This window comes from Sulfitobacter sp. UBA4523, assembly GCF_002388305.1.
Taxonomy (GTDB): Bacteria; Pseudomonadota; Alphaproteobacteria; order Rhodobacterales; family Rhodobacteraceae; genus Sulfitobacter; species Sulfitobacter pontiacus.
The window spans coordinates 394-56,093 of sequence record NZ_DGMH01000039.1; the positions used below are offsets into that span (position 1 = coordinate 394).

The 55,700-nt window shown below is 58.7% G+C and carries 58 protein-coding genes; 35 read left to right on the forward strand and 23 right to left on the reverse strand.

Annotated elements, in window-relative coordinates; all coding sequences use genetic code 11:
• The first annotated feature begins 247 nt into the window (after nt 1-247).
• The 8 genes from B3849_RS09515 to B3849_RS09550 all read left to right on the forward strand — a co-directional run bounded on the left by B3849_RS09515 (nt 248) and on the right by B3849_RS09550 (nt 8,499).
• The gene (locus B3849_RS09515) at nt 248-1,735 is read left to right on the forward strand and encodes an aldehyde dehydrogenase family protein (RefSeq protein WP_286780051.1); all 1,488 of its coding nucleotides are present in this window, start codon (nt 248-250) and stop codon (nt 1,733-1,735) included.
• 30 nt (nt 1,736-1,765) lie between these two features.
• Nucleotides 1,766-2,647, forward strand: a complete 882-nt coding sequence (locus tag B3849_RS09520) for an NAD(P)-dependent oxidoreductase (protein WP_278425758.1) — start codon at nt 1,766-1,768, stop codon at nt 2,645-2,647.
• Nucleotides 2,648-2,735: 88 nt separating this feature from the next.
• Nucleotides 2,736-3,716: a TRAP transporter substrate-binding protein gene (locus tag B3849_RS09525; RefSeq protein WP_180829488.1), complete on the forward strand. Its 981-nt coding sequence runs from the start codon at nt 2,736-2,738 to the stop codon at nt 3,714-3,716.
• Between the two features lie 52 nt (nt 3,717-3,768).
• The gene (locus tag B3849_RS09530) at nt 3,769-4,290 is read left to right on the forward strand and encodes a TRAP transporter small permease (RefSeq protein WP_278425757.1); all 522 of its coding nucleotides are present in this window, start codon (nt 3,769-3,771) and stop codon (nt 4,288-4,290) included.
• Nucleotides 4,283-5,566 carry a TRAP transporter large permease gene (locus tag B3849_RS09535; protein WP_009824360.1) on the forward strand — a complete coding sequence of 428 codons (1,284 nt, stop codon included), beginning with the start codon at nt 4,283-4,285 and terminating at the stop codon, nt 5,564-5,566. Before B3849_RS09530 ends, B3849_RS09535 begins: the two co-directional genes overlap by 8 nt.
• Nucleotides 5,567-5,692: 126 nt before the next feature.
• The gene (locus tag B3849_RS09540; RefSeq protein WP_278425755.1) at nt 5,693-6,364 is read left to right on the forward strand and encodes a sigma-70 family RNA polymerase sigma factor; all 672 of its coding nucleotides are present in this window, start codon (nt 5,693-5,695) and stop codon (nt 6,362-6,364) included.
• 1 nt (nt 6,365) lies between these two features.
• Nucleotides 6,366-7,814 carry a flagellar hook-length control protein FliK gene (locus B3849_RS09545; RefSeq protein WP_278425754.1) on the forward strand — a complete coding sequence of 483 codons (1,449 nt, stop codon included), beginning with the start codon at nt 6,366-6,368 and terminating at the stop codon, nt 7,812-7,814.
• Nucleotides 7,815-7,848: 34 nt separating this feature from the next.
• Nucleotides 7,849-8,499, forward strand: a complete 651-nt coding sequence (locus tag B3849_RS09550) for a flagellar hook assembly protein FlgD (protein ID WP_286780052.1) — start codon at nt 7,849-7,851, stop codon at nt 8,497-8,499.
• A gap of 9 nt (nt 8,500-8,508) precedes the next feature.
• Here B3849_RS09550 and B3849_RS09555 read toward each other — a convergent pair whose 3' ends face one another.
• Genes B3849_RS09555 through B3849_RS09575 form a run of 5 tightly spaced genes read right to left on the reverse strand, consistent with a single transcriptional unit; the run spans nt 8,509 to nt 11,947 of the window.
• On the reverse strand, nt 8,509-8,964 hold the full coding sequence (locus B3849_RS09555) for a flagellar biosynthesis protein FlgH (protein WP_278425752.1): 456 nt from the start codon (nt 8,962-8,964) through the stop codon (nt 8,509-8,511).
• 14 nt (nt 8,965-8,978) lie between these two features.
• On the reverse strand, nt 8,979-9,716 hold the full coding sequence (locus B3849_RS09560) for a flagellar basal body L-ring protein FlgH (protein WP_005849010.1): 738 nt from the start codon (nt 9,714-9,716) through the stop codon (nt 8,979-8,981).
• Nucleotides 9,713-10,396 carry a flagellar basal body P-ring formation chaperone FlgA gene (gene flgA / locus B3849_RS09565; RefSeq protein ID WP_005849011.1) on the reverse strand — a complete coding sequence of 228 codons (684 nt, stop codon included), beginning with the start codon at nt 10,394-10,396 and terminating at the stop codon, nt 9,713-9,715. Before flgA ends, B3849_RS09560 begins: the two co-directional genes overlap by 4 nt.
• A gap of 12 nt (nt 10,397-10,408) precedes the next feature.
• The gene (gene flgG, locus B3849_RS09570) at nt 10,409-11,194 is read right to left on the reverse strand and encodes a flagellar basal-body rod protein FlgG (protein WP_005849013.1); all 786 of its coding nucleotides are present in this window, start codon (nt 11,192-11,194) and stop codon (nt 10,409-10,411) included.
• Between the two features lie 21 nt (nt 11,195-11,215).
• Nucleotides 11,216-11,947, reverse strand: a complete 732-nt coding sequence (locus tag B3849_RS09575; RefSeq protein ID WP_278375726.1) for a flagellar hook-basal body complex protein — start codon at nt 11,945-11,947, stop codon at nt 11,216-11,218.
• A gap of 118 nt (nt 11,948-12,065) precedes the next feature.
• Between B3849_RS09575 and B3849_RS09580 the strand changes: the two genes are divergently transcribed.
• The 4 genes from B3849_RS09580 to B3849_RS09595 all read left to right on the forward strand — a co-directional run bounded on the left by B3849_RS09580 (nt 12,066) and on the right by B3849_RS09595 (nt 17,849).
• Nucleotides 12,066-13,883: a tetratricopeptide repeat protein gene (locus B3849_RS09580; RefSeq protein WP_278425751.1), complete on the forward strand. Its 1,818-nt coding sequence runs from the start codon at nt 12,066-12,068 to the stop codon at nt 13,881-13,883.
• Nucleotides 13,884-14,012: 129 nt separating this feature from the next.
• On the forward strand, nt 14,013-15,314 hold the full coding sequence (locus tag B3849_RS09585; RefSeq protein WP_005849017.1) for a flagellar hook protein FlgE: 1,302 nt from the start codon (nt 14,013-14,015) through the stop codon (nt 15,312-15,314).
• Between the two features lie 26 nt (nt 15,315-15,340).
• Nucleotides 15,341-16,759 (forward strand): flagellar hook-associated protein FlgK, encoded by a 1,419-nt coding sequence (flgK, locus tag B3849_RS09590; RefSeq protein WP_278425750.1) that lies wholly within the window; start codon nt 15,341-15,343, stop codon nt 16,757-16,759.
• Between the two features lie 10 nt (nt 16,760-16,769).
• Nucleotides 16,770-17,849 (forward strand): flagellin, encoded by a 1,080-nt coding sequence (locus tag B3849_RS09595; protein ID WP_243252080.1) that lies wholly within the window; start codon nt 16,770-16,772, stop codon nt 17,847-17,849.
• Here the strand turns inward: B3849_RS09595 and B3849_RS09600 are convergent, their stop codons facing one another.
• Entirely contained in the window at nt 17,850-18,554 is a 705-nt protein-coding gene (locus tag B3849_RS09600; RefSeq protein WP_286780053.1) for a response regulator transcription factor, read from the reverse strand. It abuts the gene before it with no gap.
• Nucleotides 18,555-18,728: 174 nt separating this feature from the next.
• Between B3849_RS09600 and B3849_RS09605 the strand changes: the two genes are divergently transcribed.
• The 4 genes from B3849_RS09605 (at nt 18,729) to B3849_RS09620 (ending at nt 21,648) form a co-directional block, all read left to right on the forward strand.
• Nucleotides 18,729-19,886, forward strand: a complete 1,158-nt coding sequence (locus B3849_RS09605; protein WP_278425748.1) for a flagellar basal body P-ring protein FlgI — start codon at nt 18,729-18,731, stop codon at nt 19,884-19,886.
• Nucleotides 19,886-20,188 carry a hypothetical protein gene (locus B3849_RS09610; RefSeq protein ID WP_064216621.1) on the forward strand — a complete coding sequence of 101 codons (303 nt, stop codon included), beginning with the start codon at nt 19,886-19,888 and terminating at the stop codon, nt 20,186-20,188. Before B3849_RS09605 ends, B3849_RS09610 begins: the two co-directional genes overlap by 1 nt.
• Nucleotides 20,185-20,676 carry a flagellar biosynthesis protein FlgI gene (locus tag B3849_RS09615; RefSeq protein ID WP_278425747.1) on the forward strand — a complete coding sequence of 164 codons (492 nt, stop codon included), beginning with the start codon at nt 20,185-20,187 and terminating at the stop codon, nt 20,674-20,676. The genes B3849_RS09610 and B3849_RS09615 overlap by 4 nt, the downstream gene beginning before the upstream one ends.
• 132 nt (nt 20,677-20,808) lie before the next feature.
• Complete coding sequence (locus tag B3849_RS09620) at nt 20,809-21,648, forward strand: flagellin (protein ID WP_286780054.1); 840 nt, start codon at nt 20,809-20,811, stop codon at nt 21,646-21,648.
• Nucleotides 21,649-21,746: 98 nt separating this feature from the next.
• Here the strand turns inward: B3849_RS09620 and B3849_RS09625 are convergent, their stop codons facing one another.
• Nucleotides 21,747-23,138 (reverse strand): FliI/YscN family ATPase, encoded by a 1,392-nt coding sequence (locus tag B3849_RS09625; protein ID WP_184583845.1) that lies wholly within the window; start codon nt 23,136-23,138, stop codon nt 21,747-21,749.
• A 62-nt stretch (nt 23,139-23,200) separates the two neighbouring features.
• On the opposite strand from B3849_RS09625, the gene B3849_RS09630 reads away from it, so the two are divergent.
• The 8 genes from B3849_RS09630 to B3849_RS09665 all read left to right on the forward strand — a co-directional run bounded on the left by B3849_RS09630 (nt 23,201) and on the right by B3849_RS09665 (nt 29,390).
• Entirely contained in the window at nt 23,201-23,554 is a 354-nt protein-coding gene (locus tag B3849_RS09630; RefSeq protein WP_184583843.1) for a flagellar basal body protein, read from the forward strand.
• Between the two features lie 14 nt (nt 23,555-23,568).
• Complete coding sequence (gene flgC / locus B3849_RS09635) at nt 23,569-23,979, forward strand: flagellar basal body rod protein FlgC (protein WP_074636865.1); 411 nt, start codon at nt 23,569-23,571, stop codon at nt 23,977-23,979.
• A gap of 9 nt (nt 23,980-23,988) precedes the next feature.
• Nucleotides 23,989-24,306 carry a flagellar hook-basal body complex protein FliE gene (locus B3849_RS09640; protein ID WP_005849033.1) on the forward strand — a complete coding sequence of 106 codons (318 nt, stop codon included), beginning with the start codon at nt 23,989-23,991 and terminating at the stop codon, nt 24,304-24,306.
• Nucleotides 24,307-24,345: 39 nt separating this feature from the next.
• On the forward strand, nt 24,346-24,615 hold the full coding sequence (locus B3849_RS09645) for a flagellar biosynthetic protein FliQ (RefSeq protein ID WP_278425746.1): 270 nt from the start codon (nt 24,346-24,348) through the stop codon (nt 24,613-24,615).
• A gap of 148 nt (nt 24,616-24,763) precedes the next feature.
• Nucleotides 24,764-25,405: a lytic transglycosylase domain-containing protein gene (locus B3849_RS09650; RefSeq protein WP_278425745.1), complete on the forward strand. Its 642-nt coding sequence runs from the start codon at nt 24,764-24,766 to the stop codon at nt 25,403-25,405.
• Nucleotides 25,406-25,407: 2 nt separating this feature from the next.
• Nucleotides 25,408-27,498 carry a flagellar biosynthesis protein FlhA gene (flhA, locus tag B3849_RS09655; RefSeq protein ID WP_278425744.1) on the forward strand — a complete coding sequence of 697 codons (2,091 nt, stop codon included), beginning with the start codon at nt 25,408-25,410 and terminating at the stop codon, nt 27,496-27,498.
• A 6-nt stretch (nt 27,499-27,504) separates the two neighbouring features.
• Nucleotides 27,505-28,260 carry a flagellar biosynthetic protein FliR gene (locus B3849_RS09660; protein ID WP_278425743.1) on the forward strand — a complete coding sequence of 252 codons (756 nt, stop codon included), beginning with the start codon at nt 27,505-27,507 and terminating at the stop codon, nt 28,258-28,260.
• A gap of 2 nt (nt 28,261-28,262) precedes the next feature.
• Nucleotides 28,263-29,390 carry an EscU/YscU/HrcU family type III secretion system export apparatus switch protein gene (locus B3849_RS09665; protein ID WP_005849043.1) on the forward strand — a complete coding sequence of 376 codons (1,128 nt, stop codon included), beginning with the start codon at nt 28,263-28,265 and terminating at the stop codon, nt 29,388-29,390.
• On the opposite strand, the gene B3849_RS09670 is transcribed toward B3849_RS09665, so the two are convergent.
• Genes B3849_RS09670 through B3849_RS09685 form a run of 4 tightly spaced genes read right to left on the reverse strand, consistent with a single transcriptional unit; the run spans nt 29,387 to nt 32,012 of the window.
• Nucleotides 29,387-30,049 (reverse strand): MotE family protein, encoded by a 663-nt coding sequence (locus tag B3849_RS09670; protein WP_005849044.1) that lies wholly within the window; start codon nt 30,047-30,049, stop codon nt 29,387-29,389. The genes B3849_RS09665 and B3849_RS09670 overlap by 4 nt on opposite strands.
• A 3-nt stretch (nt 30,050-30,052) precedes the next feature.
• Entirely contained in the window at nt 30,053-30,424 is a 372-nt protein-coding gene (locus B3849_RS09675; RefSeq protein WP_235208569.1) for a flagellar motor switch protein, read from the reverse strand.
• Nucleotides 30,408-31,364 (reverse strand): flagellar motor switch protein FliM, encoded by a 957-nt coding sequence (locus B3849_RS09680; protein WP_005849047.1) that lies wholly within the window; start codon nt 31,362-31,364, stop codon nt 30,408-30,410. The genes B3849_RS09675 and B3849_RS09680 overlap by 17 nt, the downstream gene beginning before the upstream one ends.
• 9 nt (nt 31,365-31,373) lie before the next feature.
• Complete coding sequence (locus B3849_RS09685; RefSeq protein WP_278425742.1) at nt 31,374-32,012, reverse strand: flagellar basal body-associated FliL family protein; 639 nt, start codon at nt 32,010-32,012, stop codon at nt 31,374-31,376.
• 135 nt (nt 32,013-32,147) lie between these two features.
• Here B3849_RS09685 and fliF point away from each other — a divergent pair, with 135 nt between their 5' ends.
• From fliF to B3849_RS09710, 5 genes are all read left to right on the forward strand, one after another.
• Nucleotides 32,148-33,842 (forward strand): flagellar basal-body MS-ring/collar protein FliF, encoded by a 1,695-nt coding sequence (fliF, locus tag B3849_RS09690; protein WP_278425741.1) that lies wholly within the window; start codon nt 32,148-32,150, stop codon nt 33,840-33,842.
• Nucleotides 33,839-34,480 (forward strand): flagellar motor switch protein FliH, encoded by a 642-nt coding sequence (locus B3849_RS09695; RefSeq protein ID WP_132997950.1) that lies wholly within the window; start codon nt 33,839-33,841, stop codon nt 34,478-34,480. The genes fliF and B3849_RS09695 overlap by 4 nt, the downstream gene beginning before the upstream one ends.
• Complete coding sequence (fliN, locus tag B3849_RS09700; RefSeq protein WP_064216629.1) at nt 34,480-34,824, forward strand: flagellar motor switch protein FliN; 345 nt, start codon at nt 34,480-34,482, stop codon at nt 34,822-34,824. The genes B3849_RS09695 and fliN overlap by 1 nt, the downstream gene beginning before the upstream one ends.
• Nucleotides 34,824-35,648 carry a flagellar type III secretion system pore protein FliP gene (fliP, locus tag B3849_RS09705; RefSeq protein ID WP_180829517.1) on the forward strand — a complete coding sequence of 275 codons (825 nt, stop codon included), beginning with the start codon at nt 34,824-34,826 and terminating at the stop codon, nt 35,646-35,648. Before fliN ends, fliP begins: the two co-directional genes overlap by 1 nt.
• 90 nt (nt 35,649-35,738) lie before the next feature.
• Nucleotides 35,739-36,770: a flagellar motor switch protein FliG gene (locus tag B3849_RS09710; RefSeq protein WP_009824334.1), complete on the forward strand. Its 1,032-nt coding sequence runs from the start codon at nt 35,739-35,741 to the stop codon at nt 36,768-36,770.
• On the opposite strand, the gene B3849_RS09715 is transcribed toward B3849_RS09710, so the two are convergent.
• The 5 genes from B3849_RS09715 to B3849_RS09735 all read right to left on the reverse strand — a co-directional run bounded on the left by B3849_RS09715 (nt 36,771) and on the right by B3849_RS09735 (nt 40,084).
• A complete protein-coding gene (locus tag B3849_RS09715; protein ID WP_132997952.1) occupies nt 36,771-37,595 on the reverse strand; it encodes a DUF1217 domain-containing protein in 825 nt (274 codons plus the stop codon). It abuts the gene before it with no gap.
• A 9-nt stretch (nt 37,596-37,604) separates the two neighbouring features.
• Nucleotides 37,605-38,024, reverse strand: a complete 420-nt coding sequence (locus tag B3849_RS09720; RefSeq protein WP_278425739.1) for a flagellar biosynthesis repressor FlbT — start codon at nt 38,022-38,024, stop codon at nt 37,605-37,607.
• A 5-nt stretch (nt 38,025-38,029) separates the two neighbouring features.
• Nucleotides 38,030-38,431: a flagellar biosynthesis regulator FlaF gene (flaF, locus tag B3849_RS09725; RefSeq protein WP_005849061.1), complete on the reverse strand. Its 402-nt coding sequence runs from the start codon at nt 38,429-38,431 to the stop codon at nt 38,030-38,032.
• 163 nt (nt 38,432-38,594) lie between these two features.
• The gene (locus B3849_RS09730; RefSeq protein WP_278425738.1) at nt 38,595-39,218 is read right to left on the reverse strand and encodes a hypothetical protein; all 624 of its coding nucleotides are present in this window, start codon (nt 39,216-39,218) and stop codon (nt 38,595-38,597) included.
• Between the two features lie 185 nt (nt 39,219-39,403).
• Nucleotides 39,404-40,084, reverse strand: a complete 681-nt coding sequence (locus B3849_RS09735) for a winged helix-turn-helix domain-containing protein (protein WP_278425737.1) — start codon at nt 40,082-40,084, stop codon at nt 39,404-39,406.
• 297 nt (nt 40,085-40,381) lie between these two features.
• Between B3849_RS09735 and B3849_RS09740 the strand changes: the two genes are divergently transcribed.
• From B3849_RS09740 to B3849_RS09750, 3 genes are all read left to right on the forward strand, one after another.
• On the forward strand, nt 40,382-40,624 hold the full coding sequence (locus tag B3849_RS09740; RefSeq protein ID WP_005849065.1) for a hypothetical protein: 243 nt from the start codon (nt 40,382-40,384) through the stop codon (nt 40,622-40,624).
• 81 nt (nt 40,625-40,705) lie between these two features.
• Nucleotides 40,706-41,281 carry a MucR family transcriptional regulator gene (locus B3849_RS09745; RefSeq protein ID WP_286780055.1) on the forward strand — a complete coding sequence of 192 codons (576 nt, stop codon included), beginning with the start codon at nt 40,706-40,708 and terminating at the stop codon, nt 41,279-41,281.
• A gap of 138 nt (nt 41,282-41,419) precedes the next feature.
• A complete protein-coding gene (locus B3849_RS09750; protein WP_278425734.1) occupies nt 41,420-42,604 on the forward strand; it encodes a flagellar motor protein MotB in 1,185 nt (394 codons plus the stop codon).
• Here the strand turns inward: B3849_RS09750 and B3849_RS09755 are convergent, their stop codons facing one another.
• Nucleotides 42,605-43,132 carry a flagellar motor protein gene (locus B3849_RS09755; protein WP_221227978.1) on the reverse strand — a complete coding sequence of 176 codons (528 nt, stop codon included), beginning with the start codon at nt 43,130-43,132 and terminating at the stop codon, nt 42,605-42,607. It lies immediately after the preceding gene.
• 183 nt (nt 43,133-43,315) lie between these two features.
• Here B3849_RS09755 and motA point away from each other — a divergent pair, with 183 nt between their 5' ends.
• Nucleotides 43,316-44,185 carry a flagellar motor stator protein MotA gene (motA, locus tag B3849_RS09760; RefSeq protein WP_005849072.1) on the forward strand — a complete coding sequence of 290 codons (870 nt, stop codon included), beginning with the start codon at nt 43,316-43,318 and terminating at the stop codon, nt 44,183-44,185.
• Nucleotides 44,186-44,188: 3 nt separating this feature from the next.
• Complete coding sequence (locus B3849_RS09765; protein ID WP_037966624.1) at nt 44,189-44,617, forward strand: flagellar motor protein; 429 nt, start codon at nt 44,189-44,191, stop codon at nt 44,615-44,617.
• A gap of 12 nt (nt 44,618-44,629) precedes the next feature.
• Here B3849_RS09765 and B3849_RS09770 read toward each other — a convergent pair whose 3' ends face one another.
• The gene (locus B3849_RS09770; RefSeq protein WP_278425733.1) at nt 44,630-47,896 is read right to left on the reverse strand and encodes an ATP-binding protein; all 3,267 of its coding nucleotides are present in this window, start codon (nt 47,894-47,896) and stop codon (nt 44,630-44,632) included.
• A gap of 458 nt (nt 47,897-48,354) precedes the next feature.
• Between B3849_RS09770 and B3849_RS09775 the strand changes: the two genes are divergently transcribed.
• Nucleotides 48,355-49,320 (forward strand): hypothetical protein, encoded by a 966-nt coding sequence (locus tag B3849_RS09775; protein WP_278425732.1) that lies wholly within the window; start codon nt 48,355-48,357, stop codon nt 49,318-49,320.
• Nucleotides 49,321-49,621: 301 nt separating this feature from the next.
• Here B3849_RS09775 and B3849_RS09780 read toward each other — a convergent pair whose 3' ends face one another.
• Genes B3849_RS09780 through B3849_RS09800 form a run of 5 tightly spaced genes read right to left on the reverse strand, consistent with a single transcriptional unit; the run spans nt 49,622 to nt 55,558 of the window.
• Complete coding sequence (locus B3849_RS09780) at nt 49,622-50,671, reverse strand: DUF1513 domain-containing protein (protein ID WP_278425731.1); 1,050 nt, start codon at nt 50,669-50,671, stop codon at nt 49,622-49,624.
• Nucleotides 50,672-50,675: 4 nt separating this feature from the next.
• Nucleotides 50,676-51,692, reverse strand: coding sequence for an imelysin family protein (locus tag B3849_RS09785; RefSeq protein WP_278425730.1), 1,017 nt, complete (start codon nt 51,690-51,692; stop codon nt 50,676-50,678).
• 1 nt (nt 51,693) lies between these two features.
• Nucleotides 51,694-53,190, reverse strand: coding sequence for a di-heme oxidoredictase family protein (locus B3849_RS09790; RefSeq protein ID WP_278425729.1), 1,497 nt, complete (start codon nt 53,188-53,190; stop codon nt 51,694-51,696).
• A 58-nt stretch (nt 53,191-53,248) separates the two neighbouring features.
• Nucleotides 53,249-54,253 (reverse strand): hypothetical protein, encoded by a 1,005-nt coding sequence (locus B3849_RS09795; RefSeq protein ID WP_278425728.1) that lies wholly within the window; start codon nt 54,251-54,253, stop codon nt 53,249-53,251.
• Nucleotides 54,254-54,298: 45 nt separating this feature from the next.
• The gene (locus tag B3849_RS09800; RefSeq protein WP_278425727.1) at nt 54,299-55,558 is read right to left on the reverse strand and encodes an imelysin family protein; all 1,260 of its coding nucleotides are present in this window, start codon (nt 55,556-55,558) and stop codon (nt 54,299-54,301) included.
• Between the last annotated feature and the right edge of the window lie 142 nt (nt 55,559-55,700).

The window sequence follows — 55,700 nt, forward strand, 5'->3', positions numbered from 1 at the left end:
GGGGCGAGTCTCTCGCTCAAGTTCTGACGTGGGGCGGGCAGCCTGATGGTGTGCCCGTTCCTGCAAACACCAAAGAGACGGCCCGAATATCCTGACAAAACACAGGTTTGCGGGCTATTCGGGCATACCCTTGCCGTAAAACTTTCAAAAAGTTGGATTAATTCGCCTGCCTTACCTTGCGGCGCCTCGATCCGAGGTGCAGAAAGACGCCATCTACGCGGTGGTCTGCAAAGCAAGGGAGACACGTATGAAAGACTGGAACGCTTTGGCGAGCGCGCTGTATGACGGCAGCTTTCGGCCGATGTTCATCAACGGTCAATGGTGCCCGGCCCAATCGGGCGCAGAGATGGATGCGCGCAATCCGGCGAACGGGTCTTTGCTGGCGACTGTACCGCAGGGGGGCGCGGCGGATATTGATGCCGCCGTAAAAGCCGCCCGCGCGGCGTTCGAGGGGCCTTGGGCCAAGTTCACCCCGTTCGAGCGTCAGGCGCTGCTGCTGCGCATCGCTGACAAGTTCGAGGCAGAATGGGAACGCCTGTGTCTGTCGGACACGTTGGATATGGGGATGCCGATCCAGCGCACGCTGGCCAATAGCCGTCGCGTGTTGGGGATGTTGCGGTTCTATGCGGGGCAGGCGGTGATGATCCACGGCCAGACAATCCCGAACTCCTTCCCCGGCGAGATTTATTCATCCACCGTGCGTGAACCCGTGGGCGTGGTCGGGGCGATCATCCCGTGGAATGCGCCAATCGCCGGTTCCGTCTGGAAGATCGCGCCCGCGCTGGCGACCGGCTGCACCGTGGTGTTGAAACCGTCCGAGGAGGCGTCGCTGACCGTGCTGATGATCGCGCGGTTGATGCAAGAGGCGGGGCTGCCCGACGGGGTGCTGAATGTGGTGACCGGATTGGGGGCCGATGCCGGTGCCGCGCTGGCGGCGCATCCGGATGTGGACAAGATCGTGTTCACCGGTTCAACCGCCACCGGTCAGGCGATTGCCCGCGCGGCAACGGGCACGTTGAAACAAGTCTCGCTTGAGCTGGGGGGTAAATCGCCGGTCATCGTTTGTAAGGATGCGGATATCGACAAGGCGGTGCCGGTCGCGGCCATGTCGGTCTTTGCCAATTCGGGTCAGATTTGCATCGCCGGATCGCGGTTGTTTGTGGCGCGTGAGATCCATGATGAATTCACCCGTCGTGTGGCGGAGTTTGCCGCGGGTCTGAAGATCGGGCAGGGGATTGACGAGGGCACGGATATCGGACCCATCATCTCGGCCCGTCAGGCCGAACGGATCGCCGGTTTCCTGTCGGACGGTCCGGCCGAGGGCGCAACGGTTCTGACCGGCGGGCAACGTGCCGAAGGGGCGGCGCTGGAGGGTGGGCATTTCATTCAGCCCACCGTTTTTGGCGGCGTCACCGACGACATGCGCATCGCCCGCGAAGAGATCTTCGGCCCCGTGATTTCCGCGCTGCCGTTCGATGATCTGGACGAGGTCGTGACCCGCGCCAACGACACCCCCTATGGGCTGGCTGCTGGTGTATTCTCGACCAATCTGGGGACGGCGCACAAGCTGGCGCATCGGCTGAAAGCAGGGTCGGTCTGGGTGAATATGTATCACGCCATTGATCCAGCGGTGCCATTTGGCGGGGTCAAGATGTCGGGGTATGGCCGCGAAGGCGGGACCGAGCATCTGGAAGAATATCTGGACACCAAAGCGATCTGGATCAACGCGGATTAAACCGCGCTGCGGGACAAAGGGAGGAACGCGATGAAAGTTGGCATTATCGGTGTCGGTCTGATGGGCCACGGCATTGCGCGGAACGTCTTGCGCAAGGGCAAGTTCGAACTGGGCTTTCTGGATCACCCCGGCAACCAGCCGGTAGACGAGATTACGGGCCTTGGTGCGGTGGCGTATGACACGCCTGCCGCGCTGGCGGCGGTGAGTGATGTGATCATACTCTGCGTCACCGGATCGCCTCAGGTGGAGGCGATTGTCACCGGCGATCACGGGCTGGTGTCGGCGTTGAAACCCGGTGCGGTGGTTGTCGATTGTTCGACCGCGCTGCCCGACAGCACCCTGCGTATGGGCGACGCGGTGCAGGCCGCGGGCGGGGCCTACCTGGATGCGCCGATGACGCGCACGGCGAAACATGCCCATGACGGGGCGTTGAACCTGTTGGTGGGGGGCGACGCGGCGGTGCTGGAAAAGGTCCGGCCCGTGCTGGTAAGCTTTACCGATACGGTCGACCACGTCGGGGCGCTTGGCCACGGGCACCGGTTAAAGCTGCTACATAACTATGTGTCGGTCGGGTTCATGACCCTGCTGGCCGAGGCCGCAGCGCAGGCCGCCGATGCGCAGATCGATCCGCAGGTCTTTGTGGATGTTCTGGCTGGCGGGGGCGGGGCCAGTGTCGCGCTGGACCGCCTTGCCCCCTACATCACGCAAGGCGACCGCGAAGGGCTGCCGTTTTTCGTCAGCAATGCACAAAAAGACATCGACTATTACCGTGCCATGTCGACCGCATCGGGGGCGCAACAGACCGTCGCCGATAACGTCTCTGCCGCGCTCGCCCGAACGGTCGAGGCGGGGCATGGTCAGGCCTATGTGCCCGAGCTGGTAAAGTTGTTCCGGAAATCCGCGCAGGGCTAAGGCAGCGTTGCGCGGTGCCACGAGGGCTGCATCTTGTCAGCTTTGGTGGGTTTAGATAGCACATCCACAAGGTTACTGGGAGGTTACCATGAAATTCAATCTGACACATTTTGCGGCCGCAAGCGCCTTTGTCGCGCTGGCGGGTGCTGCCGCCGCGCAGACCGAGATCAAGATCGGCTATGCTCTGGCCCCCGACAGCCACTATGGCGTCGCGGCGCAGAAATTCGAAGAGGTCGTGCTGGCGGAGACCGGCGACCAGTTCAGCTTCAAGCATTTCCCGTCTTCGGGTCTGGGCGGTGAACGCGAAGTGATCGAGGGGCTGCAACTGGGCACCATCGAGGCAACAATCGTGTCCTCGGGCACGCTGGCGAACTTCGTCCCCTCCACCGGTGTTTTTGACATTCCGTTCCTGTTCAGCGGGTTGGACCACGCCCGCGCAGTGCTGGACGGGCCCATCGGTCAGGAAATTCTGGGCGAGTTCGACACTGTCGGCCTGCACGGTCTGGCATGGGGCGAACAGGGCTTTCGCCACATCACCAACAACCGCAATGCGATCCACACGCCTGCCGATGTCGAAGGGCTGAAGATCCGCACGATGGAAAACCCCGTGCACCTCGCGGCCTTCGACGCCATGGGAGCCGCCCCCACGCCGATGGCTTGGCCCGAAGTGATTTCGTCGTTGCAGCAAGGTGTGATCGACGGTCAGGAAAACCCGCTGTCGGTGATCGTTTCGGTCAAGCTGAACGAAGTTCAGAAATATCTGACCCTGTCGGGCCACGTCTATTCGCCCGCGATGCTGCTGGTGTCCAAACCTTTCTGGGACGGGCTGGACGATGATCAGAAGGCCGCGATGGAAAAAGCCGCGACGCAAGCGGCTGCCGCGATGCGGGGCTATGTCGACAATGTGGAAACCTCGGGTGTGGAAACGCTGAAAGAGCGTGGCATGGAAGTAAACGCCCTGTCCGCCGAAGAGAAAGCCGCGTTTCAGGCGTCGATCAAATCGGCCTATGAGGGCTACTATGACACCTACGGCCAAGAGCTGGTCGACTCGATCGTAAACTTCGAGTGAGCAATACCGCCGGCATCCAACGGGTGCCGGCGACATCGGGCGAGGGGAAGCCGTGAAGAGACTGGAAACCATTTTCGTGGCGTTGAACGGTTGGGCGCTGATCCTCATACTTTCGGCAATGACGCTGATCGTCGGTGCCAATATCACCCTGCGCTATGTGACTGCCCATTCGCTGCCTTGGGCGGATGAGGCGGCGCGCTATCTGATGATCTGGATGACCTTTGGCGGCGCGGGACTTGTGCTGCGCACCGGCGGGCATGTCGCGATCACCAACCTACAGGATGCACTGCCCAGCTTGGGGCAAAAGCTGCTGCGGGCGGGGATTGCCTTGGGGCTTTTGGTCTTTTTCGGTTTCATGGTCTACGTCGGCATCCAATATGCTCAGCGCATGCAGTATCAGGTGACGCCCGCACTGCGGATGCCCTTCCTTTATGTCTACGCGGCGATGCCGGTCGGGTTTGCGCTGCTGATCGCCCACCTGCTGCTGATTGCGCGCCCCTTCATTATGGCGGGGGATTATAAACGGATGGATGGGGCCACCGCCGATCCGCTGCCCGGAGGCGCAAATGGCTGAGATCCTTTTTCCCGCGCTTTTCGTCCTGCTCGCCCTTGGTCTGCCCGTGGCCTTTGCGATGGCGATATCCGTCTTTGTCGCGCTGAGCTTCGGGTCGTCCTACCCCAACCTCGTTGTGGTGAAAGAGATGTTCTCGGGCCTTGATAGTTTCCCGCTGCTGGCGGTGCCGTTCTTTATACTCGCGGCAGAGATCATGACCGGCGGGGCGGTGACCCTTGCGATGCTGCGCTTGGCGCAATCGCTGGTGGGGCATCTGAAAGGGGGCTTGGGTCATGCGAATGTCGTCAGCTCTGCCATGTTCGCGGGGATCTCCGGCTCGGCGCTGGCCGATGCTGCGGGGCCGGGGACGATGATGATCCGCATGATGGAGAAGGGTGGCTATGGCCGTGCCTATGCCGGTGCGTTGACCATTTCGAGCTCGGTCGTGGGGCCGATTATCCCGCCGTCGATCACGATGATTATCTACGCCATGCAGGACCAGCAGGTATCGGTCGGGTCGCTGTTCATGGCGGGTGTGCTGCCGGGTATCCTGATCACCGCAGCGGTGCTGCTGGCCAATGCGCGGGTCAGCCACAAACGCGGCTATGCCAGCGGCGCGCCGATGCCCCCCTTGGCAGAGATCGCGCGGATCGCGTTATACGCGCTGCCCGCGCTGATGCTGGTGGTGCTGATCGTCGGCGGTATCCGTTTTGGTGTGTTCACCCCGACCGAGGCGTCGGTGATCGCGGTCTTCTACGCGCTGTTCGTCGGCATGTTCGTCTACCGGTCGCTGCGGGTCGCGGATCTGCCCGCAATCATCCTGCGCGCGGCCCTGGTGTCGGGGGCGGTGCTGTTGATCCTTGGCGCGGCGCGGGCCTTTGCCTGGGTGTTGATCATCGAAGGCGTGCCGCAGTTTCTGGCAGAGACGATCATTGCCTGGGATCTGTCGCCGATTGTCTTTTTGCTGGCGGTGAATGCGCTGTTGCTGGTCTTTGGCCTGTTCATGGACCCGCTGCCCGGGGTGATGATCCTTGTGCCGATCCTTGCGCCGATCAGCTTTGCGCTTGGGATCGACCCGGATCATTTCGCGATTATCGTGATTGTGAACCTGACCCTTGGTCTGACCACACCGCCGGTGGGCAGCCTGATTTTTGTCGTCTCGTCGGCGGTGAACATCAAGCCATCGGCCCTGATCAAGGAAATGCCACCGTTCTTTATCGCACTGATGGGGGCGTTGCTGTTGATCACCTTTATCCCTGCGCTGTCCACGTGGTTGCCGACGCTTAGCGGGTTCTAGGGGGAACTGTCCTTTGATATCGGGTTGTTTGCCAAGGATAAAACCCAATTTAACCGTGCCTTAAGCAAAATAAACTTTCCCAGATTCGTGAAGTGTGGTCATGTTGGGGAAAAAGTTGGGCAGGCAATGACAATAACTTATGCAGCAGCGCGCAATGCGCCGATGTTGGCGTTGGAAGATGAACGTGTCCTGTTAAAGGATTGGCAGGTTAGCAAAGATAAGTTCGCGCTTGAATCCTTGGTGCTGTCCCATGCGCGTATCGTGTTCTACTGGGCGCGCAAGCTCAGCGATGATCAGGCCGAACGCGAAGACCTGATCTCCGAAGGGATACTGGGGCTGATCCACGCCGCCGATCTGTTTGATCTGGATCGGGATGTGCGGTTTTCGACCTATGCGAAATGGTGGGTCAAGAACGCCACGATGACCGCCCGCAACCACCTGCGCGCCATTGTCGAGACTCCGGCGGGCGTGCAGAAAACGGTGCAGCATTCCATCGACGATGATGACAGCTTTGCGCTGCTGGCCTCGGAAGACCCCAACCCCGAAGAGGCCGTGATCGCGCAGTCGTCGCAAACCCTGATCCGCGCGCGACTGCTTGAGGCGATGGAACGGCTTCAGCCGATGGACCGCGAGGTGCTGGGGGCACGGACCTTGCAGCAGCCCCCCGAAAGCATTCAGGATCTTGCCACGCGGATGGAGGTCACCCCCGCCAAGCTGCGCCAGATCGAACGCCGCGCGATGTCGCGGTTGAAGTATGAGCTCGCGGCGCGTGGCGTCATGACAAGCAAGATGCACTGAGATGAATGTCGCTCTATCCGCATTGATGACGGGGCAGGCTGGCGTGAAAACCGGCAAGGGCTCCAGCGCCGTGCCCGAAGGGTTCGCCGCGCTGATGGGGACCGTCGCAATTGGCGAGGCAGGTGCTGCGGTGCCGCCCTTCACCCTCGGCCCCGATGGTGAGCCTATTCTGCTGGGTAGTGACGATACCACCCCGGAGGCGATGGCAGATGTGCTGGGGCTTTCCCCGACCACAGAGCAAGCGGGCGATCCGACGGCCCTGTCGATGGAGGCATCCTTCACCGGTCTGATGTCGGCCGCCCAACCGACGGGCGAGGGGGCGACCGCTCAAGCAACGGGGGCGGTAACCACCGCGACCACGGTCAGCGCCCCCGCAGTCGCTGTGCCACAGACGTTCGTGCAAGGTGTCGCGGGCGACGCAGACCCTCAGTTGCCGTTGGCCGCGCCATCCTTGGCCGCTGACGCGGTAGCGGCCAACGTGACGCAAACCGCTGTTAAGGTCGCGCCCGAAACGGCTGCACCTACGGTGCTATCCCCTGTCGAGGCGAAAACCGATGTCAAAATCGCGGCACCCGCACCGCAAGCCTCTGTTGTGCCGCAGTCCGTTGCTGCCCCCGCGACAGCAGTAGCGGCACAGCAACCAATCGCTGCTACGGCAGAGGTTCAAAGCGTTGCGCAAACGCAGGTGGTTGCGGGGGTGCAACCCGTCCCTAAACCGCAGGTTAGTGACAAGGTTTCGACCCCGCCGCGTGCAGCACCCCAAGCCGCGGCCGCTGTTGAGGGAACCGCCCCGCCAGAACCATCGATCGACGCGGATACGCCCGTCGCGCCGTTGCGCCAGGCCGCCTTCGGGGCAGAGCAGCCGACCTTCTTGAACGCAGGGCAGAATGGCGCAGCCACACAGGGCAAGGCGCCCGTTGATGTCACCGCGACCTTCCGGCCCGCCGAGGTGGTTCAGGCGCAGCCCGTGGAAAGCAACGCGTTGATCCTCGCCGACCAAGCAAGCGATCTGAAAGCCGCCGCGCCAAGTGCCGAGACGCAGGCCAAACCTGCACCGAAACCCTTTGCCGATGCGCTGATCTCGCAAGTGAAGGCCGTCGAGGCGAAAGAGGGCCGCACCTCGGTCAGCTTGCATCCGCGGGGGTTGGGGCAAATCGAGATCGAGGTCGTCACCGACAAGGACAGCGGCACCCGCGTTGTGGTCCGTGTCGAAAACCCTGCCGTGCTGCAAACGCTGCGTGATGAGCGCCAGCTTTTAGCGCAGGGGCTCGGGTTTACCGATGCGGGCAGCTTTGAATTCCAGCAGGGATTCTCGGACGAGGGTGCGCGCGATCAACACCGCTCTGCCGCGGGGTTCGGTGGGGGCATTGATGACGGCGCAGGCCCTGTGACCGCTGGCGTTCAACACAAAAATGTGGTGGATGACGGACAACTTGATATTCTCACCTAAGGGGGTGTGATCCATGCTGACAAGCCAGACACTGTTGAACAATTTCACAAGCACGAACCAAAGCTCGGCGCAGGATTCACTGGGCCAGTTGGGCGAGGATTATACCAAGTTCCTGACCCTGCTGACCGCGCAGATCCAGAACCAGGATCCGCTTGAGCCGGTCGATAGCACGCAGTTTGTCGCACAGCTTGCGCAGTTGTCGCAGGTGGAACAAGCGGTGCAGACAAACACGCAGCTAGAGACATTGACCAGCCAGATCAGCGGCTTGCTGAATTTGGGGGGCACCGATCTTCTGGGGCGCGATGTCACGGTGCAATCCGATGTGGTGATGCTGGAAGATGGCACGACCTCGACCTCCTACGAGGTGGGGGCCGGCGCAGCCGAGGTCACCGCGAAAATCTATGATCCGCTGGGGCGCAATGTGCGTACGATCAACGGCCTGTCCACAGTATCCGGCACCACGAACCCGCTGGGGTGGGACGGCAAGGACGATTACGGCAATGCGCAGTTGGCGGGGAAATACACCGTGGTGCTGACGGCGAAAGATGCCGCTGGCAACAATATCGCGATCCAGCCGTCGCGCAGTGCTCGCGTCGAAGATGTACGTTTCCGCGAGGGAGAGATCATCTTTGGTCTGGACGGCGGCGAAACCGCGTCGTCGATCACGGTAAAATCGGCGAGCTGATCAGGTCCGTCAGTTGCGCAGGCTGGTATTGGCGTAAAAGCTGTTCAGCCGTGCCGTACGTACTGCTGGGAAATTAACGTAGAGCTTGCGCACGATTTGCGCGGCAAGCTCTGCTTTGCGGGCTTCTTCTTCTATCGGTTGGGCGAGGCTCAGGTCGGTTTCCGCAAGCTCGGCGATCGCTGACACGGTTGCGTCACGCAAACGGGCGCGCCCGACGGCACCGTTGATCTCGTGAAACGACGAAGCCCCCATGACATAGACATCCATGTCAAACACCAGATGCAGGATTTTGCGGCTCTGGATGATTTGCATGGTGAATTTGCCCAAAGGCATCTTGAACATCAGCTCTTGCGTGGCCGCCTGATCCGAGGGGGCTGATGTCGTTGGCCGCATAAAGCGTTCCCCGACATAGCCCATGGCCCCCGCACCAATCACGCAAACGACGATGATGATGTATTTGATCACGCCCGCGTCCCGCCTTAGTAGGGCAGGAACACTTCAAGCGCGTCCTGACCGTAGCGCGCGGTTTGCACCGTCGAAATCTGCCCGCGCCCACCATAGGTGATCCGCGCCTCGGCGATTTTGTCATAGTCGATGGTGTTCCCGACGTTGATATCGGACTGACGGATGATGCCGGCGATGCGCAGCTCGCGCAGTTCGTTGTTCACCTTGACCTCTTGCCGTCCGGCGATCACAAAATTCCCGTTGGGTAGGGTCTGGATCACAAGGGCGGCCACGCGCAAGCGTATGGTCTCGTTCCGGCGGATCGACCCTTCGCCTTCGCTGGACGAACTGCTCGACAGGCCAATCAGCTGCCCGCTGTCGGTCGAGGTGTCGAAGTTCAGGATATCGGGGTCGTCCACCCCAGTGGAGGAGGATCGGCTGCGCCCTGTGGCATTTTGCAACTGCGCGCGGTCATCGATATCGATCAGAACGGTGACCAGATCGCCCACGTCGCCGGCGCGACGGTCCTGAAACAGACGCGGTGTTGAATTGCTCCAGAGGCTGGCCTGATCGGCGCGTTTGGGCTGTTCAGGCGCTTTGGGCAGGGGCATCGGGATGCTCACGCGGTTGACCTCGCCCATGTGGTCGGGGCTCAGCGTCAGATCACTGACTGTGGGGTTGTGGGTTTCCTGAAAATCACCACAGGCCGCCAGAAAAAGCGCCGAAGCTGCAAGCAGGCAGCCGAGCCGAGCAGGAAAACGAAGGGATGTCATTGTACGACCTCGACGACGCCTGCTGCCATCGCGATGGTCGACAGGGCCTTGTTGCTGGAAAGGTTGACGACGCGCAGTTCCTGACCCTTATGGGCATCATCCAGGGCACGTCCTTTGGCCGTTAGCTGCAGCCCGCCGTGGGTCAGGCGGATTTTGACCTTTTCACCGCGGCTGATGATACGGGGCGGCATGACCGAATTGCGCGGGACGGGGCGGCCAGTGACCAGCATACGACGCACCTGCTGGCCGACGAGTTGTTCATATTCATTTATCGCATAGCTGCCGACCCGCTGCATCGGCATTTCAACCAGAGACACATCCTGGGCGCGGACGATTTCATCGGGCACGATGCGCCGGTTGGGAACAGGCACGGTCAATGTCACCATCGCCAGCCCCCATACGCGTTGCGGGACACCGCTGTCGGTGACCACATTTGCGATGAATTGGCCCGAGTCAGGGTCGATCCAGAACTCCTGCACGAAGTTGCCCTTCTTGATCATCCCCTCGGCCATGCGGATATCCAGCTTGGCTTTCGCGGGCAAAGTGGCACCCAGTTCGGCGACGGCGCGTTCCTCGATCAGGTCGGTCACGGGCACGGCTTGTGCAAGCACAGGGCCCGCCACCACAAGAGCGGCGGCAAGCTGGAACAACACGAAAAGGGCAATGGCAACACGTTTCATCGGTTCAACCCGTTACTTGATCTGGTTCGTCGTGGTCATGATCTGATCGGCGGTCTCGATCGCCTTGGAGTTCATCTCGTAGGCGCGCTGTGCCGAAATCAGATCGGTGATCTGCTGGATGATGTTGACGTTCGACTGTTCAAGATATCCCTGCCGCGTGATGCCGACGCCGGGGGTGCCGGGGACGTTCTGTACAGGCTCACCCGATGCGGCGGTCTGCTCCATTAAGTTGTCACCGACGGGTTTCAGGCCCGCTTCGTTCAGGAAGGTCGCAAAGTTCAACTGGCCCAGTTCCACCGGCTCAGGGTCGTTTTCAACATAGGCCATGACCACGCCTTCTTGGTTGATTTCGACCTGACGGGTCAGTTCGGGCACGATGATCGCGGGCTCGACCTCATAGCCGTTCAGAGTGACCAGCTGGCCTTCGGCGCTGAGCTGGAAGTTCCCGTCGCGGGTAAAGGCCTGGGTGCCATCGGGACGGTTCACGGTGAAATAGCCGCGCCCCTCGATCGCGAGGTCCAACTGGTTTTCGGTCTGGATCAAGCCGCCCTGGATGTTGTGACGGATCACGCCCGCCGCCTGCACGCCCAAGCCGATATCAGTGCCTACAGGCCGCGCAGTGCCTTCTTCGGAGGTCAGTGATCCGGCGCTCGCAAAGCTTTGATAGACCAGATCCTGAAACGCGGCGCGCCCGCTTTTAAAGCCGGTGGTGTTGGCGTTGGCGATGTTGTTGGCGATGACGTCAACGTTGGTCTGTTGCGCCAACATGCCCGTGGCCGCGATCCCGAGTGCTTTCATCTTATGCTCCTTCCGGCGGCGTTATACGCGCCCAAGTTTCTGGATGGCCGTGCGGGTCAGATCATCGTCCGACCCCATCAGTTTGACCGAATTCTCGTAGGCCCGTTGGATGTCGATCAGACGGGTCATTTCAAGGACGGCGTTCACGTTGCTGCCCTCAATAAAGCCCTGCTTGACCTGCGGGTTCTCCATCTGCTGCGGCTGACCTGCGTTCGGGGGCAACTGGTACATGCCCGCACCCATGGGCAGCATCTGCGCCGCCTCGTTGATCGCGACAACGCTGACCGCGCCAAGCACCGCGCCTTGGGGGTTGGTCACGGTGCCGCTGGTGGTGATCACCACCTCGTCCCCCACATCATCGGGCAGCACGACAGGCCCGCCGCCCACGCCAAGCAGGGGCATACCGCCTGCGGTTTTCAATTGGCCGTCCACATCCACAACAAGGCGCCCGTGACGGCTGTAGCCGGTTTCACCGCCGGGCAGCTGGAAGCTGAGCCAGCCATCACCGGCCACGGCGATGTCCATCGGGTTGCCGGTCTGCATCAACGGGCCGTCGGCAAGTTCAAGGTACGTCCCGCTTTCGCGCACATAGTTGATCGCGTTATCGCCGCTGCCATCGGGTATGGATTCAAGCACGGGGTGGATCGCCTTGTAGCCCGAGGTCGTGGCGTTGGCGAGGTTATGCGCCGTCGTGTCCATGTTGCGGGTCAGCACGGTTGCCTGAGAAAGCGCCACATAACTGATATTGGTCATCTCATCCTCCGGCGGTGCTGAAGCATCACGAAAAAACGCATTGTACATGTCATTGCAAATACAAATTTTCATGAATACAAGGATAAGGCAAGTTCTATTTACACTCTCAAGGATAGGTGTGCGCCAGTATATTTGCATATCGGTGGTTAAGGCGTTGCTGGTTCTTGCGGTTCCGGCGGGTGTACTTGTGGCCGCGCCCTCTGATGTGGTTGATACGCTGGATCACAGCGCGTTGGACGCAGGGCAGACATGGCGGCGGGATCTGGATTTGCGGCGCTGGTCTCCGGACGGGTTGCGCGATGATTTGCGGCACAGCATCGCCAAGCTCGGCAGCCAGCCGGGCAATGACCAGACGCGGGTGATGATGGATGTGGCCGAACTGTATATGGCCCATATGCTGCTGTTCGAGGCGGGCTCTATCCTTGCCGAAGTGACCCCTGATACGCCGGTTCATAAGCGCCGTCACCGTGCGCTGTCCGACGCGGTGCGTCTGCTGGCGGGGGAAGCGCCGACCGCGGTAACGCCCCCTTTCAACACGTCTCCGCTGGCAGGCAACCGACCGGATCGCGCCTTTTGGGCCAGTCTGGACGCGATAGCCACCTCCGACGTTCGGCGCTTGTCGGATAATATCGAGCCAAGCTTTGGTGGGCTGAGCACACAGCCGGAGTCTGTCGTGCGGGCCGTTCTGCCTGTGCTGCTTGAAGCGGCGATTGAGCTGGATAAGCGCGAATATGTCGACGCGACCCTGCGCCTGCTGGACGAAATGCCAGAGCTGGCCGGGGCCGAATCCGGCACATTCCTGCGTGCACGGGCTGCGCAAAAGCGGGGCGACGCGGCGACCGCGCTCAAGATCTATCTGGAAGCGGCAGAGGGCTGGGACCAATACGCCGTGCGCGCCCGTTTGGCGGTGGCGGATATGGCGCTTGCCGATGGCGGAAGAGGCGCGCTGCTGGCGGCACAATCGACCCTAGAGGGCGGATCAGAGGCGTGGCGCGGCGGGCGGTACGAGCTGGAAGTATTGCGCCGGCTTGAACGGGTGTATCACGCATTGGGCAACCACCCCGAAGCCGTGTTGACCCTTGGCCGTATTCTGCTGCGGTTCCCCGAACGTGCCGAAGCCGCCCCGGTTGAGGCGCAGGCGCAAGAATTGCTGGCAGATATCTATAAGGCGGGGGGCGAGGGGCAGTATCCGCTGTCGGCTTGGGTCGCGCTGCATCTGCGTTTGCTGCCCTATTTTCGCTATACCGAAGGGTTCACGGCGCAGATTGAAACATTGGGTGACTACGTCCTGAAGCTGGGGTCGACCGATCTGGCGGCCAAGGAATACCGTCGTGCCGTGCGTATCTTGCAAGAAAAGCAGGAAGAACAAGGCACCTCCCGCGCGGCCGAGATTTTTCGCCTGAACATGAAGCTTGCGCAAGCGCAGGTGCAGGGCGGGCAATTCGCCGATGCACGGCTGACGTTGGAGTTGATGGACGTAAGCGTCGCCCCCGAGATGGAGGAGGCGCATCAGAGTTTGCTGGCGCAAACCCTCTCTAAACTGGGGGATAAGCCTGCGTTGCTGAAGGCGTCCGTCGATGCGCCAACGGCGCAGCATTTGCGAGATGTGGGGCTCGCGCTGTCGGAGGAAGAGCGCTGGCCGCAGGCGGCGGACGTTCTTTCGCAGCTTTGGCGGACATATCCGCAGGATTTTTCCTTGCAGGATGCCACACGCCTGTTGATCGCGGCCTATCGGTCCGAAGATCAAGAGACGCTACAGCAGGTGACGCGTTCGTTCCCCAGTCTCACGCCGTCTAAAGACCTGATTTCACTAGCGAATAGCATATCCGAGGTGCGCGATAACGTGCTGCCGCTGAGCGCGGGCGGGGCGGCGAAGCGGCTGGAGCAACTAGAGAATGCCTTTGAAAGCATCGCGAATTCGGGGATATCTCCATGAACTCGGCTGCAAATTTCGGCTAAACCAAGGTTAGACAAAAATAAATCGCGAAAATTTAACCTTCTTTAAACCAATTCCATTATTTGTCCTGTTAGGCAAGAATACCAAGAACGACAACGAGGTAGGAAAATGAGCATTTCAAGTGCGCTTCAGACGGGTGTCAGCGGGCTGCGCGCCAACTCCAAGGCGGTTGGCAGCATCTCCGAGAACATCGCAAACTCGAACACGGTGGGGTACCGCCGCGGGTTCGCGCATATGGTCACGACCACTGCCTCGGGCGGGAATGGCGACGGGGTCCTGTCGGTCAACGCCGTTGAAGAGCTGGACATCGCGACAGCAGGCGGCCTGATCTCGACCAACTCCTCTACCGATCTGGCGATTGGCGGGAACGGTTTCTTCGCGGTGTCGATGAACCCGAACGAGACAGTGCAGACCAACTACATGCTGACCCGCGCGGGGTCGTTCCTGCCGGATGAACAGGGCAACCTGAAAAACGCGGCGGGATACTATCTTGCGGGCTACCCCTACGGGCTGGAAGGGGACATCGGGTCGGTCGACCGGACGTCCTTCAAGGATATGGAAACGGTCAACATTGGCAACCTGAACATCTCTGCCGGCGTGACGTCGACCATCACCGCCTTTGGCAACCTGCCATCGCAGGACACAGGCCAAGCAGATCCGGGCGCACCTTTTGTCACCTCGTCCGAGGTGTTCACCGCCTTGGGTGAAAGCCAGCGCGTGAGCTTTTCCTGGGCCCCTGGCACCACGGCGAACACATGGGATCTGGCGATTGCGGATCAGAATGGCAATGGGCTGGGCAGTGTCACGATCGAGTTCAACAACGCCGGACCAGCGGCGGGCTCTCCGCTGAGCTATAGCAACATCAATTCCACCGCGACGGCACCGGCCGCCTTTACCGTGGACCCTGCGACAGGCGTGGCGACGATCACCCTTGATAACGGGGTTGTCCCGCAAGAGATCGACATCACCCTTGGCAAGCCCGGCGCATTTGACGGGATCAGCCAGTTCGCGGGGGATTTCAGCCTCGCGTTTGATCGGGACGGGTCCAGCGCGGGCGAGCTGGTGCGCACTGAGATCACCGAAGACGGCACATTGTTCGGCGTTTTCGATAATGGCATGCGCCGCGCGCTTTATGACATTCCCGTCGCTGTCGTCGCCAACCCCAACGGGCTGGTCGAAGTGAAGGGCAACGCCTATCGCCTGTCGGGTGAAACAGGGTCGTTCTCTGCGTTGCAGGCCAATTCCTCGACCGTGGGGTCGATCAACGCCGGTGCGCTTGAAGGGTCTAACGTGGACATTGCGCAAGAGATGACCGACCTGATCAAGGCGCAGCGGGCGTTTTCGACCAATGCCAAAGTGATCACCACCGTCGACGATATGATGGATGAAACCACCCGTCTGAAACGATAAGCCAGACGGTCTGACCGGAGCATGACATGAGCCTTTCGGGCGCGCTGAATTCGGCGACAGCCGGTTTGCATACGACACAGGGTCAGTCGCGGATCGCGGCCGATAACGTGTCGAATGCGATGACCCCCGGTTATGTCCGGCGCGAGGCGGTGCTGGTCACCGCCAGCGGCGGGCAGGGCGGTGCCGTCATCAGCGAGGTCCGCCGCGAGGTCGATGCGACGCTGCAACGGATGTCGCGGCTCGAAAACAGTCGGATGACGCAGTATCAGTCTATTCAGGAAGGGCTGACCACCTATACCGCCTACCTGGGGCAACCCGGGGACGGCACATCGCCCGCAGACCGATTTAACGATTTCCAGAACAGCCTGACAACGTTGGTCAATATGCCGTCGTCGAACGGGGCGCAGACATCCGTCGCGCTGGCGGCAGAGGATCTGGTGCGGTCGGTCAAAGGGGCGGCGACAACGCTGTCGACGACGTTGAACGACGTGAATATGGAAATCCGCTATGAAGTCGCGGACCTGAACACGGCCCTATACCAGTTGCGCGATCTGAATGCCTCGGGCAGCGGCTTTACCCCCGGTTCGCTGGAGGCCGCGCAGTTTGATGAAAAGGTCGACACGATCCTTGACCAGATTTCCGGGATCGTCGACACGCGGATACATCGGTCTTCGAACGGATCGATCAGCCTTTATACGGTCAGCGGGGCCGCATTGCTGGAGGGGCGCGTCGTGCAGGATGTAACCTTTAACCCCAGCGACGGCACCTTGATGGCGGGCAATCAGGACATCACCCCGTTCAAAGACGGTGTGCGTGGTATTCAGCACGGCAGTCTTGCGGGGCTTTCCGAGCTGAAGAGAGAGACTATACCGCAGTTTAGTCAACAGTTGGACGAATACGCGCGGGGGCTGATCCAAACGTTTGAGGGTGCCGATGCCAGCCTTGCGCCGGGCGAGGCGGGGCTGTTCACAGATAATGGGATCGCGTTTGATCCGGCAAATATCACCGGTCTGGCGAGCCGTTTGCAAATAAACAGCAAGATCTCCTCTACCGGCGAGGCGGAGGTTTGGCGTATCCGTGATGGTCTGGGGGCCACGTCCCCCGGTGCAGGGTCTGAAACGGTGCAGATCAACGCCTTTCTGGCAGGGCTCGACACGGCGATGAATGCGTCGACGGGCACGGGTATTCCCGCCGAGGTCACCTTGCGCGATTTTTCGGCAGAGATGATCACCAGCCAAGCGGCCACGCGCGCGCGGGCAGAGAATGACTTTAACGCCGCGGCCTCTGCGGCCGAGGTCGTGATGTCGGCTCGGCGCAATTCCGAGGGTGTGAATATTGACGACGAGATGCAGCAACTGCTGTTGATCGAACAAAGCTATGCGGCAAACTCCAGAGTGCTTACAGCCGTGTCAGAGATGATCGACACGCTAATCGCAGCGGTATGAGGCAGAGACAATGGTTCTAGGTATCAGCAGTTTTTCGTCGTTCCAGTTTAACCTTTTCAACCGTCAGAACGTGCAGCGCACGACGCTGGAATTGCAACGGGTGAGCGAAGAAGTCTCTACCGGAAAGAAGGCGGACATCTATGCCGATCTGGGCCCGCGCGCGGCCTCGGTGATGAAGTTGCACGGGCGCGAGGCGAATACCCAGACCTTCATGACATCGAACGACGTGCTGGCGAGCAAGCTTGACGCGATGCTTGCGTCCGTCGACGCCGCGCGCACGCAGGTACAATCGGTGCTGGAAAGCGCGCTGGTCAACGCCACACGCAATGGCAACGGGGCAGAGGTGTTGCAGATGCAGGCCCGCGCCGCGCTGGAAAGCCTCGTGTCGACGATGAACACGTCCTATAATGGCGAGAACCTGTTTTCGGGGCTGGAATCCAACAAGACCTCGCTGACCCGCTGGCCTGAAACCAGTGCCGACACAGGCCGTTCACCGCAATCGGTGGTCGAAGAGATTTTTGGTGCCGGTCCAACCGACCCAGCCAGCGCCCAAGCCATCGCGGATCAGCTAGAGACCGTGTTCAACTCGCAAGACGCCGACGCCAGCCGGAATTTTCAGGGCACCTTCTATCAAGGCTCGCCCGAGCGTGATGCCAGTGGGGCCGAGACAAAGCAGATCAGCGCCTGGGTGAATACCGGACAAGAGGTCGTCTACGGCGTGCGCGCCAATGACCAGTCTTTCCGCGATGCCTACAAAGGGTTGGCGATGCTGGCCGTGACCGACGTGAGCCAGATGGACGAAGCGGCCTATAGCACCTGGATGTCAGAGGTGGTCGATAGCCTGTCGGCGTCGCAAGAGGGTATGTTGGATATCTCGGCGCGGATCGGGTTCAACCAGCAGATCGTTGAAAAGACCCAAACGCAGCTTACGGATCTGTCGCTGGTGCAGCGTACGCAAATCTCGAACTACGAAAGTGTTGATCCCTACGAGGCGATCACGCGCATGAATAGCCTCGAGACACAGTTGCAGGCGAGCTATCAGGTCTCCTCGCGGCTTTCGAGCCTGTCGATCCTGAATTACCTGCGCTGATCAGCCGGCTTTCGACGTCACCTCGGGCGAGCTTAGCTTGTAGCCGCGGCCATGCACGGTTTCGATATACTGCCAGCCTGACTTCGACGCGGAAGCGAGCTTTTTGCGCAGTTTGCAGATGTAGACGTCGATGACCTTATCGAAGGGCTGATCGATGCTGCTGCCATAGATTGCGTCATAAATCGCGTCTTTAGAGATGACTTTGTTCGAGTTCAGCGCAAGATGCTGGAACACCGAATATTCCCGTTTCGACAGTTTGATGCGGCTGCCCGATACAATCGGATCGCGCCCGTCGAAATAGGCGGTCAGCTCTCCGACGATCACGCTTTCAGAGGCATGGCCATAGTGACGCCGGATGATCGAATTGGTCCGCGACAGCACTTCGGCCCCACGGATCGGGCTGACGATCACATCATCCGCGCCAAGGTTCAGCAGGTCCGACGTATCCTTGGCGTTGCGGAAATCCTTGAGCACGATCACCGGGTTGACGCAGCCTGCGGTACGCATCGCGCGGATATATTCACGCGTATCCTCACATTCACCGATCAGAACCGCATTGGTCTGATGGCCCGGTTGCAGCAATGGGCCAAGGCCCGTCGTGAAAAACTCGGCGGTGACGAACTGAAGCTCGATACCTGCGCTGCGCAGCTCTGCCGTAAGGCCGGCGCATCGTTCTTTCCGCTGTTCGAAAATATACATGCGCATGTTTGTGTGCCCTAAACCCTGACTATTCCTATCGGTAGCAAGTATATTCTGCGGTAGCAACAATTAATAGATGATTTAACTTGTATAAATCCGGTTATTACGTGATTATGCCAAGGATAGTTGAACTGTTCTTGTACCGGAGATTTCGCAATGGCGCACGGCCAGCGACGCCCCATGACCCGCCTGCTGCGCTGTCTGCAGGCCCTTGCCGCCGCAGCACTGTTGGTTGTGCCCGCGATGCCGTCCTGGGCCGAGGTCCGGATCAAGGACATTGCGCATTTTGAAGGTGTGCGGGAAAACCATCTGATCGGATATGGCCTCGTTGTCGGGCTTTTGGGGACGGGGGATAAGCTGAACTCCAGCCCGTTCACCCGTGAATCCATTCGTGGGATGCTTGAACGGCTTGGCGTTGCGAACCTTGATGGCGAGGCGCTGAAAACCAAGAACACCGCCGCCGTGATGGTGACGGCCAAGCTCCCCCCGTTTGCGCGGCGCGGCTCGCCCATCGATATCACGGTCTCTTCGCTAGGTGATGCAACAAGTCTGCGGGGCGGTACCTTGTTGATCACCCCGCTGACGGGCGCGGATGGCGAGGTTTATGCCGTGGGGCAGGGCGCGGTTGCGGCCTCGGGCTACCGGGTGGATGGCAATGCCGCGAGCGTTGTGGATGGTGTGCCGACCATCGCGCGGATCGAAAACGGGGCCATCGTCGAGCGCGAGATCGAATTCAGCCTGTTTCAGCTCGACAGTATCCGGATTGCGCTGAACAACCCCGATTTCACCACGGCGGATCGCGTGCGCGAAGCCATCGCGAAACACCTTGGGTCCAGTCAGGTCGAGGTGCTGGATTCCGGTACGATCGAGGTCTGGGTCGGTGACAAACGCAACGCGCCCGAGACGATCATGGCGGTGGAAAACCTGCTGGTCACGCCGGACGCCGTGGCGCGGGTCGTGATTGACGAAAAGTCGGGCACCATCGTCATGGGCTCGGACGTGCGGATCGCGCAGGTCGCGATCAGCCAGGGGGGGCTGACCGTGCGCGTGCGCGAGAATTTCGGCGTCAGCCAGCCCGGTCCGATCAGCCTTGGCGGAAATACGGCCGTGATCAGCGAGGAACCTATCTCTATCGGGGGGACGACCGTGATCGTGCCGGAGACCGAGATTGATATCGAAGAAATTGACGGCAGCTTTACCATTCTGAACGGTGACGTGAGCCTGCAAGAGCTTGTCGACGGGCTGAACGCCATCGGCGTCGGCGCGCGGCAGACGATTGCGATTTTGCAGGCCATCAAGGCCGCAGGGGCGCTTCACGCCGATCTGGAGATTATCTGATGACCGGTTCAATCCCCCCGTCACTGCCTAGTTTCGACATCGCCAAACCCGACCGCGCGGTGCAGACAGGTAAAGAATTCGAAAAGGTGTTCTTAACCCAGTTCGTCGACGAGATGATGAAAACCGCCGGTGCCTCTGCTTTCGGCGGGGAGCAGCAGGCGGATATGTGGCGGTCCTTCATGTCCGAAGCCGTCGCTGGCCAGTTGGTAGAGCAGGGCGGTTTGGGCTTTTCCGGTAGCGTGTCGCAAATGCTGGACGCTTACGGGCAGGGCAAAGCCAAATTTGCGGAGCAGGGCGAATGACCCCGCGCACCTTCCGTTTCGGTCAACGCGGCACCGCCCCCGAGGGCGAGGCCCCTGACCAGCTGGTGCTGACCCCGCAGGACGAGGAAAACATTCACGCCTATGTCGCGAAAATCCACGACACCATCGACGTGCTGAACCGCGAGGTCGAGGCGATCAAAGCGGGCAATCTGGATGTCGTCAGCGCGATTTTCGAAGAAAAATCCCGCGCGTTGAAGTGGCTGGAGCTACAAACCCCGCTGGTCGAACCCTTTATGGATCACCCGATTATGGTTGAGCTGGAGGTGAAGGCGCAACTCAAGCAGTTAAAGGGGGCGATTGAAGAGGATAGCGCAATTTTATCCCGCATGGCCGTCGCCGCCCGCACCATTCTGCGCGAGGTCAAAAAGATCAGCAATCGCAATGCGCTAGACGGAAATTATGGCAAGATGGGCCAACGTGTGAGCGGCGTTGCGGATAAGAATATGCACGTCGATCAGAAATTCTAACGCGCGTTCCGTCGATTTTACCCAATTTGTTAACCCTGCTTTAACCTGAGCTGCTATGTAGTTCAGGTTAGCCTTTTACGGCTGACCTCAGTCAGAAGACTGGATCAATACGAGAAGCAAGGAGAACATTAAATGTCGTCCATTCTCACAAATAGCTCCGCAATGAACGCTCTGGCCACGTTGAAAGACGTGAACCGCGGGCTCAACGATACCCAAAGCCGTGTTTCCACAGGCCTGAAGGTTTCTTCCGGTAAAGACAACGCTGCCTATTTCGCCGTCTCCGAAACGATGAAAGGCGACAGCGGCATGTTCAAAGCCATCAACGAAGGCATGACCGCGACCAAGAACTCCGTCGCGACAGCCCGTCTAGGTGCCGAAACCGTTTCCGACATCGCACAGCAGATGGTCGAACGCATCGCTTTTGCTCAAAGCGACGGTATCAACAAGCAAGATGTTCAAGATGAGCTGGTTGCTCTTGCTAAAAATATGCAATCGGCGATCGATCAGGCGACCTTTAACGGGGATAATCTTGTAGACGGGGTTCAAGCCGCGGCTGGCCCTGTTACAGTTGTTAATGGTGTAAGCCGTGACGCCACAGGTGCATTTGGCGTTACCTCGTCCACTTTTAATGCAGTAGATTTGCAGGCAATCCAAACTACGCTCGCTGCGATTAATGTTACTGATTCTGCGACAACAATGGATGCAAAGCTTATCGCCGCTGAAGGTGAGCTCGGAAAGGCGATCTCGGCCGCAACATCTCTGGGCATCACCGAGAACACCATCGACGGCCAGATGCAGTTCATCGATAGCCTGACAGACACGCTGGATTCCGGCGTGAGCTCGATGGTTGATGCGGATATGGAAGAAGAAGCCGCGCGTTTGCAGGCCTATCAGGTTCAGCAGCAGCTGGCGACGCAGTCCCTGTCGATTGCAAACCAGGCCCCTCAGAACATCCTGAGCTTGTTCCGTTAATTCGGTTTAGGCGTTATATGAAAATACCCTCTCCACCACTGGTGGGGAGGGGCCCTGACGAAGCACCCACCGGCTTGGACATACGTCGCGCCGGTTTTTTATTGCGCTGTCGTCGCCTCGGCGCGGGCGCGTTCTTCGAAAAAACTACGCAGCGGGTCGTCGATGCCGGATTCCAGTATCATCCGGTAGGTGTCGGCAAAGCCTTCGGCGGCTGGGGTCTTGTCGCCGCGGCTTTGTGACAGAAATGGGCTGGCCGCGCGGAAAAATGTGATGGCTTGGTCCGTTTCCGGGTCGGACCCGGCTTTATACGCCCCCAATCGGATCAGATCTTCCATATCGGCGTAGCGGCCCAAGGCCTTGCGCGCGACTTTGGTGATCTCGTATTCTTCGGGAGAGTGGCAGCCCGGCAGCATCCGTGACAGCGATTTTTGCAGATCGATCGCGGGGAAACGCCCTTGTTCGGCGATGCGCCGGTCAAGCACCAGATGCCCGTCCACGATCCCGCGCACCGCATCCGCGATGGGTTCGTTCATATCGTCCCCATCCACCAGCACCGTATAAAGACCGGTAATGTCACCTTCTGCCGCCATGCCGGGGCCCGCACGTTCCAGCAAATGGGGCAGTTCGCTGAACACCGACGGCGGATAGCCCCGCAGGGTTGGCGGCTCGCCGCGGGCGAGGCCGATTTCACGCTGCGCCATCGCAAAACGGGTGACGCTATCCAGCAGCAGCAGCACCTGCTTTCCCGTCGATTTGAAGTATTCGGCAATCGCGGTCGTGGTTAATGCGGCCTGTTTGCGCAACAGCGGTGCCTCGTCCCCGGTAGAGACGACGACAACGGCGCGCGCCATGCCCTCCTCGCCCAAATCCTCCTGGATGAACTGTTGCACCTCGCGGCCGCGTTCGCCGATCAGCCCGATGACAATCACATCGGCATCCGTATTGCGGGCCAGCATGGCCATCATGGTCGATTTACCGACACCTGAACCCGCGAAGACACCCATCCTCTGGCCGCGGCAAATCGGTGTGAAAATATCAATACATTTGATCTGTGTTTCCAGCTTCTCGCCCACCTTCTTGCGGTCGAATGCACCGGGTGGGTTGGCGCGAAAGCGGGTTTTGCGGCGCGGGCGGCGCGCGCGGGTGTATTGCGTGAGGGGGCGGCCAAGCGCATCAACCACCGTTCCGATCCAGCTGTCGTCGGGGGATACCATATCGTCATGCTCAATCAATTCGACGGTATTCCCGACGGACACGCCCTCCCATGTGCCGAACGGCAGAACGCAAAGATCACTGCCCTGTGCGCTGACGACTTCGCCATCGATGTGTCCTGCGGGGGTGTGCACCCGGCATTGGCTGCCGATCGCTGCCATCGCCTCTAGCCCGCTGACGGTGAGGGTCATGCCAGTGATGGACCTGACGGTGCCCGAGATCTTTGCGCTGGCGCATGAATAGATGGACTTTTGCAGGTTTGCGAAGGCAGAAGTCAAAATATACTCTTTCGAAAATATTCTATCCTTGCTATATAACAAGGATAAATAATGAGTCTAGTATGAATACAGATCCCACATCCTTGTTCAGTCTTGCACCCAAGCGTTTGCAGTGGCTTGCCACGCGGCAGAATGTCGTGTCCGAGAATATCGCGAATTCTGACGTTGCGGGATACCGCGCGCAGGATGTGCAAAGCTTTGCCAGCTATTTGGAAGACGTAGGTCGGTCGCAGCGTTTGCAGGAGGCCGAGGTGGTTGAGGCGCGGGTTCTGGGTGGCACTACGGCAACCGGGAATAATGTGAACCTGGAAGAGCAGTTGGTCGAGGCGAACAGCGCCTCGGGTCAGTTCCAAATGGCCGCGAGCCTGTACCGCAAAGCGCACGAGATGGTCTACGCCGTCGCTGGCCGGAAATAACGGAGAGACGCGCGATGGATTCCCTTTCCAGAATTTCGGCAACAGCGGCGAGCGGGATGCGGGCGCAGGGTGACCGGTTGCGCATCGTCTCTGAAAACCTTGCTAATGCCAGTTCGACCGCGCAAACGGCGGGGGGTGACCCATACCAGCGCAAGACGATTTCTTTTGAAAGCGCTACGGATCCTTCAACGGGGGCGGCGATTGTGCAGTCTGCAGGCGTGCTGCGGGATGATGCCGATTTCACACTGCGGTATGAACCATCGCACCCCGCGGCGGATCAGAACGGCTATATCAAGATGCCGAACGTGAACCCGCTGATCGAAATGAGCAATATGCGTGAAGCCGCGCGCAGCTATGAAGCAAACCTTTCGATGCTGGACAAAGCGCGTGACATGCGCCGTCAGTTGGTCGAGCTGTTGAAGTAAGGTGCCAGAATGACAGATTTTTCCGCCATCCGTTCTTCTTATGTTGAAGCCGCCTATGCAAAGACGGTGCAGGGCGAAACGCGGGGTGCAAAACCCGCTGGCCCCGCCCCAAAAGATTTTGCCCAGATGGTCGGCGATGCCGCGTCGCAGGCGGTGGATTCGGTGCGCGAAGGCGACCAGATGGCGATCAAGGGGCTGACAGGGCAAGCCAGCCTGCAAGAGGTTGTTCAGGCCACCATGGCGATGGAGCAGACAGTTCAGGTTTCGGTCGCGCTGCGTGACAAACTGGTGGAAGCGTACCAAGAAGTTATGCGTATGCCGGTTTAACGTCAGGTTAACACGCGCCATGTTTTTCGGAGGTCCGCTGTGGATTCTGTCACTGTCTACGAAATCATCCGGCAGACGTTAACCGTGACATTGATCGGATCGGCGCCTGTGCTTGTTGTGGCGCTTGGCGTCGGGCTTGCCATCGCGTTTTTCCAGGCTTTGACACAGATTCAGGAAATGACGCTAACGTTCGTGCCCAAGATCGCCGCGATTTTTGTGACGCTCGCCATCAGCATTCCTTTTATTTTTTCGACACTTGTCGGGCTCTCGGACCGGGTGTTCGATCTTGTCTCCAACGGGGGGCTCTAGGGTGCGGCTCACCGCCTTGTTCATGGTTCTCTTGCTGCCAGTCTCTGCCTTGGCGGACAAAGGCGGTTGGATGGGGTTTTACACGTCATCTGCTCCTGCCGTGAAGTTGGGTCGGCAAAACGCCACCTCAAACCCGATGCGCGTCTGCGTGGACGAAATCCTTTCGGCTGAACAGCGCTATAACATTCCCGGTAACCTATTGTTGGCGATCGGGATTCAGGAAGCTGGACGTCAGGTGAACAACAAGCTGGTGGTATGGCCGTGGACCGCAAACACAAACGGCACCGGCACGTTCTTTGGCAGCAAGCTCGCATTAGAAGCGCATGTGCGCGAGACAGAGGGCCGCGGCATCCGGTCCACGGATGTAGGATGCATGCAGATTAACCAACGGTGGCATGGCGACCAGTTCTCTTCGCTAGAAGAGGCGACGACGCCAGCGCATAACGTCGATTATGCCGCACGTTTTCTGACCGCGCTTTATCACGAGACAGGCGATTGGTGGCAGGCCGCTGGCCGGTACCATTCGTCTAACCCCAGCTACAAAGCTGTTTATCTGCAGAAGTTGCAGCAGAACCAGCGCATCGCCCAGGCATTTCTGACCCGCTTTGCAAGCGATGTTAGCTCGGTCAATAGCACCCCGCAGCAGGTTGCAGTCACCCGAGAGATGCCCGACTTCAACTGGAGCGCCGATCTGAGCGGTGCAAACTCCGGCAAAGCGGGCGGCGCGCTGTCTATCTATTCTACGCAGGCGTTGGCCCCCATCCTGCCCCATTACGCAGAGGTCAACTGAGCGTGGCGACACCAGACACAAATCCGCAGCCCTTCAGCTTTGCCAAGCTTAGCGGTGCCAATCGCGACATCGGGTTCGCCGTGGGGATGGTTCTCATCCTGGCGATGTTGTTTATTCCTTTGCCTCCCTTCTTTCTGGATCTGGGTTTGGCGATTTCCCTCGCGTTGTCCGTTCTGATTCTCATGGTGGCCCTGTGGATCGGTACACCCTTGGAATTTAACTCCTTTCCGACGCTTTTGCTGGTCGTTACGATGCTGCGTCTGGCACTCAACGTATCCTCCACCAGATTAATTTTGAGTGAAGGCCATAACGGACCGGGCGCTGCGGGGAATGTCATTGAGGGATTTTCGCAGTTCATTCTGGGCGGCGACTTCATCATCGGCATTATTGTTTTCACAATTCTGGTGATCATTAACTTTATCGTCATCACTAAGGGCTCTACTCGAATCGCGGAGGTTGCGGCCCGATTCTCGCTGGATGCGATGCCGGGCAAACAAATGGCGATCGATGCTGACCTCGGCGCCGGTGCCATTACGGAGGAGGAGGCGAAACTACGGCGTAAAACGGTCGAGGAAGAAAGCTCGTTCTTCGGGGCGATGGACGGTGCGTCCAAGTTCGTCCGCGGGGATGCTGTTGCAGGGTTGATCATCACGCTGATCAACGTTTTTGGCGGCATTATGATCGGTATGATCAGCCACGGACTGAGCGTGGGCGACGCGATGAGCCGCTATACAGTGCTAACGATCGGTGACGGTTTAGTCACGCAAATCCCTGCGTTGGTCGTGTCTCTTGCCGCTGGTTTGCTGGTGACCAAGGGCGGAACACTGGGTGCGGCGAATGAAGCCGTCTTGGGGCAGCTCAGCAATTTTCCCAAGGCTTTGTATGTCGCGGCGGGGCTGACATTCTGTATCGGTTGGCTGCCCGGCTTTCCGTTGATGATCTTTCTCGCGCTCTCTGCCGGGATGGCGGGCTTTGGCTATATCATGCAGAAGTCCTTTGTAGAGCGGGACAAGGCCGAGAAACTCGCCGCCGCGCGTGACGCGGCACCTGTTGAGAGTGCTGAAGACAAGCTGTCGGATATGCTGCGCGTTGATGATGTGCGGCTGGATCTCGGCTCTGGTCTCGTGCCGATGATTACCTCGGTCAATGCGGCGCTGCCGGGTAAGGTTAAAAGCCTGAGGTCGTTGTTTATAAAGGACTTCGGGTTTGTCTTGCCGTTGGTTCGGATCAAGGACGATGCGGAGCTTCCCGCCTATACCTACGCCATTTCCCTGCAAGGGGTGGAGGCCGCGCGTGGGGAAGTGGACCCGATGATGATGATGGTGATTAACCCGTCGGGGCAAGAAATTAACCTTCCCGGCAAACGCACGCGCGAACCGACCTTCGGGTTGGAAGCGATCTGGGTTGACGAAACGCGCGCATCCGAAGCCGAGCTCATGGGGATGACTGTCGTTGATCCGGAAAGCGTGATCACCACGCATCTGACCGAGGTGATCAAGGAGCATATGCCCGAGATCCTGACCTATGCCGCGACGCAGGAATTGATCGAGGGGCAGGGCAAGGAATACCAGAAACTGCTTTCAAGCGGCTCTGACAGCAGCTCGGCTGTTATGTTGCAGCATGTCTTGCAGGCGCTGCTTGCAGAGCGGGTGTCGATCCGAAATCTGTCGATGATCATCGAAGCGGTCGCGGAGGCAAGTGCCACGTCCAAGAATATCCGCACAGTGATCGAGCACGCCCGTAGCAAACTGGCTAAACAAATTTGCCAATCCTTGAAGGATTCTCAAGGATATGTGCCCGTCATAAATCTGGGTGGAGATTGGGAGCGCGAGCTTGCGAGTTCGATCTCTAAAGCGAACGGGGAAGAGACCTTCTTGATGTCGCCGTCGCGGGTGCAGGAGTTTGTTCTTGCAGTACGCAAGGAAATCCAGAAGTTTTCGAGCGCAGATGAATGGCCGGCCATTTTGGTCAGCCCGCAAGCGCGGCCCTACGTCCGGTCGATCCTCGAACGGGTGAGCCCCATGACCCAAGTGATTTCGCACAACGAAGTCCACCGCAAAGCGTCGCTACGTACTGTTGGCACCGTCGGTTAACCGATCGTGGCAATCGAACCCTTCATCTCGACGCTATTTTTCTCTTTTTTTGTGGTGTTTGCCCGCATTGGCACGGCGCTGATGTTTATGCCCGGGTTTGGGGAGGTGCAGATTCCGGTGCGCCCGCGGCTGTCCTTGGCGGTGCTGATCAGTCTTTCCCTGCTTCCGCTGACGCCCATTGCAAGCGCGCTGCCTGATAGCGCGGTGACCGCGGTGTTCCTGTTGGGCGCCGAGGTGCTGATCGGGCTTTGGATTGGTCTTTGTGCGCGTATCCTATTGTCAGCATTGCAGTTTGCGGGGTTCCAGGTCGGGCAGGTGTCTGGTTTGGCAAACGCTTTTGGCCCGTCGTTCGGGTCGTTTGAAGGCGCGACGATGGTGGCGACCTTGCTGCTGATGAGTGCGGTGACCATGATCTTTGTCACAGACACCCATCATCTGATTATCCGCGCATTGCTTGCCAGTTATCAGGTTTTCCCGCCCGGACAGTTCGTGCTCGCCGATCTTGCTGATCAAATACTCCGTGTCGCGAGTGCGAGCCTCTATATCGGGACGGCAATTGCGGCCCCCTTCTTTGTGATGGGTGTGATTTTGAACCTTGGCATGGGGCTGGCAAACCGGATGATGCCACAACTGCCCGTGTTTTTCGTGGCGGCATCGCTGTTGATCGGGGCAGGGCTGCTGATCCTTGCTATCGCCGTGCCAGCCATGCTTGATTACTTCCTAGTGCGATTCCAGGAGTGGATCATGGGCTTTAGGATCTAATCATGGCCGAGAATAGCGACAGCACGGAAAAGACCCTAGAGCCGACCGAAAAGAAGCTTAAGGACGCGCGCAAGAAAGGGGATGTCCCGTCGTCAAAGGAGACGGGGAACATGGTCGTTGTCGTGGCGATGTTGGGGATCGCCGCCTTGGTCTTGCCCTATCAGGCCCCGCAAATCGTCGTCGCGCTGTCGGTTCTGCTGGACCATTCCCCAAATCTGATGGTCGCCACGGGAGAGCCGGGGGTGATCCGGCTGGGGCAAATCATGAGCGAATTTTTTTATATGATCGTGTGGGCAGTCCTTCCTATCTTTGGCGTTTTGTTTTTGGGCGGCGCGATTGGCGCTGTGATTCAGGGTGAAACCGTCGTCGCGGCAGAGCGTATCAAACCAAAGCTTTCCAAATTGTCACCGCTGGAAGGGTTGAAGCGTCTTTTTTCGGCGAATGCGCTGGTCGAATTCGCGAAAAGTATCGTCAAAGTCTTGGCAATCGGTGGGCTTGCCGTGTGGTTCACGAATGAAGCGGTGCGGCGCATTTGGACCTCGTCGGGCTTTATCCCCGAGCATCTGCCGGGCTATCTGACCGCCGCTGCAGTTAAGCTGTTGATCGCGGCTGCAATTCTGCTTGTGCCAATCGCGATTGCCGACATTCTGTGGCGTCGTTTTGATTGGCGGCGCAAGCAAAGGATGAGCCAGAAAGACATCAAGGACGAGCACAAGGAATCCGAAGGCTCCCCCGAAATCCGGCAGAAACGGGCGCGTCGCCGGCGCGAGCTGTCACAACAGCGTACAATCACTGCTGTGCCTTTGGCAGATGTCATTCTGACCAACCCGACCCATTATTCAATCGCGCTGAAATATGACCCGGCGCAGGATATGGCCCCGGTCTGTATCGCCAAAGGCGCAGATCATCTGGCGCGGCGCATCCGCGAAGTGGCTGCGGAGCACGATATTCCGATGATCGAGAATAAACCGTTAACGCGAATGCTGTATGACGAGATCGACGTCGATCAGGTCATTCCCGTCGCCCATTGGGAAATTGTCGCCGAGATCATCAGCTTCGTCTTTGACCTGCGCAACAATAAAAAGCGGGCGGCACCGCAGGGGTCTACCCTGCGGACCGATCCATATTAACGAAGCTTGATACCTGTAAGATCTTGATCCGCCGGAAGCTGCGAACGTTCCAGAATGATTTTGGAGACGGCGCGCGCTCGTACAGGCGGGATCTTTGCAAGGATAGGTGCGGCTGTTCTTGGCTTCATGGTGCCAAGGATCATAATCGTCGTCTCGATGTCCAGATCATCCATGATACGCGCCGCATCGGTCGGCTTCATATTCGTGTAAAGCTGGATCAGACGATCAAGGTCTTCGGTCTGCGCGGCATCAACGCGGCCCAGCAGATCCTCGATAGAGGTCTTGAGCTCGGTCAGAGATGCTTTTTCGATGTTAAGCCGTTCGCGGGCCAGCGCAAACTCAGCACGTTGGTTTTCCAGTTCTTCCTGCTGCAACCGCACCAATTCGCGCTCTTTCGTGAGCGAGATCAAAACGTCTTCGGGCGCTTCGCAACCGTTTGAAAGTTCGGGCAGGTTGCCTACCAGCGGCGGGGCATCCTGAACCGGCTGCAGGCCCGTTTCCTCTTTGGTTTCAGCGGCAAGAACGACCATCGGCTGCTGTGGCAGCGCACTATCCTTGAACAAGGGCAATTCAGGAAAGGATAGCGCGGCTTTGGCGCAGAGCGTCAGGGCCAGCCCCCCAAGGATAATTTTCCCGTTCAACATACCTGGTCCAAACATCTATCAGCCCTTTGCCGCAGAAGAATTTTCGAAAAACGCGCGCACCATCTCTTTTTTATCCCGTACCACACGCACGCCATTGCGTTCTGCCGGCGCTTGCTTGGTCGCGCGGCGGCTGGCGAAAGACGCGGCTGTTTCTTCGGGCGGGGGGGGCGCTTCGACGGGGGCCGGCGCACGTTGCGCGGTTTCGATGCTTTCGCGCATGTGGTGCACAGATTGTTCGGATTTATCGACTGCAGAGGAGAATTGTTCGACCAGCGGTTCAAGCTGTTTCAACGTCGCCGTCAACTTGCGCAATTTCATCGAAACCACGTAGCCATAGCCGATGCTGCCAATCAGCAATACGACGATCAGGCTGTCAATTATCGTTGCCATCATCTTCGTGGTCCTCCAGAATTTCCAGCTTTTCGGTAATTTGCACAGCCACATAGCCGTTGTTACGTTTGCCCAACGACACGTTGAACATCGGGGTGTCGGCACAGGTCACAGTGGCATCGCGGCCTTCCTCGATGCCGAAATCAATGGTGTCGCCGGGCCGCCATGACATGATTTTTTGGAGCGGAAAGACGTTTTCGGACAGGACGACATCCAGATCGACGTTCGCCCGTTCGATCTGCGCCCCGATCAACCCGCGCCACTGGTCTTGCGACACCATACGGTCGCCGAAATAGACTTTGCCCAAGTCGGGCAAGATCTGTTCAAGTGCGTCATAGGGGATGACAAGATCAAGGTTTCCGGTATTCCCTGCAAGGGTCAACGACAGCCGTAACCGCGCGCAAAGGCTTGTGTTTTTGGCAATCGCGGCACCTTCGGCCTCGGTTTCGATGCGATCGAGTTCGAGGTTCGCAGCCCCCACAACCGACAAAGACCGCTCAAGCTCGGCAAAGACGGCAGAGGCAAGCCGTTCGCCAAAGCCGAGCTCGATCGCGGTAAAGGGATCGGTGTTGTCGAGATCGACGTTCTTGGCGTTCCCGCCCAGCATCAGTTCAACCGCGGTCATCAGCACCGCTTGATCCATCACCACAAGGATTTCACCGACAAAGGGGTGACCTGTGCCAACGGCCAGAAACGTGGGCTTGGGCAGCCCTTCGATCACTTTGCCCATGGGGATATAGTCAAGCGAGGCGAGTGAGGCTTCACACATGGCGCGCATCAGGTCGGGCAGGGCAACCGACAGGTTTTCGACCATGCGATCGCCAATGATGTCGAGCATGGGCAGGCGATCAAACGTGAAATCCGACATGCGGATGATTTCGTCGATCAGGGTGCTGCCTGCTTCGTCGGGTCGCCGTGCTGTTGTGTCGCTCTCGCTCATCGCCGCCTCCTACTGCACGATCAGGTCTTTGATCAGGATTTCCTGCGGCAGATCGCTGCCCACGGCGGCGCGCGCCCGTTTCAGCAGCTCGGCCTTGATATAAAGAATGCCCGCCATGCCGCGCACGTCGTTTTCGGTCAGCCCCCGCAGGTAGCCGTTGAAAAGATCGCGCATGAAGGGCTGGCGTTCGACCATCAGCTTGTCCGCGCCCTCATCGGGCCGGTAGGCGACCATCAGGTTCACCTTAAGAAACGCCGATGTCGGCGTGCCGTTCTGATCGAAACCTTGGATGTTGGTCAACATCTCGCCCAGATCAATCAGCCCTGTGCTTGCGGCCTTGGTGTCATCGGCGTGGTCTTCGGCATCACCCTCGTCCTTGGCGTGGTCGTCTTTACCATGATCTTCCGTGTCGGCGTGATCATCCTTGGTGTCCGTCTGATCGGCTTCTTCGCTTTTATACTCGGGCTCGAAGGCTTCGGCGTCTTTGACGTAGGCCGCACGGGCAAGGAAAAATCCGCCACCCAAGGATACCACGCACATGAGCGCGGCCGCGATCAGCATTTTACGCGACCCGCGTGGCCGTTCCGCTGCGTCAGCAGAGGCGGCCTGCTTTGCCGCAGCTGGCTTTTTTTTCACTTTGTCGGCCATGTGGAAACCTTAACTTAGTGTTAATGCCACATTCCCCTTTTAAGGGCAAAAACACAAGGTTAAAAATTGTTTAATACTTGCCTTGAGGCATGAATTGATCAATATATTCACAACAAATCGATGCTGAGGGGCCCCATGCAAGGATTAATCGACAATCTCAAGTCGCTCGGTAAAAACAAGCTCATGATGCTTGGTGGGGCGGGCATTGGTGTGGTGCTGTTGATGATTCTCGGCATTGGTGCCGTGACCCGTCCGGACTACGCGCCGCTCTATTCGAACTTGTCGATCACCTCCGCCAATTCGATCGAGGCGACGCTGGCAAACGCCGGCTTCAATGCCATGGTCTCTGAAGACGGCACCAGCATCTCGGTTCCCCGCGGGGACGCGGTGCGGGCGCGTATGGTTTTGGCAGAGACCGGCATGCCCATCGATGGAGATCCGGGATGGGAGCTGTTCGACGAAAGCAGCGGGCTGGCGATGAACTCCTTCCTGCAGAAGATCAATAAGATGCGCGCGATGGAGGGGGAGCTCGCCCGCTCCATCCAGACGCTTGACGGGATCTCGTCTGCGCGGGTTCATCTGGTGTTGCCCGACCGCGAGCCTTTCTCCCGCGATGCGCCTGCGCCGCGTGCCTCTATCATCCTGCGCCCCGAATCCGGCCGTGCGGTAACCCGTAAGCAGGCCGTGGCGGTTAGCAATCTGGTCGCCTCAGCCGTTGCTGATCTGGATATTTCGCGGGTCACCGTTCTGTCGGCCAGTGGCGAGACGATCCTGGCGGAAGGGCCGGACGGTAGCAGCCAAGGCGGCGTCCAATCCGCCAAAGCAGGCATTGAAGACCGCCTGTCGCAAGAGATCCAGAACATCCTGACAGCGCGGGTCGGCGCGGGGAATGCGCGCGTCCATGTGAACGTCGAATTGACCACGCAGCGCGAAGTCATTGTCGAGCAGACATACGACCCCGACCAGCAGGTCGTGCGGTCAACCGAGACGAAGTCCGAAGACCAGACCGGCACGAAAGAGGCAGGCAATGTCGGTGTGGAAAACAACATCCCTGCCGCTTTGGCCGATGGCAATGGGGGCGGGACATCGACCCGCCGGTCAGAGGCCGACGAGATCGTGCAGTACGAGATCGGCAACACGCGCCGCGAGATCGTGCGCGAAGCCGGCGACGTGCGGCGCATGTCCGTCGCGGTTCTGGTGAACGGGATCTACAACGTTGACGGGTCAGATGTGATCTACGCCGAACGCACGCCGGAAGAGCTTGCGCGGCTTGGGGAGCTGGTCAAAACTGCCGTCGGATTCGACACTACACGCGGGGATAGTGTCTCTGTCGATAGTATGCGGTTCATGGATTATTCGATGGATCTTGGCGATCCGATCGACAAATCTATCGGGGATGAGCTGACCGATAATGTCGTGTCTATTGTGCGCGGTGTTCTGGCCCTGCTGGTTGTCGGCCTGATCCTTGTCTTTGGCGTGCGGCCCATGCTGCGTAAGTTCAGCGAAGGCGATCAGCTCAACAGCTACGAAGATCCCGCCCTGACCGCAGAAAAGACCGCCGAACCGGCGGCACTGACAGCGGATGGCCAGCGCCCCAAGCTGCCCGGCACCACGCCAGCCGTCGCGGATATTGCCGAGGATGACGACCCGCTGACTGTCACGGATGACGATATCGAAGCTGCGGAAGTGGCTGAATACGTGCGCAAGGAAGGTATCCGTGGGAATCTGCACAAGAAAAAGATCGAGACGATCCAACAGCTTGCAGATGAGAAACCCCAAGAGGTTCTGCGCGTGATCCGGTCGTGGCTTCCTGCCGAGGCAGGCGCATGATCGATCTTTTCGCCCGAAACTTTGACAGCGACAATGCGCCCGCGGCGCCCGTCACTACAATCGACGAGGAAGAGCTGAACCTGCGTCTCGCCGAAGCGCGCAAGCAGGGCTTTGATGCCGGGCGCGCCGTCGGGCAGCAAGATGCAAAGGCGGAGTTTGACGCGCAGGAGGATGCACGACTAGAGGCGGAGAGCGCTGAAATCCGTGCGCAGCTTGACGCGCTGATCGCGCAAGATACGAGACAATGCCGTGCAACAGAGACTGATATCGTGGAACTCTTCCTCGGCATCGGCGACCGGCTTGTGCCAGAGTTGCTGCAAAACTACGGCGTCGATCTGGCCATTGGTCGCATCCGTGAAAGCGTCGCCCTAAGCCGCAGTACACCGGTTCTGTCCATCACCGCCTGCCCCGAAGTCGCCGCACGGCTGAAAGCTGAGCCGCCGGTTTGGCTACCTGCATCAACAGACGCCGCGTCGATCAAGATTGTCGCGGATAGCGATTTGCCCCGTGGTGCGGCGCGGGTCGTCTGGCAGGGCGGGAAGCTGGAATACGATCTCGAAGAGGCAACCACGGCCGTGCGCAGCGCCTTGCAAACCGCCGCCGTTGAACTGACCGCAACCACAAGGATTGCTGAATAATGCTACATAATGACCAGGATAAAACCCAAGCAGACCTGACTGACAGCAACGCTCAGGATGCAGAGACCAAAGCGCCGGCGGGTCTGGATGGTAAAAGCCTTGATGCGATTTTTGGTGTCAAACTTGACGTCCGTGTCGTTCTGGGGCGCAGCCGTATGCCGATCTCGGAACTGCTGAACCTGACCAAAGGGTCGGTGATCGAGCTTGACCGCCGCGTGGGTGAACCCGTTGACATCATGATTAACGATCGCATGGTCGCGCGCGGTGATCTGGTGCGCGTGCAGGGGGATTCCCTTGGAGTTGCGCTGCGTGAGATCGTCAAAGACTTCGTCTCAGAAATCTGATGTACCCCCGTTTGCTGCCCTTGTTTGCACCGCGCGTGATGTGTGGTCTGGCCTTGGTTTTGGCCGGTGTCGTTGCGTCCGCATCGACTGGATGGGCGCAAGAGGCAGACCTTGGCAGCATGGTGCGGGACCTCTCTTCGGCTTTCGGTGACGTAACGCCGGGCACGGACGAGGGGGCCAGCCTGTCGGGCCGTCTGATCCAGCTGTTCGCGATCATTACGGTCCTGAGCGTGGCACCGGGGCTTTTGGTGATGGTCACGAGCTTCACCAGATTCGTCATTGTTTTCTCGATGTTACGGCTTGCGCTTGGGCTGAACCAAACGCCACCGAACATCGTGTTGAACGCTATGGCGCTGTTCATGACCTTCTTTGTAATGCAGCCGGTGTTCGAGGATGCGTGGGAGGGCGGGCTAGTCCCCTTGATGGAAAACGCCATCATTGAAGAGCAGGCCGTGCGCAATATATCCGAGCCGTTTTACAACTTCATGTTGGTGAATACGCGCGACAAGGATCTCCAGCTTTTCACCGATATTGCGGATGAAGCGTCGCCGCCCTCGGACGGGCCTGCTGCGTTGCCAAGCTGGCGGGTGCTGGTGCCATCCTTCATGATTTCGGAGCTGCGTCGCGCGTTTACCATTGGCTTTCTGATTTACCTTCCATTCATCGCAATCGACCTGATCGTGGCATCGGTTTTGATGAGCGCAGGCATGATGATGCTGCCGCCCGTGTTGGTTTCGCTGCCCTTCAAGGTCATCTTTTTCGTACTGATCGATGGGTGGTACATGTTGGCTGGATCGCTGATTCAATCCTACGTTTCCGGATAAACCGCCGCGGTCATAAATAGCCATGTCAAACAAGAATAGTTTCGGCTATCCTTGTGCGATAATATCCAGCCTGCGGGAATCGACGATCTCATGAACCAGTTTGTACCCCTTCGCAAACATCGCCACATGTCCGGCGCGCAGAAATCGGCGATCCTTTTCCTGTGTTTGGGCGAGGAGAGGGGCGGCGCGATCATGCAGCAGCTTGATGTTGATGAGATCCGCCAGATCACCACCGCTATCTCGACGATGGGCGAAGTCGACGCTGGTATCGTCGAAGAAATCATCGCGGAATTTGATGAAAAAGTGAATCACAGCGGCAGTGTGGTCGGCTCGATTGATGCTGCGCGCGGATTGCTGAAAGAATTCCTCCCCGAAGATCGTGTTGCTGAGATTTTGCAGGAAATTGACGGCAAAAAGATCGATAACGTTTGGAAAGACCTATCGGATCTGGACGAGAAGGAATTGGTCGCCTTTCTTCAAAAGGAACACAACCAGACGATCGCAGTTATCCTGACACGAATCCGGCCTGACGTCGCGGCAAAGGTATTGCCGCTGTTGGGGGCCGAACGCGCCGCCGATCTGATCGAGCGCATCATGGGCATGGACAAGCTGCCGATCGATACGATTCAGAATATCGAAAACACACTGCGTGAAGATGTGCTGGCCAAGGCCGGGAACAGCGCTGAAGCCCGGATCGAGAGCCAATTGGTGTCGATTTTCAACAAACTCGATGAAGATATGTTGGTTAATCTCACCCGCAACCTGGAAGAACGCCAGCCCGATAAGCTCTTGTCGATCAAGCAAAAAATGTTTGTTTTCGATGATTTGGTTAAATTCAACGAAATGATGTTGGGGAAAATCATGCGCGAAGTGAGCGGGAATACCCTGCCGATGGCGCTGCGTGGTGCCAAGAAGGAAGTGCGTGAACATTTCCTGGCTTCCCTGCCTTCGCGATCACGCGGAATGCTGCAGGATGAAATGTCTTCAATGGGCCCTGTCCGGTCCAAAGATGTTAAAGGCGCGCAGGCTCAGTTGGTCGAAGCCGCATTGCGTTTGATGTCGGAAGGGGAGGTATCCTTGCCCGAAAACGACGACGATATGATGTCGGATATGCCGAGCTGATCAGCGATACAGGCGCGATGCAGAGAATGTGACTGCTGTCACATCGATTGTGATCGGCACGAACTGGCCGCCCAGATTGTAGGATTGCAGCAGATCAAGCGCGATCGAATTCGCCTGAAATCCCTGTGGGTTAACTGCATCTGAAATGGCGACGTAGCGCGCGATCAGCTTCTCACGCTCCGCCGGATCCGCCAGTTTTTCGAGGTCGAATTTATCAGCGAGAAGCGCCTTTTGTTTGTCGAGATCAAGGGCAGACATCTGTTCGGGGAGTGACAAGGCGACCTGGAAGAAATTAGTCAACTTCTCGCTGGCAAGCACCTCGAACCAGTTATTAATGCCGCTAAACTTGTCACGAAATTCTAACACCGTGCCCACGGTCTCGTTCTGAGCGTCATTTTCGTTGATGTATTGCCGATTATAGAAGCGCGTCGTCACATCATTCAGAAAATCAGGGTTCGTCAAATCAGGGGTCTGCGGACCTGCCTCTGTCGTGAAGCCAAGGGCCAGATGCATTTCGCGGAAGCGGCTGTCGGTCAGTCGGTTCAGCAGGGATGAAGGTTCGACCGGATCGGATTCCAGCATTTTGCGAATCAGCCCTTTGCCGAAAATCTGGTCTTCCAGGTCAAAGGCCCGCATCACAAAACTGTAGACTTCAAAATCCGCGATCAACTCTTCTGGGCTGGAGATGTCGCCGATTCTGTCGCGAAACGCTTCTTCCGCGCGTTTATTGGCGGCAGAATCACGCATCAGATCAAGCTGTTTGTCCCGCGTTGCGTCAATCAGCTTGAGCGCGGTGGAACTGCCTAAACCTGAAATGCTGATCATAGGTTTACCCTATTCCGCCGCCGTGGCTGTGTTCTTTTCCCGGATCATTTTGAACAGTTTTTCTTCATATTCGATCAGGGGGCGCAATGTGCGCATCGCTTTGTAGAAGTCAGCAGAAGACACGTGAGCCGCGGCTTCAAAGATGTGGCTGGCCATCTCGTCGTGGAAAACCGGCGCAAGCGCGCCTAGTTTCCTTTGAATGATCGACACCAATTTTTTACGGGTCGATGGCTCAAGCAAGGCGGTCTGGATGAAGAAATAGACCTCTTTTACAGGGGTGCGCTCTTCATCCTCTTTTAGCAGATCGGCTTCACGCACGATGTCAGCCTGATTCTCGATCACAATCATCTGACGGCGATCGGCGTTGCGCACGACACAGCCGTTAATCAGGATCCGCTCGTTCGGTTTCAGGGTTAATCGCAGCGCCATAAAGCTTACTCCGCCGCGACTTTTGCAGCCCGTCCGCTCAGACCGTCGATAATACTGCGGTTAATATCAATCAAAGGCTTCACATTTTTAGACCCGGACAGGACCGCTTTAGTGTGGTTTTCCACCCAAAGAGCCAGCGAGATCAGCGCAGCGCGCAAATCGGCCGTCAGCCCGTTATCCTTCTCGGCCAAATCGGCCTTGAACGTGAGCCAAACGCGCTGGTTCTCCCACAGGGTATCGCGCAGGCCATCTGCAAGCATCTGAAGCTTTTGAGATTTTTCCGCAGCACCGTCAAATGCTTCGAATTTGTTTTCAAGTTTGGATGTCACGCTCGCCAAAATCCGACGCTCAATCTGGCGCGGATCTTCGGTGTGCGAGATGGTCCGCTTATACGCGGTTACACTCATTTCACTGCCTTTTTATTCTGCCTCGGTTCAACTATAGGGTGGCACAGTTAAGGGGGAATTAAAAAATCCTTAATTTCTTGAAAGCAAGGGTAATTTTAAGCACTTGTTTTTAAATCATGCTTTGCATGTCACACTGTGGCGGGGTTTTCGGGGGGCCGCAGTGTTAATGAATGTGCTGGCCCGGAGTAACCGTGCGCAGCATTTCACGGTGAAAGCTGTGGGCGATATTATCAGCGGAAAGTAAGCCATCAGGGGCGGTGCCGTCACGCTCGGACTGGGCGAGGGAAACGATGATATGGCCGATGTGGTGGCCAAGTTGAACGGGGCACGTAGGCGTCAGGGTTGGTTGGGCGCAGGGTTCGATCAAAACGATGGCGTCATCTTCCAGATCAAGGCCAAACTCCTGATCTAGAACATCGGCCAAAGAGGCACCGGAAATGATCTCTTCTCCGGCGTAGATCGCGAAGGGCGTCAGATCAGCGTCCTCTACGGCGACGGTGAAACGGGTGATCGGCGACGCGAGCAGTGACGACAGGATGCGGCCCAAGGGCGTGTTGCAAGGATCGGCGCAAAATTCCAGCCGACCGCCCCAGATGTGCCCCATCAAATCAGAACGCATAGTTAAAACTTCCCCAAGTGTCGCATGTGCAACCCCAAGGTATCTTCCCGACACGGTTTTTTGAATTCCGGATTTGTTAAACTTCGCAAGCTGTTCTTGAATTCCAACAACGATCAGCGCAGCGGTTTTGCGCTGACGCTTGCGGTGATTTCGGCAAAATTCCCCCAATCACCCATATTTTTGGGAACCAAATATGGGGCGAAATGTTATCCACAGCACAAGTATTGGTGGGCGGGGCAAAATATGGCTGCATGTTCACCCATATGCGAATTTACAATAAATGTGTTGAGAATGTGCGGCAAGTGTGAGTGCGGAAAGGTGCGATTCTCTCGCCGTGCAGGTACGGGCATCCCTTACGTCGGATCGAAGGCATTCAGCCCGCCCGTGCGCAGCATGTAGCCACTGGAGCGTACCGTTTCGACGGAAATACGCTCGTCAAATGTGTCCGCAAATTTCTTACGGATTTTCGCGACGTGGACATCAAATTTCCGATCACCATAGCGCCACGGCCGAGATTCTACGGCGAGACTTAGCGCATCGCGGGTCACAATTTGCCCGTCTTGGGCGAATAATACCCGCATGATTTGAGCTTCCGCCGTCGTTAATCCGGCGCGCAGAGCGATATACGCTTCGACATCCCAGCTCACATCGTGAGGCTGTTCAATTGACGGCGTAGGGGTTGGCAGGCGTCGGTTCAGTCGTAAAGACAGCTCGCGCAGATTGCAGGGCCATGTGAGGACATCGATCGCACCCGCTTCAAACGCATCGGCACCCCATACCCCCTTCAGCTCTTGTATTGCGAGCACGACTCCGGGCTGCGCGTGGGTGGTGAGCGTGCTGATCAGCGGGGCCGGGTTGCTGTTCGCTTCGGTCATATCGACGAAAACCGCGTTAACGTTTTCATTGTTGTGTAGCCAATCTTCGCAGGCGTCAAAGTCTATACATTCAAAGTCGAACTTTAGGATAACCGTAAATAAATAGTTCAGGGCGTTGCGCACCGAAGGTGCCGTCGAGACGAGTAGGATCTTGGTCATTTATCGCGCTGCTCCAATGGGTTGACCGATGGGTGTTCGGAAAAGGATAGCATTGCGGCGAGACGCGGGAAGGACACGATGATAACGGCCATATACTAGGAAAGGGAGCGATGAACTGGGTTATCCCTTTGTTGCACGAACCCGTGGGCGAAATCAAAGTCAGAGTTATGCGGCAATAATTGGGCCTGCTTGTCATGAAAAAGCTATACGTTCACTATTCTTTAACCTTCCACGCTATGTATATCCTTGCAGACTGCAGAACGCGTCTGAGAGAACCTCAAGAATAGGCGCTAGAAAATGGCAGACATACTTGAAATTGTTGCGCCAAAGCGGCGTGCGCTCGCGGCGGCCAAACGGCTGGTCCATTTGCGCGACGAGGCGGTGCAGGATGAAAACATGCGCGCGGTGATCCTTCACGCGGCAGAAGTTGTGGCCAAGTCGGGTGTTCTGTCCGCAGTCGCTGAGAGTGGTCAGAAACGGCAAGGTTTTGCCACATCTGACCTGCCGAGCTTGCATCCCGACCGCCACCGGTTGAATTAATCCACCGCAGTTTATCTTGAGTTCATAAGGTGTTGTCCTTTCGCCATTCCTTGCGGCGGGCCAACCTATACTTAAGAGATATTGACAATTTTTGTGAGGTTAGCGGACAATCCTGGTATTCTAGTAGAGTTCCCAAGATTTGTTCACGAGGCTTCATCCCGCACCGACGTAGTAAAGGCGCATACGAAAGTGACAGAGTTTACAGATCCCCCCGTTTCCGAGGCCGCAATTCGCGTGATTGCCGCATTCGCTGGCCGTGAATCCGCAACCGTGCAAGACATTCTGGCGTTGTCGCAGGCGCTTCCCGCCGCGCTCGCCGGGCTCCAACCCTCAGCCGCCAAAGCTGAAATCAGCAAGGTAGCAGCGCAGTTTACGACTGAAACCGCCATTCCCGCGGTTCCGGTTGCCGAGTCGTTTACCGATGATTCCGTCACCTGCCTGTGCTGCGGCCGATCCTTTACCATGCTCAAGCGTCACCTGCGCGCAGAGCACGGGTTGAGCGAGAGCGAATACCGGATCAAGTTCAATCTTGATGATGATCATCCCCTCGTCGCACCGAACTATTCTTTGCGCAAAGCGGATTATGCAAAGAAAGCCGGCCTTGGCCGCTATGCTCGCGACGAGGCGGTGCAGGCAAATCTTGGGTCGCAGCTATAAAGTTCAAATGCCTTTCCTTTGCCACCGTTTTGTCCTGCGGAGCACCTAATCCCCCTCGATACATGTCTCTGAGGCAGTCGGTGCAGAAGCACCTCTGCCGAACCGGCCCCCGTGGTCGCGAGAATAGAGGCAGGACATATGGCAGCGACGACACAGCCGCGCGTATTTAAAAAAGTAGAAGTTATCGAAGGCGGTGGACATCACGGTGGCGGCTGGAAGGTCGCCTATGCTGATTTCATGACCGCGATGATGGCGTTCTTTCTGCTGATGTGGATTCTCTCGAGCGCGGACGAGCAAAAGCTGCGCGGGATTGCCGAATACTTTACCAATGCGACCCTGCCCGGCGGCAGTGGTGTATTGGACGGGGCGACCTTGGGGCCACCCGGTACATTGACCGCTTCGAATGGGGCGATTGTGGCCCGTGGCAGCGAGCTTGGCAAAATCGACGATCCGGCCTCGGCCAAGTGGGAAATCCGCGACGAAACCGCGACATCGGTGCCAGATGAGACGCAGATCGGCTCTGAAGACGGTGCCCATGAAAACCCCGCCGCGGCCAATGTTGCCAGCGCGTCGCAAACCGCATCCGACGGGTCTAAATCGGCTGGCGATGCGACCATTGATAATGTGCACGCATTGGACAATGAAAAGTTCAAAAAGCTAGAGCAGGATATCTTGCAGGCGATGCAGGAGAATCCCGACCTTGATCCGCTGAAGAAAAACCTGATTTTCCAGCAAACCCCCGAAGGCTTGCAGATCCAGATCATCGATCAGGAAGGGCAGCCGATGTTCTATAGTGGCCGTGCCGAAATGCAGGGTGCCACAGATCAGCTGCTCGCGAATTTGGGTAAGTCTTTGGCGCGCCTGCCGAATAAAATCACGCTGTCAGGGCACACCGATGCTGTCCGCTTTGCCAATAGCCAGAAATACGACAACTGGGATCTGTCCTCGGATCGTGCCAACGCCACGCGCCGTGTTTTCGAAGCCTCGGGCGTCGCACGTGATCGTATCATCCGCGTGTCGGGCCTTGCCGATACCGCGCCGCTGGTGCCCGAAAATCCGACCGACGCGTCTAACCGTCGGATCACGGTGTCGGTTCAATATCAGAAGGTCGAGGATTATGCCGGCGATGACGTAGCCCCGACGCAGATTGATGCGGCGACACCGCCAGCCGAGACCGGCGAGAAGCTATATAAGGCGTCGATCCCTGCGCCCGTAGCACCACAAAACAGTGGCGAGGTGCAACGGGTCGCACAGAACGTCGAGCCTGTGGTGGCACCTTTGAAGGATGATGTATTCTTGAACCTGCGCAACGCGCTGCGGTGATCAGGCTCTGATCAACTCGCCCAAGGTGGGGACCCGTCGGCTGGCAAAGATCGGCCGGCGGGATCGTTCGACCGAGCGGCGCAGGAACTCTGGCAGCATGGGGTTTGCTTCTTCATTTACCATCGTGCCGCGCGGTGCAGCGACCACGGGGTCGGCAGTGGGAATATCCAGGCCGAGCATCTTGGCAGGGTCCAGCCCTTCTTCCAGCGCGTAGTTGTAGTTCACGGCGTAATCGACCGCTTCTTCCAGCACCACCGGGTCCGATGCGACCAGCGCCATCAAGCGGCGTTCGTCGGAATAGAGGAATTGCTTGGTCTTGAAGCCGTCGACCTCGGGGACAAAGCAGGTGTTTTCGCGGCGCAGCTTCAGCAGTTTGACCAAACGATCCGGCATCAAGTGGCGTTCATCGCGGCGAAACACGATCATGCTGCAGGTCCCAAAGCTGGACAGGCACGCCGCGAGGCAAATGTGATCCGGCCAGCCCGAGAATGCGAATTTCACATCGTCCGCATCAATCAGGACAATCATTGTGGTTTCAACATCCGAGATCACGGCACTCTCCAGCTTATTCTGAGGTTTACCTTAGTCACACCATGGAAAGATAGCAATTGGTCTTGAGCGACAAATTTTTAAACTTGGAAGAACATGAACTGTTCTTGAGATTCCAATGAAAATGCCTAAAGTGCTTGGAAACTTGCAAGTGGAAAACAAATGACGATTATTCTGGGCTTCGTGGTCGTGATGGGCATGGTCTTTGGGGGGTATATGCTCTCTGGCGGGGACATGGGCATCATCACCCACGCGCTACCGTTCGAAGGTATGATGATCGGCGGTGCCGCACTTGGCTCGTTTATTGCGGCGAATTCCTTTGCAAATATCGCGGGGGCAGGGCGCGCGCTGGTCAAGGCATTCAAGGGGCCCAAGTGGAATTCGGGCGACTATGTGGACCTGCTGAACCTCATGTATACGCTGGCCCGCAAGTACCAGCAAAATGGCATGCTGGCACTAGATGAACATATTGAAAACCCGCAAGAAAGTTCGATCTTTTCGCAGTATCCCAAGTTGCAGAAAGACCACTTTGCCATTGATCTGATCACCGATAGTTTCCGTATGCTGGCGATGCAGTTCGATGATCCGTATCAGGCGGAAGATGTCATTAACCGCAAGCTCAAGAAGCACCACCACGAAGCTTTGGTGGCCCCTCACGGGCTGACCACTGTCTCCGACGCGCTACCCGCCATTGGGATTGTTGCGGCGGTTTTGGGTGTGATCAAGACGATGTCGTCGATCGACAAGCCGCCTGCGGTTCTGGGGGCGATGATCGGCGGCGCGTTGGTGGGGACATTCCTTGGGGTTTTCCTTGCCTATCTTTTCGTCTCTCCGGTCGCCAACCGTCTGCAAGCCATCGAAGAGCAGGACGGCATTTATTACGCCGTGATCCGCGACATCTTTATCGCGATCCTGCATGGCCATTCGCCCGCGATCTGCACCGAGATCGGTCGCGGCAACATTCCCACCAGCCTGCAGCCCAGCTTTTACGAGATGGAAGAGGCCCGCAAACAGATGCCAGAGGCCGCATAACCCATGGCCGGACGCCGTCAGATCGCTGCGCTTAAGCTGATCAACACCATCCGGCAACACGAGCTGGATGCCATCGGGGCACAGCTTTCGGGCCTGCGGGCACAGCAAACATCGCTGACGGAACAAAGTGCGGCGCTGACCCAGCGGGCGATTGCTGAACAGACGGGCAGCACCTTGGAAACACAGGCCTATTTGCCCGCCTACCTATCCTCGGTTGACCGGCAACAACGTGGCTTAGCGGCGGAGGGGGATGCGCTGTCAGGGCAGATCGACACGCTAGAGGATGCGCTTTTTGCGCAGTTCCGCGCGCTTAAGACCACGCAAACAGTGCTGTCGAAAGCGCAAGCCGAGGCGAAAGCCGATGCCGACAGGGCAGAACAGGCCGCACTAGACGATGCGTCGCGCGCGCTGTTCGCATTGCAGCGCCGGTAACCCCCCTTTGCCTTAGCGCCCGCTGCTGAATTTTGACACAACACCCAGCGAATTCTTGTTCTCTACATTCCGGATGACAAGCACGCAGACCGGCCAGCCCGAGGGCATCAAACCTTGCGAGGTTGGCACCGCCATGACGCTGGCCGACCCGTCGTTGATGGCAAAGGTCAGCACGACATCCGCCTGCGACGTCGCGACTGATTTTGCGAGATCTACGGTATCGTCAAAGGTCACGATGCTTTCGGTTTCAAGCCAGCTGGCAACATCCGGGTGATCGACCGCCGCGATGGTCAGCGGTTGCGCGGGATTGCCGATGGGTTCGGCACAGGTGGCGAACCATGCCCGCAGCTGAGCCACAGCGGTGGATGCGCTGCCCGCGGCGCTGTGATCCGTGTCCGAGGCGGCTTCGATCACACAGACCGCCGCATCCGCAATCGCGCCCGCGCCGATCAACTGCGAGAGCGTGTCACGTTCGTTCTGGGTGATCCATTTATTCAGCAACGGCGCGCCGACGATTTCCACACCTGCGGCCAGACGTCCGACGTCGGCTTTGCCAAGCTCGAACTCCGGTCCGTATCCCGCGCGTGTGATCTGTTGCACCAGATGTTCCGCGGCGGTCTTTTTGATGACAGACGGCGTCTTGCGAGCCTGCTGTTCCAATGCGGCAGAAAAGGCCGTTGGCGGGGCGACTTGCACCGGCGTGTCGGGTGCCGGCGCGTCCTCTTGCGCGAGACGGGGGAGGGAGATGATAATTTCTGTCCCCACGTCTTCGCGGCTGAAGAACGTGATCTGTCCCTGATGGTGATCGATGATGACTTTGGCGATGGTCAGCCCCAGCCCCGTGCCCCCCTTGGACCGGCTGTCAGAACTGTCGCCTTGGGTGAATTTTTCAAACACCGACGCCTGCGCGGCAGCCTGAATGCCGGTGCCGAAGTCGCGGATCGAAATGCGCAGCTGATCCCCGACCGCGTGCAGGGCGATCAGGATCTCCCCGCCGTGTTCCGAAAACTTCACCGCGTTGGACAAGAGGTTATCCAGCACCTGCACCAACCGTTTGGAGTCGCCATAGGTCAGCATTACATCGTCATCGGGGGTATCGACACGGCGCAGCGATACGCCTGCGCGTTCGGCATAAAGCTGGTTCGGCACTAGCGCCGTATTCAGCGTCTCGGACAGGTTCAGCGTCTTCATCCGGAAATCAAGCGTGCCGGTTTCGATTTTCTCCATATCCAGAATACTGTTGATCAGCAGGATCAGCCGGTCACAGCTTGAGGCGGCGATGGTGATCAGCCCCTTCATCTTGTCAGGCAACTGCCCCGTGGCACCTGACAGCACAAGCCCCAAGGCCCCTTTGATAGAGGTCAGCGGCGTGCGCAATTCGTGGCTGACGGTGGACAGGAATTCGGTCTTTGCTTTTTCGGCCACCTTGCGCTGCGACACATCGCGGTAGATCGCGATGAAGCGCGGTTCGTCCTGAGCGGGGCAGACATATTCAAGGCTGATGTCGTAGGTGATGCCTGATTTCGCCTCGACCTCCCAGGTGACGCGCCGCTCTGGCCCTTTGATAAGGCCGGCGCAGCGTTCGCGCAGACTGTCATAATCCCGTTTGCCAATCAGGTCCGACAGGCTCTTGCCGCGCCAGTCGTCGCTTTCATCGTGTCGCATCAGGTGTCGTGCGACCGATGCATTGGCATACATCACCGCATAGGTTTGCGGCTGGAAGACAACGACATGATCCTGCAACAGTTCCAATGTGTTGTTGAACCGCGCCTCTGACACGCCTTCGCGGGTTTTGGTCATATCCGAGGCGACAATCGCGATCTCGCGCAGCTGTTTTTCGCCGTCGGTGATCGGAATAAAGCTACATTGCAGCCAGACCGCCTTGCCGTCGGTTTTATGCAGAACGATGGTGCCTTTCCACGGGGTGCCCGACATCATGGCGGGCAAGACATCGCCCGTCAGCACGCCGCGATTGCCGGCATCCATGACATCAACCAACGGCGTGCTGATCAGCGCCTCGCGGGACCGGCCGCTGGCTTGGACAAACTGGTCGTTCACATGGGTGATCGCGCCGTTCTGGTTCAGCATGCAGAACACGGTATGGGCCTCTACCGCGTTGCGATAAAATTGCTTGGACCGAACCTCCGACTTCAGCACATCCTTGCGGGCGTGGGCCTGTCGCGCGTTTTCGCGCAGCTGGAAAATCAAGAACAACAGCGAGAATACGATCAACAGCAGCGTGCCCAACACCAGCCATTTGTAGGTAGAGGCAATGCGCAAGGCGGAACGTTGCAGGTAATTCTCGTAGGGTCGTGCGCGCAAAGAGATCAGCAGCTCGTGCACGGATTGATAATTTTGCGGGGGCAGCCAGACGGTGCCACCGGCGGCAATCGCCTCGGGGCTGCCGGTATCTTGGCCCAACAGGGTGTCGACAAGAATGGTTAACGCCGCCTGCGGCACGCCGGGGATCGTCCCCAGCACCCAATCGGGGTACAACATGGTACTGGCCCAGAATGGATAGCCTGGATGATCGACAGGGGACACGGGGCGGAAATCGTTCATATTGATCACGCCGTCGCGGGCCAGCGCTTCGAGCACACCGGCGCGCACGACGCCCACATCCACCAGACCGGCTTGCACGGCATAGACGACCTCGCGCTGGTTCCCGCCCGAGAAAAGCGCGCGGGACGCGATATCGTCGATATCCAGCCGGTACTTGCGAAACTCTTGCAGCGCGAGCTTCCAGCCGGTCATTTCATCGGCTGACACCCCCATGATGCTGCGACCCGCGATATCCGGGATGGCGCGAATATCGCTGTCAGCGGTGGTAAAGACGACGACGCTGGTTTTATCATAGACCTGTCCCTCCCACATCTGGGCGACAGAGAGCAGCGGGCGGGCGTTGCTTTCGACCTCTGCCACGACAAAGGCCGCGGGATCGACAAGGAAGAAGTCCAGCGCGCCTTGCGAGATTTTATTGATCATTGTGGCGTCGGTGTAAGGCGCGATCTTGAAACGGTAGTTCAGTTCCGCGCCCTGTGCGGCGGTGTTCAGCGCGGCGGCCATTGGCAACCAGCTGTCCAGCGCGCGGGTGATCCCTTCGGAGGCGAGAATACCGATGGTGATGTCACGAGGCGCATCCATCGTGTCCACCTGCTGACCAGCCGCCGGTTGCAGTGCACCGATCAGGGCGATAGCGGCACCCAAAAGCGTTCGACGCAGCTTGCCCCATGCCTGTTTCACGATTTTAGCGCCCGCCATATTCTCTTTCTGGTTCATCTCGTCGCTTTGCGGACGCCGGAAAGCATAGTCAAAGCCCGCCTCCTGCTATCAAACATCACAACGTCAAACCACTTGTAAAAGCATCCAAAGCGATCGATTCCATTGCGCCCCCGCGGCATATGCTGCGGAGCATGGCAACTTGGATGTCGTCTGGTGCTGTCCTTTCACTACTGCTCTCACTGCGTTTTTTGCTGCGCCTCGTTGATCGGGCGCTTTTTGCAGTTGCGAAAAGGCTAGGCGGGGCGGGCTTTTTTGGCAATGGTAAACTCCGTTTCCGCCTGCAGGGCAGGGTGAATAGTGCCAGTGCAGCAGCAGGTACCTATCCTTTGGGATAGCGCCATAGCCACAAGCTGCTTTGGACTACCCGCCTAGGCCCGCGACGCCCTTGGGATTTAGCGTTAATTTCATCTTAACAGCCACCAAACACAGGCTGAAACAAATCCAAGGTGAAGACGATGGCAAACTCAACATTCCTAGAACTGGCCCAGATCGCCAACAACTCCTCCCTGCGCGAGGCGGTTTTGGGTGCAGTACTTGGCATCCATGTTTCGGGAAACGCTACCGACTCCGTCTTGGACATCACAGCCGACAGCACCGCGCTTAAACTCGCGGCGGACCGGATGCGCTGCGCCCGCTATGTCATGCCGACAGATGCGGACCCGACGCAGGCCATCCAGATCAACGCTGGCTTCTCTCATGTGCAGGACGTCTGGGCCACGCCCCAGGCTGCACATCCCGACCTGACCCAGGAGACAATGACAATCGCCACGCCTGACTTTATCGTGGTACCCTCCGACACGCATATCGTCGTCAATAATTTTGACGTCGCCCGCGGCGATGCGATCACCTTCCTGGGTCAGTTTTCTACCCGCGCCGATCTGCGCGCTGCCATGTGCCTGACCGGGTCCCGCGATTTGCGCGACGGTGACGTCATCATCACGATGGAAAACGGGGCCCGCGCGGTCTTCGTGGGTGTCGCTGCCCAGGCCGAAGATCTGATCGACGCTGTGTTTGATTTTTCTGCCGAAGGGCAGACAGCCTTCAAACTGGCCGACGCGCTGAACAACGCGACCTCGGCCGAGATCGACGCCTTTGTGACCGCCCTTGGCACCGATGAATTCGACCGCGCCTTTGGCGTCGGCAGCGCTGCGGTATTGCTTGCAAACCTCGACACCCCTGCCGCGACGCGTCTGTTGAATGTGCTCGAGGCCGAAGAACTGGACGAGCTGTTGCACAATGTCGGTGCCAGCACGCTCAAGCTGCTGCTCGAAGAGCTGACGCTGACGGAACTTGTGAACTTCCTGAGCGGCGTGAACGAGACTGTGGTCGTCGCGATGGCGGACCACATGGGAGCCACAACAATAGATGCCCTTTTGTGGGGCAAAAGCCCGGCAACGAAAGGAGGTATGCGTCAAAGTTAACTGGTTCGCCCTGTCAAAGCGGCATGCCTCGCCGCAGCCAGGGCCCGAGAAAGCACCGTGTTCGACCCGATATGATTTGAAAGGATTTAACAGCAGACGGGCATCGAATGCGGCGCTTTCCCTTTTTCGTGAACCCTCAACGCGCGAATTTTCGCGGGGCAGAGTTCATCAGCTTAATCGATTTTCGGGCCTGCTCCGGCCCTTACTACTTTGCCCTGTGGACCGGCCAAGGTGCCGGCCACGGGGGCTTTTTGCGTTTTCGAAGATGTAAGCCGGTGACATCAAGCCAACCCGCCAGGGGTTAAAGCCGGACGAGGTGATTATCCCACATCAGCGGTTTTTCCGGGTTCAACCTGCCAGAGAGACGCTGAACGATACCGGTACCGCTGGTCACAACAAAATCTTCCGGTGCCGCGGCAACACCGCAGACATCGGTAAGCGCCACACTACGGGTGTAAGACGCGGTTGCCGCGTCAAATACCTGCACCAAACCGGCACGGGGCGAGGTTACGGCAATCTGGGACCCGTCGTCCGACAAAGCAATACTGCCGATATACCCGTGCATATCTTCGGCACCGTCCAGCAAGAGCGGCGTCTCTCCTTGCTGATGCAGCCCGACAAGCGCGGGGGCATCGCCGTCGCCTTGCCATTGCATCCCGAACGCGACACGCCCGTCGGACCCTACGGCCAGATGCCGGATCGAGTTGCGGTGCATGTCATGGGGCAGTTCTATCTGCTCTAGAATACGACGGTCGTTGATGTAGGTGAGGTTGGGCCGCATGGTGGGGATATTCAACTTGGCGCGCCCTGAATCGGGATGCGTATCAATCCCGCCGTTCGCCACGACCAGCGTGTCGCCACCGGGCAGACGTTTGATATCATGGGGGCCGACACCGCCGCTGGCAAATTCATCGACGCGTACATAGCCAAGCGCCACGTCCCAGACGCCAATGCGCCCGATGCCGTTGGCATAGTCATTTTCGGTCGTGTAAAGCAGGCTCCCGTCGGCGGAAAAAGCCCCGTGCCCGTAGAAGTGCCGCCCCTCGGGCGCGTGTAGCGTGGCTTTGACCCGCCCCGACATGCAGTCGATCACCAGTGCGAAATTGCCGGGGCGCCGCGCAAAGGCGACAGCTTGCGGCTTGGACGGATGCGCCGCCGCTGCGTGGCCGCGACCGGGCAAGGGGATTTCGAACACCACCTCAAGCGCCGCGTCGATGCCGCAGAGCACAAAGCTGCCATCGCGCAGGCCGGCAGCGGCAAGATAGGCCGGCCCGCCCGCATCGGCCCAAGTCGGCGCGGGCACCAATCCTGATGCCAGCATCCCTGCAATGAAATGGCGGCGGTTGGTCATGGGATCAATCTCCGTCCAATGCGTTAAAGCCCGAAGCGACGCCCAAATGCGGGCCCAGATCTTGGCGGGCCACATCGCGGATCGCGGCAACAGACTGCTGCAACACCTCTACACGCAGACGGGATTGCGGCTTGGCCGTTCCAGCGAACACAGGGTCGTCCAGGTCGGCAGCGATTGCCAGCGCCTCGTCAAACCGGTCGTCAAAGGCGGCCACCACGGCCAGGTCATCCGCCGCCAACCGCTCCGCCAGATCCTGCAGAGAGGTGAGCGCGACCACGACATTGCGCAAAGACCGCCCCGATCGCCGCGTCTCTGCCCGATTGGGGCGCGGGCGGTCAAAGCTGCCCATGGGGCGTCCGATGCGGGTGTCGGCGGTAAACTCCAGCCCGAGGTTCAGCGCCTTGAAGAGCTCTTGCGCCGCTTCCTCGGTGCTGCGGTAGGGGCCACCCTCGGCGGGGGTAGCAACGGCCTCGGCATAGCCAGAGGTCCAGCCGTCCAGAATGGCCTGGGACTGCGTGGCGATATCGGCTGTTACCGTCTGCACCAAGGCGCAGCGATAGCCAGCATCGCCCATCGTGCTGATCTGATCGTCATACAGCAGGAATTCGAGCGCATAGAAACCGCGCCCCGCGATGGAGACATCGGCATAAGCCTGCGGGTCACGGCCCACGGGATCGGCATCCGTGATCAGACCCGCGAGTGTTTTGGGTGTGGCCCCACGGCTGTCGGGCCAGAAGGCCAGCGCAAAGGCGCGGTTATCGGTCTCGGACGGGCCAAAACGCAGATGGCTCACCGCGATCCACGCGTCAAAGGCATCGTGGTAGGCATCGCGCAACGCGGCGTCATCAGCGGCGCAATTCTGCTGGGCAACGGCGGCCAATGCATCCGTACGCTCTGCCAGTGTGGTATAGCGGGGCAGGATGTGATGATCGACCACATCGCGCAAAACGGCGGAGCCTACCTCGGCCGCAGCACCCAATGGTGCGCAGAAAAGACCAAGGGCGAGGACCAGTTTTTTCATGTTACAAACTTTCCAGATAGTGGATTAAAGCATCACGGTCTGCGGGCGGCATGTCAATGACGCGGTTCTTGGCGGGCTCGGCCTCTCCGCCATGCCAAAGCACGGCTTCCAGCAGTGACCGCGCGCGCCCGTCGTGCAGGAATTGCGTGTGTCCCGATACGGTTTCGGTCATCCCAATCCCCCACAGCGGCGCAGTGCGCCATTCGGTGCCCGTGGCGCGGGCCTCGGGGCGGTGATCGGCCAAGCCTTCGCCCATGTCATGCAGCAGCATATCGGTATAGGGCCAGATCAGCTGAAAGCTTTGCTCTGGCTGGTCCTTCAGACGATGGGTGACAAAGCTAGGCTGGTGGCAGTCCGCGCAGCCCGTTTCATGGAACACCTGTTTGCCGCGCAGCACCTCGGGGGCGTCCGCGTCTCTACGGGCGGGCACGGCAAGGTTGCGGCTGTAGAAGGTGACCAGATCCAGCCCTTCGGCGTCAATCTCGAAGCCGCGCACGTCACCGGCCCCATGAGGTGCGTTTACGCAGGCATCCTGAATGGTAGAACAATCGCCAAACGGATCGCCGAAGATCGGGTTAGAGATGCCGATATCGCCCGCAAAGGCCCCCGCGGATTGTTCGCGGATCGTGGGCATCCCGGCCTTGAGCCCGAAACGGCCCAGCATCGGCATGTTGTATTCCTGCGACCAGACGATATTGGCGCGGCCCGAAATACCGTCACTATCCGCGTCATTCGGGTCTGCCAGCGCCAGAATATCCGCGGCAGGGATCGCTTCGAGAAGCCCAAGCCCTATCATCTGCGGCGTCACACGGGGCGACAGCATCGCGTCGGGGTGCAGCGGACCATAGCCAAGATCAGCCGCGGTGTATGTCGGTTGCCGCAAGGACACGACCTGCCCGCCCGACAGGGTCACGGGGACTTCGGTATAATCGATCTGCAAGCGGTATTCGGCACGATGCCCCGAGACGGCGAAATCCTGCATTTGCGTGCCGTAGGTGGGTTCGGCGAGCGTGGCCAGATACCCTTCGATCTCTTTGATATTGCCGGCGTCTTCATTGCCCGGAATAGACACGCGCAGGAACATGGAAATCGCGCTGTCGTCGGAGCCCTCGGGCGGGTGTCCGCGCCCGTCCTTGATGTGGCAGCTTTGGCACGACCGCGCGTTGAACAAGGGCCCCAACCCGTCAGAGGCCAGCGTCGACGAAGGCGACGACACCCACAGCTTGCGAAACAGCCCATTGCCCAGCTTGAAGGTCAGCTCGTCCTCGAACGACATATTGCCCGAGGCCTGCGAAAACGCATCGGCGTTCATGCGCGGGCGTACGGTGGCCGCGCCGCCGCTGTTCACCTCGAACGGGCTGGGGGCGTCAAAACTGTCGGGTGGGGCGGTCACATCGGCGATACGGGCCGTTTCATCGGCGGTACGCGGGATGATATTTAGATGGGGTTCATCAAGCGGCCCGGCGTAGACCGGACCGCTCAATAGGGGCAGGGACATCACCAGGGCCTGAGGGATAAAAGACCGGAGGAAACGCATATTCTGCCCTATTTCGATATTAGAAGGGGATGACCAACGATGCCCCGACAGCGGTAAAGTCATTGCCGTCTACATCGTAGAAGCCGACGCCACCACCCAGCGACATATCATTCTCGAACGTGTAGTCTACACCCACGGTGATCAAATCGTCGTAACCATTCGCGGTGTTGTCGATGCCGGTGTAGCTGGCAGAGTAGGCCCACGGCCCCTGAACGTAAGAACCGCCCAATGTCGCATAGGTGGAATCCTCGCCCGTGCCTGCGAACCCGTCGAAATAGGCCACTTCGGCGATCAGGTCGAAACCGTTGCCAAAGTCATGCGCCATCCCGATGACGGCCCCTTTTTCGTCGGATACATCGCTGTCACCCGCGGTCAGGAAACGCCCGCCAACCCAATAGATCGTGTCGCCAACTTCTCGCGTGTACTGTAGCGCCACGTTGTTCAGCTTGCCGGTGTTGCCCGCGCCGCCATCCGCGGTGGTGTTGCGGCCGCGCTTTGTCCCCAGCGAGTCGCTGAACGCCGTGTCATCCACATAGAACAGCGCAAAGGACAGAACCCCGCCGGAGGCGGCGACAGGCATGTCGAATGTCGCACCGATCACTTCGGGCAACTCATAGTCTTCGGCCAGCGATGTGCCGTAGAAACCGGGCGCTGCGTCCAATGCAACAGCGAAGGTCGGGCTTACTTTACCGACGCTCAGTTCGCCTGCGGCAAGATCAAAGCGCAGGCCAAGTTCGTCCACATAAAGACCCAGATCGTCGAAATGACGGGTTTCGGCCGGGTCTGTGACGCTTTCCAAGCTCACTTCACCAAACAGCGTGATGCTGGTCGCGACACCAGCTTCGAAGGCGAGCGACAGGCTGGCGTAGTTATCGGTCAACTCGCCTGCAGGATCATCGGATGTGACGGTGCTGTCGACGCCGATCTCAAACTCACCGCCCCAGACAAATGCCTGTTCTTGAGCCAAAAGGGGAGTGGCACCGGTCAGAGCCAATGCACAACCGGCGAGAGCTAGTTTCTTCATTCTTGTTTACTTTCAGTGGGAGGAGGAACGCGTGAAAACGGGGTATTACTCGAACACGGCGCCGGGGCTGTCGAGGCTGTCGGAGCCTTCAATCGCCACGTCATCGACGCCGAGTGTGGCAACGACGCGTTCGATGGTCTTGGTCTGTGCGATCAGGGCGTTCACCCCCCCCATGACCAAGGCTTCGCCGCCCTTGTTGCCGCGCGCCATCATCTGGTCATAGGACATGCCCGCTTCGGCAGCGGTCTTGATCTGGCCAAGCTTACGCATGGTGGTCGACAGGTTCATCTGCATTTCCGCATCCAGATCAGCGTTTTCGGCAGCGACCAGATCGGACAGGGATGGGCCGGTGACCAGCGTGCCGTCGGTACGCGCATAGGCGCCGAGGTACACGTTCTGGATGCCCAGACCGTCGTAATAGTGGCTGTTGTGCGTGTTGTCCGAGAAGCAGTCTTGCTCTTCTTCGGGGTCGTTCAGCATCAGACCAAGGCGCATGCGTTCGCCCGCGAGCTCACCGTAAGACAGCGACCCCATGCCGGTCAGCATCGCCGAGATCGCGCCGTCTTCGTTGTCGGTCAGGTTGGTGCGCGCGGCACCGCCTTCAGCCCATTGTGCAACCATATATTCCAGATCGGTCACGACCAGATCGGCAGCAGCCTTGAGGTACTGACCGCGGCGGTCACAGTTGTCATTGGTGCAGTCTTCGCCCGTGGCGTAGTCTGTCCAGTCGCGCCCACCGGCCCCGTGTTCCGTGCCGTTCAGATCCTGCCCCCAGAGCAGGAATTCAACCGCGTGGTAGCCCGACGCCACATTGGCTTCGTTCCCGTCGGCTTCGTGCAAGGTTTCGGCAAGGAAGTCGGGGGTGATTGTGCTGGCGTCAACTTCGGTGCCCGACAGTGTGAAGGTCGGGTTCGCGATAACGTTCAACGCGGCGGCGGCGTTTTCATCGGTAGCCCCGCCATAGGAGGCGTCAACATAGTCGATCAGACCTTCGTCCAGCGGCCAGGCGTTCAGCTTGCCTTCCCAGTCGTCAACGATAGGGTTGCCGAAACGGTAGGCTTCGGTCTGCTGGTAGGGGACGCGCGCTGCCAGCCACGCGGTGCGGGCGGCTTGCATCGTGTCGGCGGAGGGCTCTGCGATCAGGGCATCCACGGCGTCGACCAGCGCTTGGGCTGTGATCAGGCTGTCGCCATAGGCGGCTTCGGCGATGTCGGCGTATGTGTCGATCACCTCGGACTTCTCTACCGCCAAAGCGGGGGAGGCCAAGGTCAATGCAAGCACAGAGGTCATCAAGCTGCGGGTCATACGTTCAGTTCCTTTTGACGGATCGCGCCTGCGGATGCTGTCGACAATTGCGGATCGACGGGCCGCGCCGGAGGCATGGAAATCATGCGCAATACCTGAACAGTATCGCGGGGAAGGTCAACCCGACAATTTTAGTAAGATA

Excerpts from the sequence above, each read along its gene's own strand:
- B3849_RS09515 (WP_286780051.1), top strand. The coding sequence starts at position 248 with ATGAAAGACTGGAACGCTTTGGCGAGCGCGCTGTATGACGGCAGCTTT.
- B3849_RS09520 (WP_278425758.1), top strand. The coding sequence starts at position 1,766 with ATGAAAGTTGGCATTATCGGTGTCGGTCTGATGGGCCACGGCATTGCG.
- B3849_RS09525 (WP_180829488.1), top strand. The coding sequence starts at position 2,736 with ATGAAATTCAATCTGACACATTTTGCGGCCGCAAGCGCCTTTGTCGCG.
- B3849_RS09535 (WP_009824360.1), top strand. The coding sequence starts at position 4,283 with ATGGCTGAGATCCTTTTTCCCGCGCTTTTCGTCCTGCTCGCCCTTGGT.
- B3849_RS09540 (WP_278425755.1), top strand. The coding sequence starts at position 5,693 with ATGACAATAACTTATGCAGCAGCGCGCAATGCGCCGATGTTGGCGTTG.
- B3849_RS09545 (WP_278425754.1), top strand. The coding sequence starts at position 6,366 with ATGAATGTCGCTCTATCCGCATTGATGACGGGGCAGGCTGGCGTGAAA.
- B3849_RS09560 (WP_005849010.1), bottom strand. The coding sequence starts at position 9,716 with ATGACATCCCTTCGTTTTCCTGCTCGGCTCGGCTGCCTGCTTGCAGCT.
- flgA (WP_005849011.1), bottom strand. The coding sequence starts at position 10,396 with ATGAAACGTGTTGCCATTGCCCTTTTCGTGTTGTTCCAGCTTGCCGCC.
- flgG (WP_005849013.1), bottom strand. The coding sequence starts at position 11,194 with ATGAAAGCACTCGGGATCGCGGCCACGGGCATGTTGGCGCAACAGACC.
- B3849_RS09575 (WP_278375726.1), bottom strand. The coding sequence starts at position 11,947 with ATGACCAATATCAGTTATGTGGCGCTTTCTCAGGCAACCGTGCTGACC.
- B3849_RS09585 (WP_005849017.1), top strand. The coding sequence starts at position 14,013 with ATGAGCATTTCAAGTGCGCTTCAGACGGGTGTCAGCGGGCTGCGCGCC.
- flgK (WP_278425750.1), top strand. The coding sequence starts at position 15,341 with ATGAGCCTTTCGGGCGCGCTGAATTCGGCGACAGCCGGTTTGCATACG.
- B3849_RS09595 (WP_243252080.1), top strand. The coding sequence starts at position 16,770 with ATGGTTCTAGGTATCAGCAGTTTTTCGTCGTTCCAGTTTAACCTTTTC.
- B3849_RS09600 (WP_286780053.1), bottom strand. The coding sequence starts at position 18,554 with ATGCGCATGTATATTTTCGAACAGCGGAAAGAACGATGCGCCGGCCTT.
- B3849_RS09605 (WP_278425748.1), top strand. The coding sequence starts at position 18,729 with ATGACCCGCCTGCTGCGCTGTCTGCAGGCCCTTGCCGCCGCAGCACTG.
- B3849_RS09610 (WP_064216621.1), top strand. The coding sequence starts at position 19,886 with ATGACCGGTTCAATCCCCCCGTCACTGCCTAGTTTCGACATCGCCAAA.
- B3849_RS09615 (WP_278425747.1), top strand. The coding sequence starts at position 20,185 with ATGACCCCGCGCACCTTCCGTTTCGGTCAACGCGGCACCGCCCCCGAG.
- B3849_RS09620 (WP_286780054.1), top strand. The coding sequence starts at position 20,809 with ATGTCGTCCATTCTCACAAATAGCTCCGCAATGAACGCTCTGGCCACG.
- B3849_RS09630 (WP_184583843.1), top strand. The coding sequence starts at position 23,201 with ATGAATACAGATCCCACATCCTTGTTCAGTCTTGCACCCAAGCGTTTG.
- flgC (WP_074636865.1), top strand. The coding sequence starts at position 23,569 with ATGGATTCCCTTTCCAGAATTTCGGCAACAGCGGCGAGCGGGATGCGG.
- B3849_RS09640 (WP_005849033.1), top strand. The coding sequence starts at position 23,989 with ATGACAGATTTTTCCGCCATCCGTTCTTCTTATGTTGAAGCCGCCTAT.
- B3849_RS09665 (WP_005849043.1), top strand. The coding sequence starts at position 28,263 with ATGGCCGAGAATAGCGACAGCACGGAAAAGACCCTAGAGCCGACCGAA.
- B3849_RS09670 (WP_005849044.1), bottom strand. The coding sequence starts at position 30,049 with ATGTTTGGACCAGGTATGTTGAACGGGAAAATTATCCTTGGGGGGCTG.
- B3849_RS09675 (WP_235208569.1), bottom strand. The coding sequence starts at position 30,424 with ATGGCAACGATAATTGACAGCCTGATCGTCGTATTGCTGATTGGCAGC.
- B3849_RS09680 (WP_005849047.1), bottom strand. The coding sequence starts at position 31,364 with ATGAGCGAGAGCGACACAACAGCACGGCGACCCGACGAAGCAGGCAGC.
- B3849_RS09685 (WP_278425742.1), bottom strand. The coding sequence starts at position 32,012 with ATGGCCGACAAAGTGAAAAAAAAGCCAGCTGCGGCAAAGCAGGCCGCC.
- fliF (WP_278425741.1), top strand. The coding sequence starts at position 32,148 with ATGCAAGGATTAATCGACAATCTCAAGTCGCTCGGTAAAAACAAGCTC.
- B3849_RS09695 (WP_132997950.1), top strand. The coding sequence starts at position 33,839 with ATGATCGATCTTTTCGCCCGAAACTTTGACAGCGACAATGCGCCCGCG.
- fliN (WP_064216629.1), top strand. The coding sequence starts at position 34,480 with ATGCTACATAATGACCAGGATAAAACCCAAGCAGACCTGACTGACAGC.
- fliP (WP_180829517.1), top strand. The coding sequence starts at position 34,824 with ATGTACCCCCGTTTGCTGCCCTTGTTTGCACCGCGCGTGATGTGTGGT.
- B3849_RS09710 (WP_009824334.1), top strand. The coding sequence starts at position 35,739 with ATGAACCAGTTTGTACCCCTTCGCAAACATCGCCACATGTCCGGCGCG.
- B3849_RS09715 (WP_132997952.1), bottom strand. The coding sequence starts at position 37,595 with ATGATCAGCATTTCAGGTTTAGGCAGTTCCACCGCGCTCAAGCTGATT.
- B3849_RS09720 (WP_278425739.1), bottom strand. The coding sequence starts at position 38,024 with ATGGCGCTGCGATTAACCCTGAAACCGAACGAGCGGATCCTGATTAAC.
- flaF (WP_005849061.1), bottom strand. The coding sequence starts at position 38,431 with ATGAGTGTAACCGCGTATAAGCGGACCATCTCGCACACCGAAGATCCG.
- B3849_RS09735 (WP_278425737.1), bottom strand. The coding sequence starts at position 40,084 with ATGACCAAGATCCTACTCGTCTCGACGGCACCTTCGGTGCGCAACGCC.
- B3849_RS09740 (WP_005849065.1), top strand. The coding sequence starts at position 40,382 with ATGGCAGACATACTTGAAATTGTTGCGCCAAAGCGGCGTGCGCTCGCG.
- B3849_RS09750 (WP_278425734.1), top strand. The coding sequence starts at position 41,420 with ATGGCAGCGACGACACAGCCGCGCGTATTTAAAAAAGTAGAAGTTATC.
- B3849_RS09755 (WP_221227978.1), bottom strand. The coding sequence starts at position 43,132 with ATGATTGTCCTGATTGATGCGGACGATGTGAAATTCGCATTCTCGGGC.
- motA (WP_005849072.1), top strand. The coding sequence starts at position 43,316 with ATGACGATTATTCTGGGCTTCGTGGTCGTGATGGGCATGGTCTTTGGG.
- B3849_RS09765 (WP_037966624.1), top strand. The coding sequence starts at position 44,189 with ATGGCCGGACGCCGTCAGATCGCTGCGCTTAAGCTGATCAACACCATC.
- B3849_RS09770 (WP_278425733.1), bottom strand. The coding sequence starts at position 47,896 with ATGAACCAGAAAGAGAATATGGCGGGCGCTAAAATCGTGAAACAGGCA.
- B3849_RS09775 (WP_278425732.1), top strand. The coding sequence starts at position 48,355 with ATGGCAAACTCAACATTCCTAGAACTGGCCCAGATCGCCAACAACTCC.
- B3849_RS09780 (WP_278425731.1), bottom strand. The coding sequence starts at position 50,671 with ATGACCAACCGCCGCCATTTCATTGCAGGGATGCTGGCATCAGGATTG.
- B3849_RS09785 (WP_278425730.1), bottom strand. The coding sequence starts at position 51,692 with ATGAAAAAACTGGTCCTCGCCCTTGGTCTTTTCTGCGCACCATTGGGT.
- B3849_RS09790 (WP_278425729.1), bottom strand. The coding sequence starts at position 53,190 with ATGTCCCTGCCCCTATTGAGCGGTCCGGTCTACGCCGGGCCGCTTGAT.
- B3849_RS09795 (WP_278425728.1), bottom strand. The coding sequence starts at position 54,253 with ATGAAGAAACTAGCTCTCGCCGGTTGTGCATTGGCTCTGACCGGTGCC.
- B3849_RS09800 (WP_278425727.1), bottom strand. The coding sequence starts at position 55,558 with ATGACCCGCAGCTTGATGACCTCTGTGCTTGCATTGACCTTGGCCTCC.